This window comes from Candidatus Stoquefichus sp. SB1, from assembly GCF_001244545.1.
Lineage (GTDB): Bacteria > Bacillota_I > Bacilli_A > Erysipelotrichales > Coprobacillaceae > Stoquefichus.
Map to the genome: position 1 here is coordinate 173,015 of NZ_LN852695.1, position 57,671 is coordinate 230,685.

General features: G+C 27.5%; 53 protein-coding genes and 2 riboswitches (1 of these 55 cut by a window edge). Of the genes, 17 read left to right on the forward strand and 36 right to left on the reverse strand.

Annotated features, from left to right (window positions below):
- Positions 1–7: 7 nt before the first annotated feature.
- Positions 8–343: a hypothetical protein gene (locus BN1865_RS08945; protein ID WP_050636924.1), complete on the reverse strand. Its 336-nt coding sequence runs from the start codon at positions 341–343 to the stop codon at positions 8–10.
- A gap of 164 nt (positions 344–507) precedes the next feature.
- On the opposite strand from BN1865_RS08945, the gene BN1865_RS08950 reads away from it, so the two are divergent.
- Entirely contained in the window at positions 508–1,209 is a 702-nt protein-coding gene (locus BN1865_RS08950) for a LytR/AlgR family response regulator transcription factor (RefSeq protein ID WP_050636925.1), read from the forward strand.
- 544 nt (positions 1,210–1,753) lie between these two features.
- Positions 1,754–2,440: a hypothetical protein gene (locus tag BN1865_RS08955; protein WP_157844110.1), complete on the forward strand. Its 687-nt coding sequence runs from the start codon at positions 1,754–1,756 to the stop codon at positions 2,438–2,440.
- Between the two features lie 33 nt (positions 2,441–2,473).
- Here the strand turns inward: BN1865_RS08955 and BN1865_RS18000 are convergent, their stop codons facing one another.
- The 8 genes from BN1865_RS18000 to BN1865_RS08990 form a co-directional block, all read right to left on the reverse strand.
- Positions 2,474–2,614 carry a cyclic lactone autoinducer peptide gene (locus tag BN1865_RS18000; protein ID WP_082189945.1) on the reverse strand — a complete coding sequence of 47 codons (141 nt, stop codon included), beginning with the start codon at positions 2,612–2,614 and terminating at the stop codon, positions 2,474–2,476.
- On the reverse strand, positions 2,595–3,167 hold the full coding sequence (locus tag BN1865_RS08960; protein ID WP_050636927.1) for an accessory gene regulator B family protein: 573 nt from the start codon (positions 3,165–3,167) through the stop codon (positions 2,595–2,597). The genes BN1865_RS18000 and BN1865_RS08960 overlap by 20 nt, the downstream gene beginning before the upstream one ends.
- A gap of 13 nt (positions 3,168–3,180) precedes the next feature.
- Positions 3,181–3,807 (reverse strand): ABC transporter ATP-binding protein, encoded by a 627-nt coding sequence (locus BN1865_RS08965; RefSeq protein ID WP_050636928.1) that lies wholly within the window; start codon positions 3,805–3,807, stop codon positions 3,181–3,183.
- Between the two features lie 18 nt (positions 3,808–3,825).
- On the reverse strand, positions 3,826–5,886 hold the full coding sequence (locus BN1865_RS08970; RefSeq protein ID WP_050636929.1) for an ABC transporter permease: 2,061 nt from the start codon (positions 5,884–5,886) through the stop codon (positions 3,826–3,828).
- Positions 5,887–5,987: 101 nt separating this feature from the next.
- Entirely contained in the window at positions 5,988–6,338 is a 351-nt protein-coding gene (locus tag BN1865_RS08975) for a hypothetical protein (protein ID WP_050636930.1), read from the reverse strand.
- A 146-nt stretch (positions 6,339–6,484) separates the two neighbouring features.
- Complete coding sequence (locus BN1865_RS08980) at positions 6,485–7,135, reverse strand: ATP-binding cassette domain-containing protein (protein WP_198527267.1); 651 nt, start codon at positions 7,133–7,135, stop codon at positions 6,485–6,487.
- Positions 7,132–9,243 (reverse strand): hypothetical protein, encoded by a 2,112-nt coding sequence (locus BN1865_RS08985; protein WP_050636931.1) that lies wholly within the window; start codon positions 9,241–9,243, stop codon positions 7,132–7,134. Before BN1865_RS08985 ends, BN1865_RS08980 begins: the two co-directional genes overlap by 4 nt.
- Before the next feature lie 243 nt (positions 9,244–9,486).
- A complete protein-coding gene (locus BN1865_RS08990) occupies positions 9,487–9,690 on the reverse strand; it encodes a hypothetical protein (RefSeq protein ID WP_050636932.1) in 204 nt (67 codons plus the stop codon).
- A gap of 290 nt (positions 9,691–9,980) precedes the next feature.
- On the opposite strand from BN1865_RS08990, the gene BN1865_RS08995 reads away from it, so the two are divergent.
- Positions 9,981–10,895 carry an alpha/beta hydrolase gene (locus BN1865_RS08995; protein ID WP_232780364.1) on the forward strand — a complete coding sequence of 305 codons (915 nt, stop codon included), beginning with the start codon at positions 9,981–9,983 and terminating at the stop codon, positions 10,893–10,895.
- Between the two features lie 18 nt (positions 10,896–10,913).
- On the opposite strand, the gene BN1865_RS09000 is transcribed toward BN1865_RS08995, so the two are convergent.
- The 3 genes from BN1865_RS09000 to BN1865_RS09010 form a co-directional block, all read right to left on the reverse strand.
- Positions 10,914–12,314, reverse strand: a complete 1,401-nt coding sequence (locus tag BN1865_RS09000) for a leucyl aminopeptidase family protein (protein ID WP_050636934.1) — start codon at positions 12,312–12,314, stop codon at positions 10,914–10,916.
- Between the two features lie 261 nt (positions 12,315–12,575).
- Positions 12,576–14,429: an ABC transporter ATP-binding protein gene (locus BN1865_RS09005; RefSeq protein WP_050636935.1), complete on the reverse strand. Its 1,854-nt coding sequence runs from the start codon at positions 14,427–14,429 to the stop codon at positions 12,576–12,578.
- Positions 14,429–16,543, reverse strand: a complete 2,115-nt coding sequence (locus BN1865_RS09010) for an ATP-binding cassette domain-containing protein (protein WP_050636936.1) — start codon at positions 16,541–16,543, stop codon at positions 14,429–14,431. The genes BN1865_RS09005 and BN1865_RS09010 overlap by 1 nt, the downstream gene beginning before the upstream one ends.
- A 208-nt stretch (positions 16,544–16,751) precedes the next feature.
- Between BN1865_RS09010 and BN1865_RS09015 the strand changes: the two genes are divergently transcribed.
- Entirely contained in the window at positions 16,752–17,447 is a 696-nt protein-coding gene (locus tag BN1865_RS09015) for a LytR/AlgR family response regulator transcription factor (protein ID WP_050636937.1), read from the forward strand.
- A complete protein-coding gene (locus BN1865_RS09020) occupies positions 17,434–18,660 on the forward strand; it encodes a hypothetical protein (protein ID WP_050636938.1) in 1,227 nt (408 codons plus the stop codon). Before BN1865_RS09015 ends, BN1865_RS09020 begins: the two co-directional genes overlap by 14 nt.
- Positions 18,661–18,714: 54 nt before the next feature.
- Here the strand turns inward: BN1865_RS09020 and BN1865_RS09025 are convergent, their stop codons facing one another.
- From BN1865_RS09025 to BN1865_RS09070, 10 genes are all read right to left on the reverse strand, one after another.
- On the reverse strand, positions 18,715–20,250 hold the full coding sequence (locus BN1865_RS09025) for an amidohydrolase (RefSeq protein ID WP_050636939.1): 1,536 nt from the start codon (positions 20,248–20,250) through the stop codon (positions 18,715–18,717).
- A 47-nt stretch (positions 20,251–20,297) separates the two neighbouring features.
- Positions 20,298–20,660 (reverse strand): hypothetical protein, encoded by a 363-nt coding sequence (locus BN1865_RS09030; protein WP_050636940.1) that lies wholly within the window; start codon positions 20,658–20,660, stop codon positions 20,298–20,300.
- A 62-nt stretch (positions 20,661–20,722) separates the two neighbouring features.
- The gene (locus tag BN1865_RS09035) at positions 20,723–21,880 is read right to left on the reverse strand and encodes a YibE/F family protein (RefSeq protein WP_050636941.1); all 1,158 of its coding nucleotides are present in this window, start codon (positions 21,878–21,880) and stop codon (positions 20,723–20,725) included.
- A gap of 50 nt (positions 21,881–21,930) precedes the next feature.
- Entirely contained in the window at positions 21,931–24,324 is a 2,394-nt protein-coding gene (locus tag BN1865_RS09040) for a purple acid phosphatase family protein (protein WP_050636942.1), read from the reverse strand.
- A 390-nt stretch (positions 24,325–24,714) separates the two neighbouring features.
- Positions 24,715–26,169, reverse strand: a complete 1,455-nt coding sequence (locus BN1865_RS09045; RefSeq protein WP_050636943.1) for an IS200/IS605 family accessory protein TnpB-related protein — start codon at positions 26,167–26,169, stop codon at positions 24,715–24,717.
- A gap of 246 nt (positions 26,170–26,415) precedes the next feature.
- The gene (locus tag BN1865_RS09050) at positions 26,416–27,378 is read right to left on the reverse strand and encodes a DUF4352 domain-containing protein (protein WP_050636944.1); all 963 of its coding nucleotides are present in this window, start codon (positions 27,376–27,378) and stop codon (positions 26,416–26,418) included.
- 143 nt (positions 27,379–27,521) lie between these two features.
- A complete protein-coding gene (gene lysA, locus BN1865_RS09055; protein ID WP_050636945.1) occupies positions 27,522–28,829 on the reverse strand; it encodes a diaminopimelate decarboxylase in 1,308 nt (435 codons plus the stop codon).
- A gap of 12 nt (positions 28,830–28,841) precedes the next feature.
- Complete coding sequence (dapB, locus tag BN1865_RS09060) at positions 28,842–29,585, reverse strand: 4-hydroxy-tetrahydrodipicolinate reductase (protein WP_050636946.1); 744 nt, start codon at positions 29,583–29,585, stop codon at positions 28,842–28,844.
- A 1-nt stretch (position 29,586) separates the two neighbouring features.
- Positions 29,587–30,483 (reverse strand): 4-hydroxy-tetrahydrodipicolinate synthase, encoded by an 897-nt coding sequence (dapA, locus tag BN1865_RS09065; RefSeq protein WP_050636947.1) that lies wholly within the window; start codon positions 30,481–30,483, stop codon positions 29,587–29,589.
- Positions 30,484–30,493: 10 nt separating this feature from the next.
- Positions 30,494–30,961 (reverse strand): ACT domain-containing protein, encoded by a 468-nt coding sequence (locus BN1865_RS09070; protein WP_050636948.1) that lies wholly within the window; start codon positions 30,959–30,961, stop codon positions 30,494–30,496.
- Between the two features lie 65 nt (positions 30,962–31,026).
- A riboswitch (Lysine riboswitch) is annotated at positions 31,027–31,198 on the reverse strand.
- An 86-nt stretch (positions 31,199–31,284) separates the two neighbouring features.
- Between BN1865_RS09070 and BN1865_RS09075 the strand changes: the two genes are divergently transcribed.
- Entirely contained in the window at positions 31,285–32,358 is a 1,074-nt protein-coding gene (locus BN1865_RS09075; RefSeq protein ID WP_050636949.1) for a metallophosphoesterase, read from the forward strand.
- Positions 32,359–32,417: 59 nt separating this feature from the next.
- The gene (locus tag BN1865_RS09080) at positions 32,418–33,086 is read left to right on the forward strand and encodes a BglG family transcription antiterminator (protein WP_050636950.1); all 669 of its coding nucleotides are present in this window, start codon (positions 32,418–32,420) and stop codon (positions 33,084–33,086) included.
- 8 nt (positions 33,087–33,094) lie between these two features.
- Here the strand turns inward: BN1865_RS09080 and BN1865_RS09085 are convergent, their stop codons facing one another.
- The 5 genes from BN1865_RS09085 to BN1865_RS09105 form a co-directional block, all read right to left on the reverse strand.
- A complete protein-coding gene (locus BN1865_RS09085; RefSeq protein ID WP_050636951.1) occupies positions 33,095–34,327 on the reverse strand; it encodes a hypothetical protein in 1,233 nt (410 codons plus the stop codon).
- Between the two features lie 138 nt (positions 34,328–34,465).
- Complete coding sequence (locus tag BN1865_RS09090; protein ID WP_050636952.1) at positions 34,466–34,687, reverse strand: hypothetical protein; 222 nt, start codon at positions 34,685–34,687, stop codon at positions 34,466–34,468.
- A 1-nt stretch (position 34,688) separates the two neighbouring features.
- Entirely contained in the window at positions 34,689–36,023 is a 1,335-nt protein-coding gene (gene mnmE / locus BN1865_RS09095) for a tRNA uridine-5-carboxymethylaminomethyl(34) synthesis GTPase MnmE (protein ID WP_050636953.1), read from the reverse strand.
- 150 nt (positions 36,024–36,173) lie between these two features.
- Entirely contained in the window at positions 36,174–37,658 is a 1,485-nt protein-coding gene (locus BN1865_RS09100) for a sulfatase-like hydrolase/transferase (protein WP_050636954.1), read from the reverse strand.
- A gap of 10 nt (positions 37,659–37,668) precedes the next feature.
- Positions 37,669–38,958: a PTS sugar transporter subunit IIC gene (locus BN1865_RS09105; protein WP_050636955.1), complete on the reverse strand. Its 1,290-nt coding sequence runs from the start codon at positions 38,956–38,958 to the stop codon at positions 37,669–37,671.
- A gap of 220 nt (positions 38,959–39,178) precedes the next feature.
- On the opposite strand from BN1865_RS09105, the gene BN1865_RS09110 reads away from it, so the two are divergent.
- On the forward strand, positions 39,179–39,964 hold the full coding sequence (locus tag BN1865_RS09110) for a MurR/RpiR family transcriptional regulator (RefSeq protein WP_050636956.1): 786 nt from the start codon (positions 39,179–39,181) through the stop codon (positions 39,962–39,964).
- Between the two features lie 54 nt (positions 39,965–40,018).
- On the opposite strand, the gene BN1865_RS09115 is transcribed toward BN1865_RS09110, so the two are convergent.
- From BN1865_RS09115 to rpmH, 9 genes are all read right to left on the reverse strand, one after another.
- Entirely contained in the window at positions 40,019–41,101 is a 1,083-nt protein-coding gene (locus BN1865_RS09115) for a radical SAM/SPASM domain-containing protein (protein WP_050636957.1), read from the reverse strand.
- Between the two features lie 85 nt (positions 41,102–41,186).
- Positions 41,187–41,441 carry a hypothetical protein gene (locus BN1865_RS09120; protein ID WP_232780365.1) on the reverse strand — a complete coding sequence of 85 codons (255 nt, stop codon included), beginning with the start codon at positions 41,439–41,441 and terminating at the stop codon, positions 41,187–41,189.
- Positions 41,428–42,927: a serine hydrolase gene (locus BN1865_RS09125; protein ID WP_050636958.1), complete on the reverse strand. Its 1,500-nt coding sequence runs from the start codon at positions 42,925–42,927 to the stop codon at positions 41,428–41,430. Before BN1865_RS09125 ends, BN1865_RS09120 begins: the two co-directional genes overlap by 14 nt.
- A 1-nt stretch (position 42,928) precedes the next feature.
- A complete protein-coding gene (locus BN1865_RS09130) occupies positions 42,929–43,360 on the reverse strand; it encodes an RrF2 family transcriptional regulator (RefSeq protein ID WP_050636959.1) in 432 nt (143 codons plus the stop codon).
- A gap of 119 nt (positions 43,361–43,479) precedes the next feature.
- On the reverse strand, positions 43,480–44,316 hold the full coding sequence (locus BN1865_RS09135; protein WP_050636960.1) for a hypothetical protein: 837 nt from the start codon (positions 44,314–44,316) through the stop codon (positions 43,480–43,482).
- 515 nt (positions 44,317–44,831) lie between these two features.
- Positions 44,832–45,431 (reverse strand): Jag family protein, encoded by a 600-nt coding sequence (locus BN1865_RS09140; RefSeq protein ID WP_050636961.1) that lies wholly within the window; start codon positions 45,429–45,431, stop codon positions 44,832–44,834.
- Positions 45,432–45,445: 14 nt separating this feature from the next.
- Positions 45,446–46,306 (reverse strand): YidC/Oxa1 family membrane protein insertase, encoded by an 861-nt coding sequence (locus tag BN1865_RS09145; RefSeq protein WP_050636962.1) that lies wholly within the window; start codon positions 46,304–46,306, stop codon positions 45,446–45,448.
- Positions 46,307–46,308: 2 nt separating this feature from the next.
- Positions 46,309–46,644, reverse strand: coding sequence for a ribonuclease P protein component (gene rnpA / locus BN1865_RS09150; RefSeq protein ID WP_050636963.1), 336 nt, complete (start codon positions 46,642–46,644; stop codon positions 46,309–46,311).
- Positions 46,645–46,683: 39 nt separating this feature from the next.
- Entirely contained in the window at positions 46,684–46,818 is a 135-nt protein-coding gene (gene rpmH / locus BN1865_RS09155) for a 50S ribosomal protein L34 (protein WP_050636964.1), read from the reverse strand.
- 514 nt (positions 46,819–47,332) lie between these two features.
- Between rpmH and dnaA the strand changes: the two genes are divergently transcribed.
- The 9 genes from dnaA to recF form a co-directional block, all read left to right on the forward strand.
- Positions 47,333–48,676, forward strand: coding sequence for a chromosomal replication initiator protein DnaA (gene dnaA, locus BN1865_RS09160; protein WP_050636965.1), 1,344 nt, complete (start codon positions 47,333–47,335; stop codon positions 48,674–48,676).
- Positions 48,677–48,824: 148 nt separating this feature from the next.
- On the forward strand, positions 48,825–49,928 hold the full coding sequence (dnaN, locus tag BN1865_RS09165; RefSeq protein WP_050636966.1) for a DNA polymerase III subunit beta: 1,104 nt from the start codon (positions 48,825–48,827) through the stop codon (positions 49,926–49,928).
- Between the two features lie 84 nt (positions 49,929–50,012).
- Positions 50,013–50,088: riboswitch (cyclic di-GMP riboswitch) on the forward strand.
- Positions 50,089–50,140: 52 nt separating this feature from the next.
- A complete protein-coding gene (locus BN1865_RS09170; RefSeq protein ID WP_050636967.1) occupies positions 50,141–52,399 on the forward strand; it encodes a sensor domain-containing diguanylate cyclase in 2,259 nt (752 codons plus the stop codon).
- Positions 52,400–52,452: 53 nt separating this feature from the next.
- A complete protein-coding gene (locus tag BN1865_RS09175; RefSeq protein ID WP_050636968.1) occupies positions 52,453–53,124 on the forward strand; it encodes a response regulator transcription factor in 672 nt (223 codons plus the stop codon).
- A gap of 1 nt (position 53,125) precedes the next feature.
- Entirely contained in the window at positions 53,126–54,016 is an 891-nt protein-coding gene (locus tag BN1865_RS09180; RefSeq protein WP_050636969.1) for a sensor histidine kinase, read from the forward strand.
- 88 nt (positions 54,017–54,104) lie between these two features.
- On the forward strand, positions 54,105–54,788 hold the full coding sequence (locus BN1865_RS09185; RefSeq protein WP_050636970.1) for an ABC transporter ATP-binding protein: 684 nt from the start codon (positions 54,105–54,107) through the stop codon (positions 54,786–54,788).
- Positions 54,785–57,238, forward strand: a complete 2,454-nt coding sequence (locus BN1865_RS09190; protein ID WP_050636971.1) for an ABC transporter permease — start codon at positions 54,785–54,787, stop codon at positions 57,236–57,238. The genes BN1865_RS09185 and BN1865_RS09190 overlap by 4 nt, the downstream gene beginning before the upstream one ends.
- 178 nt (positions 57,239–57,416) lie before the next feature.
- Positions 57,417–57,632: an RNA-binding S4 domain-containing protein gene (locus tag BN1865_RS09195; protein WP_050636972.1), complete on the forward strand. Its 216-nt coding sequence runs from the start codon at positions 57,417–57,419 to the stop codon at positions 57,630–57,632.
- Positions 57,622–57,671 carry the 5' end (the start) of a DNA replication/repair protein RecF gene (gene recF / locus BN1865_RS09200; protein ID WP_050636973.1) on the forward strand. Its footprint extends 1,060 nt past the window's final position, so only the first 50 of its 1,110 coding nucleotides appear in the window; the start codon lies at positions 57,622–57,624; the stop codon falls past the right edge of the window. The genes BN1865_RS09195 and recF overlap by 11 nt, the downstream gene beginning before the upstream one ends.

Consider the following 57,671-nt stretch of genomic DNA (forward strand, 5'->3'; position numbering starts at 1 on the left):
TCCTTTTCTAACCATAGAAACCTTTAAATGAATGTGAATGACTATCGTAACAATCCATTAAGGCTGTAACAGATCTTAATTTATCTGTTGTTTCAGCAGTAACTGCTTCATTGCCACATTTTACTCTTGCAATTGCTTCAGCTAGGCTATTACCACATGAAACACTTGTTCCTTTAGTAACCCATCTATCATCAATAGCTCTTGCTGTAACTTGTCTTGTACTTCCACTTCCATTACATGGTATGGTTTGCCAATCAGCCGCTTTAATATTGAACATACCTGAAAAAAGTAGAGTGCCAAATATTATAAATGAAACAAATATTTTTTTATATTTCATATACATCTCACCTCCTTTCTTTATTAACTACATTATATCTTATTGCTAAAATAATTAATGAATTATTAGAAATCCGAGTCATTTCACATGAAATCCGTCATTTTTATTTATTTGTATATCAGCTTTTGGTATAATAATTACAAAAACAATAAGAAAGGTTGGAATAAACTATGTACAAATTTGCTATTATAGATAATCATCAGTCTGATATTGATAAAATGGTAGAAAAAATCCATCAAGTCTATTTCAGTAAACATCATATGAATTATGATTGTGATACATATTTGGGATGTCAAACCTTTCCATTTGATAAATATTATGATGCTATTTTCTTAGATATAGAAATGCCTGAAATGGATGGATTTGCTTTTGCAAAAGAAATTAACCAAAAATATAATCCTAAAATTATTTTTATGACCAATCATGATAATTTAGTTATGTCCGTTTTTGATTACAAACCTTTTCATTTTATACAAAAAAATAAGTTTGATGAAAGTTCAACACATGTACTTGAACTTCTTTGTGACAATTTATTAAATAAAGTTATAAAAGTAACAAATACGAACAATGAAATAGATTTTGTAAATCAAAGTCAGATTACTTATATTAATATTTATGAGGGTATAGTTACTCTACATACATTTAACAATGAAATATATACAACATGGAAATCATTAACATCTATTTATAAAGAACTCAATCAGCAACTATTTACATATATTAACCAATCAACAATTGTTAATATGAAATATATAAAAGAAATTGATCCTCAGTTTACGCATCTTATCTTAAAAGATCGTACTGTATTCAAAATTTCTACTAGAAACAAGTCAACATTTAAGAAAACCTATATAAAATTCAGGTTACAATAATATGTCTGTATTTGATTTATTAATTAATTTTATTGAATCTCTTGGGTTCATTGGTTTCATATATTTCATATTTCATAAAAGAAAGGGGTTTATCTTATTTTTTATTTTTGTAATAATAAATATGTTAAATGTAACTCTTCATAACTACTATTTACTACCCGAAATTTCGTTAACTATCTCGTTGCAATTTATTATATTTTTATATGCATATCTTCTAAACAGAAAGAACATTATTCAAGATATATTTTTAACACTACTCATCTTTAATATAAGTAATTTTTCAAATACAACAAGTATGATTATTACCAACATCTTTTACTCATTTCCTTTTTATCGAGGTAATAGTTATTATTTTTTAGCAGTATTTACAAGAATAGTTTTCTTTTTAATCACTTACATGATTTATCTAATATTGAATAAATCAACTATTACATTTGCTAAAACAAATAAAATTATTTCTATTTTGATAATTCTTTTCATACTTGAACTACTTTATTCTTCTTGTATAGAAATTGTCTTTTATAATAATATTTTTGATATCAATATGATTTTGACTTTATTGTTTATTAATGTTCTCGTTATTATTTTATGCTATACTTTTTTTGAATCTCAAAAAGAACAGCTCCATTTACTAAAGTTACAGGAAATAAACTTAAAAAATGAACATCAAATTAAAATCAATCATATTAATGATGAAAGTATAAAACATCTTTCTTTATGGAAACATGATATAAATTATGTTTTTACATATATTGAGAATCATATTAAAAATCAAAGATATGATAATGCTTTAAAAACTATTTCTATTTATCATGATGTTATCAATAATTATAATTTATTTACCAATACAAATAATGATACATTAAATTCTATTTTAATTGAACATATTGATGAACTTATCAAAAACGACATACACATTTATATAAGCACAGATAAAAAGGAAGTTCCATTATCTACTGAACACTACCAACAAATATTACATTTATTTTTTAATCACATTATAAAAAATTGTCAATCTGACTATCAAAAAGAAATATGGATCACATATTATACACAATCTCCTTATTTTACATTATCCTTAGAATATACTTGTCTTGAAGCTACGCTTTATACTTTACACGAGAGTTTTGAAAAAATTGTTAATCAATATGTTGGATTTATAAAAATATCTCACGAAGATCAAAAAGATATAACTAAAATTATTATTCCTTTAACAGAAAACAATGAATAAAGTCAATTATTCATTGTTTTTAGTTAAGTATTACTACTTTTCATACTTTTTTAAACTGTTTGGTTCTTTATCTTGATATTGATGATTACATGACACTAAATTTACTGCTTGAATAGCAACAAGAAATAATCCTGATGATATAATCATTAATAATTTATTTTTTATTTTTTTCATAATCTATTTTTCCTCCTATGGTTAGCATATTTATAATAACAAGCATACTTATTAAAACATTCAAATATGAAGAGCCTATAAAAAACAAATAAACAACTGCAAATAAATATATACAAATATATATTAATGAGTAGATTTTAAAATTTTTTTTCTTTTTAGATGAGATAAGCTTATTGATATTTTGAATTGGACACATTATTAATGTTATAAGGAGTGTTATTATACTTATAATAAACACTTCTACTATATTAAAAGAATGTACTTCTATCATCATAATATTAATCACAAACAATCCAACATACGTACATATACACTTTGTATAACTTTTACAATGATATCCCCCTAGTATACTTCGTGAACTTGACATAATTAATTCATACATTACTGCCTCAATAAAGTGATCCATTAATAATCCAAATACCAATAACAACACTGTTCCCATTACTGATGATACAGCTAGTTTAGCACCATAAAGATAAATTTCACGCTCCTCTTTGAGTACATTATTCTCTTCTAAATATAAAATAAGTTTATCTGATAAAGTATAAATCATTATTAACATCCTTTTATAATTTTATAACTTGAGTTGCATACTCTTTTAATGATTCATCATGAGTGACTATAATAATTGTTTTCCCATCTTTTTGCATTTGTTTTAATAACTGACAAACCTTTTCTTTATTGTGTGCATCTAATGAGCCAGTCGGTTCATCAGCTAAAATGAGTTCGCATGGTTTCAATAATAATCGTGCTAATGCAATTCTTTGTTGTTCTCCACCAGAACATTTATAGATTTTTTTCTTCTCATATCCCTCTAATCCCACCGTTTTCAATGCTTCCTTAATTTTTTCTTTCTTATTTCTGCTTACATTATCTAATGCTAAAGTAAGATTGTATTCTACTGTTTCATTGTCTACTAATGCAAAGTTTTGAAATAAGTATCCTATTTTTTCTCTAAGCATAATCTCTGCCTTTCTTGAAAAAGGCTTAATATTTTTTTGATCAAATAAGATAATGTCTCCACTATCAGGTTTATCTAATAATCCTATCATATTTAATAAAGTTGATTTCCCTGAACCTGACTGACCCATAATAACAACAAATTCACTATTATTAACTTCAAAAGACAAATTATTAAATACATGTTTTTCTTGAAAAGATTTTGAAATGTTTTTTACACTTACAACTTTCATTTACATCTTCCTTTCCTCTTAAATGACTCCACCTTTTAGATAAGAAATGATTCCTTTTTTCTCGAAACGATAAATCATAACAACTATAATGAGTACTTCAATACAAATAATAAGAAAAATAAAGTTAATTAATTCCAATAATTGAACTGTATACATTAACCAACTCACTGTAGAGGCAATAATTGTTGAAGATAAAATAAATATGAATAACATCCCATACCTTTTCTTTTTATCTCTTCCTAGCATATATTGAATTGCTATTTCTTTTCCAAATTCCTCTAAATACATTCTTGTTGTAATATAAGCATTGCATATAATAATTAGTAAAAATATACTCATAATCAATAGAAATTCTGGAATATATTCTTGACATCTATCTATATAAAATTCATATGAGTTCATACATGATGTCAAACTTGCTGTCTCCAAGTTTTGCCCTTCTAATGCTTCTAATTCAGCAATATATTCATTATAGCTTTTATGCCTTTTATCAAATAATAATCCTTGTATATCCACATCTACACTATAGTTTTTAACAACACATATAACTGGATTTGTCATTACATATACATATCTAACTTTTGGATTAAAAAATTGACCTGTATCTTTAACATAGATTACTTTGTAATTTTGAGGATTATATATTTCCATATCTAATTTTTCTTTTAATTGTTGTGGAATAAGAAGTATATTTTCATTATAATCAGAAAGATTTATTTTGTCTCCATCTGTATTATAAAACTGACAGTCTTGTAAATAATATTGATTGCCTTCTAAATATTCATATTGATAATACGTTGCATATTCATCCTCTGAATCATAGAAAGGACTCTCTTTTGAACGCATATAATATTTTTCCATGTCACAAAAAATCTCTTTATCAATATAATGATTAAATATAGTTTCGTTATGTATAAATGAACCTCCGATTTGATAATAATTTTCTATATTATCTTTTTGGTTTTGTATGCTGTTATAATTCTTTACATAAGGTAAAGAATCCGAAAAAGTTGATATAACAGGCATCACTAATAATACAATCACTACTGCCTTACTAATCCACTGAACAATAACTAGATGTCCATATGCCTGATTTGATTTTAAATATTTGATATTTATTGTATATTTTATAACTAAATATATAGCAATATTAACAAATAAAATAATAATTATATAATATATATTAACAATTTGATAAGTGTAAAAGTACTCTCTTGTTAATGTATTTATTTCACCTACTTTAATATAACAACCAATAACATTACTCAATACAAAGACAATAATTGATATTACGAAAAAAAGCAGAAAATTTTTAATAACAAGTTTTAATACAGAATGACCTAGCATTCTTGATATTAAATATTTCTTATGCTCTTTAACAATAATACAAATAAGAATAGATATTAATAAAATAATACATAGTCCTAAATAAGTTGTACTGTAATTATTTATAATTGAGCCATCGTTTGGATAACTCATTTCATCAGATTGTGTATCAAAAATCTGTTTAATAGGATAATGCTTTGTAAGAAATTCTTTAAAGTCCTTTACTTCACTTTCTTGATTTGTAAAAATTGATATTCCAAATTTATTAGTTAAATAATTTAATTCATTTATATCTGATAATTGATAAATACGAATAATATCTTGGGTATTTTTAAAAAACTGATTATTTATAATTTTGATATACCCTTTACTCTGATTATCACTTAAATCTGTTGTATAGTATTTATTCTTATTATTGTGAGTTTCTATATTTATATAATTTGATAATTGATTTATATTTGTTAGATAATAATTTACATAAGTATTAATTCCTGCCTCATCCTCATATGATATAATAGTAGAGAGCTTTGTTTGATGAGCATCTGCATAAGATAGAATATCATTCATTATATCTTGATAATTATTATTATCTATCTCGATCATTAAATAGTTTTCTGATATTCCCATTTCTTCCTCTAATGTTTGATTAAGATTATATATTTTTGTGGCTTCTATTTGATTTTTCTCATAATAAGTACGATTAACGAGAAATATAGATAATACTATTAAAATGAGTATATATATTTTTTTCATATTATTCTATTTCTCCTCTCTTTATTGATATCAAACCAAAACAAGTTTAGTTTATTGTTCTATTAAAAGCAAAGAGGGAATCATCCCTCATTCTTACTTTGCTAATTTTGATAAATACCATAATAATGTCTATGCCCTACTTTATAATATTGACTTTGAACATTAATATGACAATCACTCGATTTTTTACCATAGTAAGCAGCACAAGACACTTCCTCATTTGTATTATTATTTTTCAAATAATTAATATAAGTATATCGTTCACTTTCTCCTCTAAAAGATGCAGCACCATGTAATGTGTAAAGTGCACAATCAGCTTTAAGTGTTGCTTCATTTTTAAGTGTTGTTTGTGATTGACATGATAAATCAGTATATGCCGCACTAACAAAAGTTAAACTTAACGCCATTAATAAAGAAAATAAAGTAAACCCTTTTATCCATTTAAACTTCATAAATCTCTTCTCCTTTTCTTGATATATTTCGATTAATTAGTGTTTTATTTAATCCTCCTTTCTTGAAATAAAATACACTAATTTTTCTATCTTTATTGTATAAAAATTATAATATAAATGAATAATTATTAAATATCCGTTAGATTTTATTTAAAATCCGTTAATTTTTTAAGTTTTATAACTTTTGTTGCATAGGTTATCAATGATTCATCATGAGTCACTAAAATAATTGTTTTTTCCTGATGGTGAAATTCCTCCAATAGTGTCATTATTTTTATTTTATTCTCTTGATCTAATGATCCCGTTGGTTCATCAGCGAGTATAAGTTCACATGGCTTTAATAATAGTCTTGCTATTGCAATTCTTTGTTGTTCTCCACCAGAACATTGATATATTTTTTTATGTTCAAAATAATCTAACCCAACTTTATGAAGAGCACTTTTTATTTTATCGTTTTGGTGGTGAGAATCTCTAATTACAAAACTTAAATTATTGTATACTGTTTCAGTATCAATTAAAGCATAGTTCTGAAAGAGATACCCTATTTTTATTTTTAATAATTTTTCAGCTCTTTTAGAAAATGGCTTAACATCAGTTTGATCAAATAATGTGATATGTCCTTGATCAGGTCTATCTAACAACCCTATAATATTCAAAAGAGTTGATTTCCCACATCCAGACTGTCCTGTTATTATGATAAACTCTCCTTGACTCACTTCCATACAAAATTGATCTAATACTACTTTTTCTTGATATCTTTTTGAAATATGATCAATTTTTAAAATCGTTTCACTCATAATCTTGATTCTACTTTCAATATATTAGCAATATTTGAATTTTCAAACTTTTTAATAAATCCATATAAAACAATGAATTCAAATCCTAAAGCACAAATATTGAACATAATCACTTCCAAAAAATATACTCTTATAATAGCAATTCCAATTATCAATATGGATACATATGTTATAAAAGTATACATATAGAGTTCTCGATATCTTTCTCGAGAACTATACCCATTCATATAACTTAATGCTATTTGTATTTGATTTTCTGAAACATAGAAATAAGTTATTTGATAAATAAGAATTGATATAAGTGCAACATAAAGTACAATTGTGAAAAGAGTTTCTTGTAGGGTTCTTTGGATAATAGCCAAATTAACAGAAGATATCTTTTCATTCGAATACATTTCTATTGTTTCATTTGTCATTCTTTTGACTTCATTCTGGTAATCTTGAATACTTTTCTCTTGTGTCAAAAGATTCATATAATATAATCTTGTAGCATCACTTTTATGTGTTACTAAATGGACCATAGGATTTGATAAATAATATGGTTGACTTAATTTTATATTAAAGCAATTTCCTGTTTTTTTAACATAAACAACTTTATACTGTTTTTCTCCCATTACTTTCTTCAGATTTTTATTTTTATATTCTTGTGGAACCAATAAAACGTCTTCATTAAACTGAGATAAATCTAAAACATGTCCATTTTCATCTTCAATAATTTGATTATCAAAGTAATTAGCATTAGCTAAAACAAATGGATAATCAATAACCATATCATCAATCTCTTCATAATCTTCTTCTGGTATGACTTCTAATAAATATTCTTTTGTATGATTTTGATAATAATCAAAATCTATATAGAAACCACCATTATGAAGATAATAATTAAATACTTCCTCAGTATTTTCTGATGTATTCATATCACTATCAAAATAAGCACTTTGATCAATTAATACCCTATTTTCTACAATTCCTTTATACTGAATTATAGAATCAATAGATGTTTGTATCATTTCAATAAATGGAATCATTAATAAAGAAACAACAATAACCTTTATTAAAACATTTATTTGGGCAAAATATTTAATTTGATATTCCTGTTTAAGATACTTTAAATGCATATTAAAATATATAAATATATATATGATAATGCCTAACAGAATCAATAATATCAAAAATATACTCACATATTTTATAAACAATTGATAGTATGCATAATTATAAGCTGCTATTTCTCCTGCATTGATATACATTGTGATTATCAAAGATATCATAAAAACAAACATTTCAACAATCACAAAATACCCTAGTTTCATTCTCATTATTTTGAATATAGAAAGACCATTTAATCGCATAATCATAATTTCTCGTTTGAGTTTCATTAAATAAACAACCAATAATAAACCAATAACAACAATCAATACAACCATAACTTTTAACATATTCATTTGATTATCTTGATGAATATTATCAAGTTGAGCAGGTGAATAACCATCAGTTAAATCTTGATAACTTATATGTCCTTTTAAAAAGACATTATTCATATCAGTTAGTAAATCTTCACGATGATTGCTATATAAAAACAAAGAAATATGGTTATTGTTATTTTTTATAACCTCATCTATTTGATAAAAATTATGAATACGATATTGATCATGAAAATCATGAAAGAATTCTTTATTCACCGTTACCATAACTCCACTATTATTTGGATCATTTTGATACGTAGTATAATATTGATGCCTATCATATTGACGAAAATCTATTGTTTGATTTTTATCAGAATAACTTATCCCATTGAGTATATCTGATTGATCAGTATATAAATAATAATTACTAAAATGAACTCCACCTTGATTATCTCCAGTCACCATCAACATAGTTAAATGATGTTCTTGACAATAATCAATTAATGACATAACACCTTCTTTTTGATGTTCATTTTGAAATTGACTCCAAAGCATTATGGTTTCTTTTTGAATTTGACTAGATACATAGTCCTGAATAGCACCTAACTGATAATATTGCACATTTTCCATATTCACAAAACTCAAATATCCGATTATCACAGAAATGAAAATTGTTATTAGCCAAATTCCCCTCTTAATCATATTATCACTCCTTCATATAGACAAAAAAGGGGAATCCCCCTTTTTGGTTAATTACATTCTCATTCATTATCAAATTCAAACCAGTTATTTAAAACATATATGAAATATTTCTTTTAAAAATATCAATTTCACTTTTTCCAACCATTACAATAAAACAATAATTAACCTTCTTTTGGAATCATTTATTATCACATAACTAAGTTTTTTTACTTGAAGTAAAGATGCTGTGTAGTTATATTTTATTTATCTATGTGAAATGAAATCTTGATACATATGATAAACTTTCATAATGCTTTTATAAACAAACAATATCTCTCCGACAATAAGAACAAGTATTCCACTCCATGAAAAAACACTAGAAATACTCGATACACTTGTTCCTGACAACATTGAACTAACGCCAATCATCAAAACACCCAATATAAAATACTCAATAACTCTTTTCATAAGACTCATAACCTCCTCTTTCATTATTTTATTATAAATATAAAAGACATTACAAAAAGAAGATATTTATCAATAAATACTAACTCCCTAAATGAAATGTCTTTTATAAATTATATATGTTTGTCCCCTCAGCATATATCCTTATACTTATATTATATACCATAAATATGGAATTTTTGTGAATATATTCACTTATTTGTTTCTGAAAGTTTTTAGAAAAGTTCTGAAAAATATCACAATCATTATTCATTTGTGATATGATAAGAACATATGAAAGGAATGTGATAGAAATGAAAAAGAAAACTTTAGCAACGGCAGCAATCTTAACTGGTGCAATGGTTGGTTTTGCGAGTGTCACTGCTATTGATTTAGCATGTAAGAAAAGAGCTCCAAAAAAGAAAAAAGATGATTCTGTTGATCCACATATCGAAAAGAATTTGCCTTGGTTAAAACAACAGCATTTTGAGGACTTGGAAATCACTTCTCATGATGGTTTGAAATTAAAAGCAAAACTTTTAAAATCAGATCTTGATACTGATAAAGTTCTTATTGCAGTTCATGGATATCGTTCTTATAATTTAAAGGAATATGCTTATTATATTAAATTTTATCATGATTTAGGTTTCCATATTCTCATGCCTGATAATCGTGCTCACGGAGAAAGTGAAGGAACATATATTGGTTTTGGATGGTTAGATAGATTGGATTGTATTCAATGGATTCATAAGATGAAAGAATATTTTGATAAAGATTTACAAATTGTTTTACATGGTATATCTATGGGAAGTGCAACTGTCTTGATGGCTAGTGGTGAAGAATTGCCAAGTGATGTCAAATGTATTATTTCTGATTGTGGATTTACAAGTGTTTTAGATGAATTTGAACATGAATTAAAACAAGCTCATATTCCACCTGCACTTATTTTGCCAACAGCGACACTTTTAAGTAAAAAACGTGTTGGTTATAGTTTTAAAGAAGCTTCAACAATTAATCAAGTTAAGAAATCAAAAACACCAACATTATTCATTCATGGTGATCAAGATGATTTTGTTCCAACTTATATGGTTTATGATCTTTATAATGCCTGTGCTGCTGATAAAGATTTACTGATTGTTGAAGGTGCAAAACATGCTCAAAGTTATCTTGTGAATCAAGAGTTATGTGAAAAAACAATTATAGAATTTATGAGTCAATATGTTCATTAACAACAAAGGAGATTGAATTCAATCTCCTTTTAACATATTCACTATACTTCTTATCATTGTTCCAGTTGCTCCAGTGCCATTATTATCTGCAGTTCCAGCAATATCCAAGTGAATCCACTCTACATCTTTTTCAATAAATGCTTCAAGGAAATTCGCAGCGACACTTGCTCCAGCTCCTGGTTTTCCAACTGAATTTTTAAAATCAGCACTAGATGATTTTAATTTTGCAAAATATTCTTCATCCATTGGTAAACGCCAACCTTTTTCATCAGAATCATTCATAGCCTTAGAAAATTGGTAATAAAATGCATCATTATTTGCAAAAACACCTGTATAAACATCGCCTAAAGCACTAACACAGGCTCCTGTTAAAGTTGCTAAATCAATAATTCGTTTAACACCTAATTGTTGGGCATAAGTTAATGCATCACATAATATTAATCTTCCCTCAGCATCAGTACTTACAATTTCAACCGTTTTACCTGACAATGTTGTAATAACATCTTGAGGTTTATATGCTCTATCACTTACTAAATTTTCAGTTGTTGGAATAATCCCGTAAACATTCACATTAGCATTTGTTTCAGCAAGAATTTTCATAATTCCTAGTACATCTGCTGCTCCACACATATCATACTTCATTCCATAACTATTACCTTTTAAGTTATATCCACCCGAATCAAAAGTAATGCCTTTTCCGACAATTGCTGTATATGGTTCATCTGTTTTTGAATATTTTAAACATATTAAATATGCTGGAATATGACTCCCCTGATTAACTGATAATATTCCTCCTGCTTTCATTTCTTCTAATGTATCTTTATCTAATATTGTACATTCCATACCATATTGACTTGCTAAAGTTTTTGCTTCTTTTACAAGATCACAAGGATTCATATAATTAGCTGGTTTATCAGCTAATTGTCTAGCATAATTAATTCCTGTTCCATATGCAATCCCTTCATGAATATCATCTTCAATATTATCATCCATAGACATAATATCAACATCCATGATTTCTTTTGAATCATGTCCAATCTTAGCTTCTTGATACTTAGAAAGCATATAACTTTCTACAAATAATCTTGTTATTTGATGGATATCAATAGTTTCTGTAACTGCATGCATAGCATCAAAATAAATACATTCTTCTACTTCTCTAGAAATTTTACTAAAAGCTTTTCTTAATTTAAAAGTATTAATATATTGAGATGCTCCTAACCCAATAAAATAAATACTATCAAATGAATAATGCCCTAATGTATGTATCTTCGTTACCTGACCTAATTCTTTATTAACAATTTGATTTAAATCATACCCTAATCTTTCACATACATGCGAACAAATCTCCTGATCCTTAAAAATAGGATAAATAATATTTTGTTGACTATCTTCTATTTGATATTTAACTTGTTTCATTGTATCCCTCCTTAATATCTATCCTACCACTTTTAACAAAACAAACAAATGAAAATATGATTTTCCACATCTATCAACCACAAAGAATTTATTCTATTTCCTTATTAATAATGAATGTATCCAAAAACTGTAGAAATTATTTCATTTCTACAGTTTTATATATGTCAATAAAGAAACATTTTTTATTCTTGAATATTGATGTTATATACTACACCTCATTATCACAAAACAAATAAAATTCCCGTATTGCTTTTAGGAATATTATTCATTTCTTAAAACGTCCTCAATAGACAGATTTCTTATCTGTATACCATTTATAATAAAAATACAAATCATTAATAAACTTATTTCTACAATAAGCCAAATGATATTTTGATAAATCATATTTTTGTCTATTGAAAAAAGACAGATAATAATTATTGATACAATAATAAATAAGAAAATTGCAATAAGAATTTGATAAAAGGTTTCAATAATAACTATTTTCATTATATCTTTATTACTTAATCCATTAATCAATGATAAAACAAATTCTTTTTGACGTGACTGAAAATGACGCAAAGACATCATAACGGTTATATATATCGTTCCTATAATAATGATAGGAATAAATAGTTGTTTCATTTTTTCTGTATGAGCATTTATCTCATTAAGGACAGTTGTATTTTGAAAATCATCATTAATAGATAATTGATCCATTTGATTCAATTTTTCTACTAACTTGAGATGAGTTTCAAGATTTTTTGAAAATAGTGTATAACCAATAAACTTATTATCATTGGTTTGTTCTTGATAAATCCTCATTAATATCTCATAGGGAACATATATACAATATTTATTTGTTGTATAATGATTGATTTCACCCTCATTTAAAACACCTTTTATATTTTGATTCATTGTTTTTGTTATCCAATAAGGATTATTTTCATTTTCTATTCGAATATCTATTTCACCATCAAAATAGTTGGTTGAAAGATAATTTCTTTTCATTAATTGATAAACATCATAACTTAATATAATGGCTTCTTTATCTAACAAATGATATTGATATTCTAATTTGTCTGTTATTTTATTTTCTTCAAAATAAGGTAAAACATCTATTGTCTGATTCCATAAAGTCATTTTTGAATAAATATATGGATAAACTTTATCAGCAGAAATAGAATCTAAAATTTGATTATCCATAATTTGATTTGTTGCTTGAATATGCTGACCATTACTTTGACTGGTTATATATACTTGATTATCAGATAATGCTAACAAATGATTGGTGCTTGTTTTCTGATAATAATGAATACCTGTTATAACAGAAAATATCATGATAAAAGATGTTGCCATTATCAAAATCATATTTCTTTGTTTTTTCTTAAAAACATGAAAATATCTTTTGACATAACTGTTTAGAAATTTTAAATCTGATTGAGATTTATGCAGAATCAATTGCTTATGATCCTGATTTAAAGAATGATGAACACAATTTAAATGTAAATTTTGAATTTGATAAATACTATCAGCATATTCTTTTGCTTTAAGACTATGACTTGCTAAAATAATGCATTTCTTCTGTTCTTTTGCCAACTGCCTGATTAACATAAGAATTTTCTCTTCATTTTGTGAATCCAAATAACTTGTTGGTTCATCTAATATAATCACTTCACTATCTTTGGCTAATGCACAAGCTATTGCTAATCGTTGTCTTTCACCACCAGATAAAGTATCAATTGATTGATCTAATGGAACATTTAAATGTACTTGATGAAATAAGTTTTGAATATCTCGATCACTAAATTGTTTTTGTACCATTTGAGCATAATGATTAATATTCTCTTTCACATTATAGTAATCAATTAACATAGAATCTTGTAAAACATAAGAAATGTGATATCTTCTTAAATGAGCCTTTAATTGCTGATTTGATAATGAAATCAAATGATTATCTAAACTATACTGATAATCTTTTTGTTTAACCAATAAAGCCAATCTATACAATAATGCTGTCTTTCCAGAACCACTTTCTCCACAAATAAGTGTTACTTCTCCACACTTGGCAACAAATTCTACATTTTCTAATATTTTTCTTTGATACGATATATTCAAGTTTTGTATTTTCAGCATTATTTATCCCTTCTTTTCACTATAAGTGGATAGACCAGTTCTATAATCAAAACAATAAATATAATCATGAAAAATGAAATAAATGTTAATTGAGTTTTACCATACATTAATTGATTAAGTACGATTGTTTCAATAATCATTCCTATGATACAAATGATGCTATATAATAGTGTATACAAAAGATACTTATTCATAAAAATTCTTCTGATATTCTGCTCAGTCAATCCCATATTTCTTAAATATGTTCTCATTTCATTTTCTTCTGATAACTTCTGTTTCTTATGATGATACTGTGTAATAAGTAACAAAGCTAATAAGCATCCTCCAACAAGTTGAATAATCCTTTGCATACTTTGGACTGATTCTTGTAAAGATTTTGAATTAAGATAAATATGTTTAGCATTTAAACCTATCTCATTAACAGCATTCATAACATCACTTAAATAAGTAAGATCATCTATTTCCAATACATAACAATTTGGTTTCCATGATGTATATTTTATTTTTTGTGTGACATATTGTTTTTTTTCTTCAGGAACTTCGTTAATAAATGTCTCCATCTTATCATCAATTAATACAAAATACTTATAATAACTTTCTTCACTACTGTTTTCTTTTCTATATTCTTCTAAAATAGATTGCGAAACAAAATATCTATAAATAAATCCTGAATCCTTATCAATATCATAAAGACTATCTGCTTTTGTTATGCCAACAATAGGTAACTGTAATTCGATTTTCTTTGCTCCCACTGTATTACCTGCATATTCTTCGCCACTTTCTGTTGTTTGAAACGAAATACCATCCATATCCACTGATGGAATAAATACTGGTATTTGAATTGTCTTATCTATTAATTCTTCAACATTGTCTGTTATTTTTTCAGCAAGATATTTTGATAAATAAATTCCTTGTTTATTCTTTTGAGATGCAAATTCAATATTTTCATTTTCAGAATCATCAAATGAACTCATAATAATATTAGGAATAACACTTTCATAATCCTTTAAACCTGTATAAAGAAGTTGATCATTATCAAATACTTTTATTTTTTCATTTGTTGGTTCTACTTCACTTTCACCAGAAAAGAAACCACCATTTTCATTCAAACCATTAACAATACTTGTATCATATTTCCAATGTATAGCTTTAACATGATCAATTGACTTTAACTTTTCAGTTTCTTCTGTTGTGATTGGGTATTCAAAGCCATTATAACTATAATCAAATAATTGTTTATTATTTGATTTATAAACAATAACTTGTTTTGAAGAAAGATTATTGATAATACTTTTATGAACAGATATAACTGTATTATTAAATATACAACTCAAACCAACAAAAGAAATAAGTATCACATTCATTATAAAACTGAGTTTTTTGTGGCTTATATAATGTTTAAACATCATAAAATAGTTATTATTTGAAAATTGTATTTTTTTAATTTCATTTTTTGATATAGTGCTTGTTTCTTTATTTTGAAATATAAGATTTAATTTCAAATTATCAATATTATAAATAGCATCTGAATAATTCTGTAACTTCAAATCATGACTTGAAATAATAACCGTATGTCCTTTTTGAGCATATTCGTGTAAAAGTTTTGCTATAATTTCACTCATTTCTTCGTTTAATGAAGCTGTTGGTTCATCAATAATGAGAACAGGTGTATCTCGTAATAACGCTAAAGAAATGGCAACACGTTTCTTTTCTCCTTCGGATAACTGATGAGGATATTCCTTCATTAAATTATTGATTTGTAATAAATTGATTGAATCATATTGATCATATGCAAGATAATTTTTATTATAAAGCTGATAATGAGCTTCTATGGTTAAATCATTAATAAATGAAGGTAATTGTTCAACCATACAAATATGAGTTTGTTTATACTTTTTCTTCTCATCATCACTTAGCATTGAAATATCAATTTCATCATAAACATATCGTCCTTTAAAAGAATAATCCAAATTTAAACATTTTAATAAACTTGTCTTTCCACTCCCACTCTCACCTTTGATTAATGTCAATTGATGAGGATAAGCTTGAAAATAACTATTTTTAAATATTTCTTTTTTACCAAGTATAAGTTCAAAATCTTTAAGTGTTATCATATGCTTTATCTCCTCTGTATAAATTTAAAGCATTATTCTTATCATCCCTTTTTCTTAATTTCATTATACTACATAATTAAATCTTAAACTATATTTTCTGGAATTCGTTATGTTTGACCTAGAATTCGTCAGCATTTTTAATAAATTGCATGTTTTTATTCCAATGTTTTTTCATTCTTTATATAATATAAGCATAGGAGGCGATAATATGTTTCACTTTGCAATAGTCGATAATTCTCAATTAGATATTGATAAAATGAAAAATTATATAGAACAATATTGTTTAAATTATAGAGATGTAGATTATCACTGTGACGTATATACAAATAGCGAAGATTTTCCATTTGATCAATATTATGATGCTATTTTTTTAGATATTAAAATGCCTCATCTTAATGGATTAGAATTTGCCAGTAAAATAAAAAAGAAAAATACTCCAAAAATTATCTTTATGACATCAGATGATAATTTTATGAAAGATGTTTTCGATTACCGTCCTTTTAACTTTATTCATAAAAATGATTTTGAAAAAAGTGCTTTTCATACTTTAAGATTACTAATTGATGATTTATTAGCTCACACAATCAAAATATCAAATGTTCAGGATTATATTCCTATCAATCATATTACTTATATTGATATAATCGATGATATTGTTACTGTTCATGACTATAAAGATCTTAACTATATATACTGGAAGACATTAAAACATTTAGCAGAACAGTTAACAAAATATAACTTTTTTCTTATTTCTCAATCTACTTTAATTAATATGAATTATATTAAATCTACAAATTTTAAAACAGTTTTGCTTGATAATGGAAAGGAATTTCAAATAGCTTATAGAAAGAGAAAAGCTTTTAAAATTAAATATGAGGAGTATAAAAATTATGGGAACATTTGATATTGTCACTAACTTTATAGAAGCTTTTATTTCATTTTATTTTATATATTATCTCTTTCACAAAAGAAAAGGTATTGTACCTTTATTATTATTTGTTTCATTAAAAGCAATCAATACAACTATCCATAATTATTATGCCCTTCCTGAAATGTCATCAACAGTTACTTCAACAATTATTATTTACTTATACACTTGTTTTCTTAATAAAAATCATGTTATTCAAAATATATTTTTAATATTACTTATTAATGTCATTGTCAATATATCAACGACATTGGGAATGCTCATTTCTTTAACTTTTTCTTCTTCACCATTTAAAGAAGAATATGTTTATATTGCTTTAGTTATTATTGTTAAGACAATTAGTATAATTCTTCTTGTATTAGCTTATTACTTTATCAATAAAACAGAAATATTATCTATCAAAACTAAAAAGCTGTATTCCGTTTTAACTTCCTTCTTTTTACTGGATGTTTTATATTGTCTTTGTATTGATTATATTTATTATGACGAGGTATTTAATAACTATATGATAAGTATTATTATTTTAATTAATGTATTGACTCTCTATCTTTGTTTTATTTTCTTTGAATCTCAGAAGGAACAGAAAGAATTATTAAAATTACAGAAAAGAGAATTACAAAGACAAAACAGTGATAAAATCCGTCAAATTAACCAAAACAATGTTTTACATCTGGAAAGATGGAAACATGATATGAAATATGTTTTCTCTTTTTTGGAAACAAATATCAATGAAAAGAATTATGAACAAAGTCTTGATGCTATTCATTTGTATAGTTCTATCTTAAGTCAATATAATTTATTTCATGATTTAAAGAATGATATTCTTAATTCTGTATTAATTGATTATTATGAAAACATCATTAATAATAATATTCATATTGTTATTGGAGAAAACAAAGAAGAAAATCCGATTAATGAAGATGATCTTCAATCTATTTTTAATAGTTTTATGAAACAGGCAGTTCTTTACTGTTCATCTACATATCGTAAGGAAATATCAATATTTTCATCCAGTTCCTTAGAATATTTTTTACTAACGTTACAGTATACTTGTATAAATAATCAAAGTCATTTTAACCAATCAGAAATTCAACAGATTATCCATAGATATCAAGGTCTATTAAAAATGGATAATGAGAATGAAAACTTTATATTAAGATTAATGATTCCAAAAAGAAATGAAACCTAGTCTCATTTCTTTTTTCTACAATAATGAAAATAAGGATAATCTGTTAAAACCAGATTATCCTTCATATACTGTTATACCATCTTTAATTGTTTTTAATACTTTTATATCTTTGATGTGTTTTTTATCTATTGTTAATGGATTATCACTTAATATAACCATATCTGCATTTTTACCTACTTTTAATGATCCCTTTTGATTTTCTTCATGGTATTGATAAGCCCCATTTATAGTTAAAGCTTTTAGTGCATCAATAGGTTGAATACACTCATTTTGACCTAAAATATCACCATTTTTTGTTTTTCTATTAACAGCAATATGTAAACTTTCTATCATGTTAGGTTGAATAACCGGCGCATCTGTATGAAGTGTAAAACGTAAATCATGTTCTAATGCTGAATGTAAAGGACTAATATATTGTGCTCTTTGAACTCCCATATTTTCTTTATGAATATCACCAAAATAGTAAACATGTGATAAGAAGAATGATGGTAACATAGCAAGTTCTTTTACTTGGTTCATCTGTGAAGGTCTCATCATTTGGGCATGAATAATGACAGGCCTAATATCTTGCTTTTTGACTATTTGATATTGATTCATATAATGTGAAATAGCTTGGTCTCCATTACAATGAGCTAATACCTGTATATCTTCATCAATCGCTTTTTTAAGATTATCTTGAATTTGCTGATCTGTTAATGTTGGATATCCGTAACTTCCATCTGTATAAGGATCTATAACCCATGCTGTTTTATTTTGGGGTGAACCATCTAAAAACATTTTATATCCACCTATTTTAAAATGATCTTTATATTGTTTAACATGTTCTTTCAATTCTTGCATATATTCAGGAACATCAAATCCTGGATAGCCAACAATATCTAAATAAAAGATCTTATCTTTTAATAAAGCTTTATAAATAGGAAGTAGTGGTTTGACTAACATTCCATCTTGTACAGTAGTGATACCAAAACGAGCATATTCTTGTTGAGCATGTAAGTAAGCTTTCTTTAACAAATCTAATGAAGGCATTGGAACTTTTTGAAGGTATAAAGCGAAAGCATTTTCTTCTAAAAAACCTTCTTGATAATTGATTTGTCCTCCTGCTGGACTTTTTGTTGTTTTCTCAATACCTAATATTTCTAATGCAAGACTATTCATAATACCACAATGTCCTGTTTGATGTTGAACAACAATAGGATGTTGTTTTGATACTTCATCTAATTCTAATTTTGTTATATGTCGTTTTTCAATTAAACGATGTTGATCATATCCTTTACACATAATCCATTGATGATCTTTTATATTATTTTCTTGGATATATTTTTCTATCTGTTGTTGAACATCCACAATGGATTGACAATTATCTAAAGAAACTTGTAAAAAAGCAGAAGCATAGCCACTGATATGACTATGACTATCAATAAATGCTGGAATTAAAGTTTTTCCTTGTAAATCAACAATCTTCATATCTTTCTGATAAATTTTATGATAATTATCGATTGCTATTATCTTACCATTTTCTTCAACTAATGAATCACCACTCATATCTTCTAAAGTCACTATTGTTCCATTTGTATATATTTTCTTCATAACTTAGCCTCCTTCATTCATTATCACCCCTGATTATGAATTGAATGTTAAAAAAGCCAGTCAAAGAGAAAAGATTTTGTTTCAATATCCTCAGTAGATTCACAATAATTAACTTTTAATTCACCACTTAAAGTTTTTCCCTTACCTTCACCTAAAATAATTTTATAAACTCCTTGTTTAAATGTAGCATGATAATCACTTTGATGGTCTGCTAAAACTTGATCTTTATTATCAACACCTTTAACCCATTGTTTAAAATCTAATAGAAGCTGATCTTTTATTTTATACATTTCTTTAATATCAGACTCCTGATTAGAATTGGCTATTATTTTATATTTTGGTTCCTGACTTTTAGCTTGTACACTGACACATAACATTCCTACCAATAAAACAAAAATTATTTTTTTCATTTGCTTCACCTCATAAGTGAGTATGAACACAATTGGTAAATATATACAATTATTTTTATGAATTAAGATTTTAATTCTTTATGCCAATAACGTGTATACATATATGCACTTATCAAAGCACCAATAGGAACAGTTAATACTATACCAATTGTTCCAGCAATACCTTGAGCAATTTCAGTTGCTATAAAGTCTGAATTCATTAACTGGTTATATTGAATCTGATAAGCCAAAAATGTCACAAGAATAGTCATAGAACTTCCTGTAAATGCTAAAATTAAAGTATTACACATTGTCCCAATCATATCTTTACCAATGTGGATGCCAGATTGAAAAATTTGATGTTTTGTTATTTCTGGGTTGACTCTCTTTAGTTCATATAATGATGAAGCAATAGACATTCCTACATCCATTACTGCTCCTAAACATGAAATTAAAATACCTGCAAATAATATTTCACTAATTTTTAATCCTGTCTGTTGTGATATTAAAATAAGTGCTTCTGCCTGATCAGTATTAAATCCTGACACCGAAATAAGATTTCCCATAATTTGAAAACAAATTCCACTTAAGATGACACCAATTGATGAAGCGATTGTTGCAACCCATGTTTTTACTGAATTTCCATTTAACATAAATAAGGTATATCCAATTGATAATATAATAATCATAATGGTTGTTAATATAGGTGCATAGCCTGCAAAAATCATTGGTAACAATAATCCAATAATAGCATAAAAAGTAAATCCTAAACTGATAATTGTTCTTACACCTTTTGATTTTCCAACAATAATCACAAGAACAATTAATAATCCAATAAAACCATAAATATAAGGTGTACGATAATAATTATATACAGAAATATATGAATTGGCATCTTTAGGATTATCAACACATGCAATGAATGTTTGTCCTGTATGTAATCTCACATTATGTGTTGAAGATAAATAATTATCTATATAGACTTTATTTCCTTGATGACTTCCTTCTAATATTTCAACATATAAATTTTGAACTCCATAATACCTACCTGGATTTTGTTCATCTTCCTGAGTTTGATCTTCAACAACTTCAATAACAGTTGCTTTTGCATAACCTAATGATGATGAATTATATAATGAGACATTAATAGAATTTTGATTTTGAAATACATATACAATAACTGTAAAGATAATTGTGATAAAAATAAGGACAATATCGCATTTATTAATCTTTTTAAACATATTCTCTCCTATTGAATAACCTGTTTCATAAAAATGAAACAGGTTATTAGTTAATTTTCTTTTTGTTTCTTTTGAGTAATATAAACTGTTACTCCCGCTAATGATGCAATACCTGCCACAGCTAACCATGTCACTAATGAGGTATTATCAGCTGTTTGAACTTGTGTCTTTTGAGGATTCGTGATATTTTGTGGATCTTCTGTTTTATGATCAGGATTTTCAGTTTGCGTTAAATCTTGATTATTATCATTAGGTTTTTGATTGTTGTCATTTGGATTGACAACTGTTTTTGTTTTCAGATTTGCTTTTGCTGATTGTAAGTCTGCTAATGCCTGATCTATCTCTTTTTGATTAATATCTGATTTTGCAATTAACTCTTCTGCTCTTGTTAAAGCTGTTTGTAAGACTGCATATGATTCTTCAGTATACTGAGATTTATCTAGTTCTTTAACTTCTTTAATAAGTAATTGTAAATCACTTTTATCTAATGTTTTATGAATTGTAAATTCATCTACAACAGACATATCTGATGTTCGATAAGTCACAATTTTTAATTCTCCATCACTTACATTGAGTTTTGTAATATTAGCAACATGTTCCTGATTTTTAACTGCTATATAATCACCTTGCAATTTATCAGTAAATTCATAATACTTACTACCACTTGCTGAATTAGCAGTAATATATGTAATTCCTGTTGGATCAGTTACTTCACTTATTGCTTGACCCTTATCATCAAATGATTCCTCTTTCATAGGTGTTAAGCCATCCATTAACATACTTCTTGTATAAACATGGTCATGTCCCATTAAAACAACATCAATTCCCATTTCTTTAAACATTGGTGCAAGTGTGCTTCTTCTATCTAGGATGTCTGTATCACTTGCATGTGATGCTGATGAATAAATAGAGTGATGAAAGACTACAATTTTCCATTGAATATCTTTATTATTTTTTGTTTTTTCAATTGTATTTTGAATAAATTCTTCATGTTCTGCTGTACTTCTATTATTAGAATTTAAAACAAGCATTAAGGTATTATTATAAACATAATAGTAATCACCTTGAGCATTGCCTTCACCACTATCTCCTAATTGACTCACATTTGGTAAATTGAAGTGATCATTATATGCTGTTCCTTTATAATCATGATTTCCAACAGCATTAGCAAATGGTGTTGAATACACAACACTTCCTTCATAGTTAGATAAATAAGCATCATATTGTGATTCATTTTTACCTGCTTCAACATGATCTCCAGCATTTTGGATAAAATGAACATCTTTAAATAAAGGATTTGTTTTGACTAAATTCAAAGTATTTTTCCATCCATCTTTATCAGAAGTTAAATCTCCTGATGATCCTAATTGTGGATCTCCTGCAAATAAGAAACTAAATTTATCATTTGATTTTGTCGTTGTTGAATAAATATCTGACCATTCTCCATGATTTCCTACTCTATAAACATATTCTGTATTAGCTTGTAAATTTTGAAGTGTTGCTTTATTAGCATAATAAGATTCTGCTTGAGCTTCAGATGTTTTTGCATTTACAGTTTTGGCTTTTTCAACTGGGAATTCTTTTCCTGTCATATCAGATTTCTTTGCATACTGAACAGTCCCGCCATCTTTAGCTAATGAAAACCAGTTAAGATTTAATTCAGTAGATGTTCTTCCAACAGATAATGAAATTGCTTTAAGTGCATCTCTTTGTGGTAAAAGATTTTCATCTGGATTTGTTGATAACTCATTCATTTTAAAATAAGCAGAACTTTGTGCATTTGTTTTATGGAGCTCAATTGCAATAATATTTTCACCATCAACTAACATATCACTTATATCTCTAAAATAGAGATCAGCTGTTTGTTTTTCACTATATGTTTTTTGACTACCATATCCTAAATTATCTTTATGACTTCCTGAAGCATCACCATTTGTTCGATATCCTTCATCAGGAACATTTAAAGATGTTAATTGCTGACCATTAATATAAACAATAACAGCATCTTTATAATCAAAATTCAAATGTATTCCTTTAATATCAGAAGCTTTATCAATTTGAAATCTTCCTCTAAAGAAATAAGCTTGAGAATCTTTATTTAACTGATATCCAGATGTTGTCTCATCTGTTGAAAACTCACCTTTTGTATACTGCCAGTCATTATCATTATAATAACCATTTAAAGATGCATTATCCCCGTTTTTATAAGCACGTGTCCAGCCTGTATATTGTCCCCATTTATCTTTTGCCTGAGTTCCATCTGCTGGATCTGCACCTGTATCTAAATATCTAAAATCTGTATTTGAATCCATTACAACAGTTCCTGTATTTGTACTCTTTGCTTGTGTCATGACAATAGGATTTGTAAAATTCAATACAGAAGTTGTAGATGTTACACCCATCGCTGATAATAATGTTAAAGCAATAATACCATTTTTATTCATGAAATTTCCCTCCTTATTCATGTCACCAGTATCATAATGGCATTTCTTGCTCATTTCAATATACCTTGCAAACACTTAACAATCTTTTACATTCTCTTTAGATTTCTTGACATAAACTTTATTTAAATTTACATGCAATCAAGAAAAGGAATTATTTTCAATAATTCCACCTGACTTATAGTCAGGCTCCAGATTGTTTCTTGCCATCTGGATATAACTATATCTCATTTCCCCCTGTCTATCAGATAACGCATTGTCTGTAAGTACGACGAGAATCTGTTCTATAGTTCTTTTTATACAACAGCCAGTCCATTTCTCTCACTATGACCATGTAATCTTTCTCTGATTCATATCATAAACATAATGATGAACTGGTTATTTTTTTATGACTCATTCTGCAATTAGCTGACTGTAGTTTCTCCACCTTGTAAGTTGGGGCTTGTTGATTTGCTGATACTTCCTTAATGGCAGTCTTTCACTGTATCCCATTCCTCTTCTGGCTATCACATATGATGCTGCCTTATGTATGCTGATTCCTTTCGCTCTGGCATATTTCAGTTTCCCTATGACACTTGTATACGCCGGATTCACTTCATTGATTCCTATCTTTTCCCTGTATGAGCGACTGTACAGCTTTTCAATGATCTTTCGATATGAGAATTCACTTAGCATTCTCTGATACTTCTTATTCTGATTGTACACTTCAAAGTCCTTTTTCTTCTTTTCAAAGTTCAGTTCCTCTATAATCAGTGGCTTACCGACTTCTTTGCAGTATCCGATAATCTGTTTCACTGTGTTCTCTATAATCCATTTTCTTTGACTTGATGTCTTACTGCTAAGGTCAAAAAGAATATCACGACAGTATATCAGATTCCCATGTCTGTCTATCTCGCTTAATGATATCCTGTCGTTATTGATATCTATTCCAACTGTTCCTTCTGTGATTTCAAACAGGCATTCCTCATACTTCACATCAAGTTCTATTGCTGCACTGACAATGAAGTAATCACCTTTATCCTTCAGGGTATAGCACACTGCCTTCCCCTTTGTGGCATGCTTCAGATTCAGTACTCTTATCAGTTCTTCCCTGCGATAGGGAAAATCAAGTGAAAAGGCATGTCTTCTCTGATAGGTATCGATATAGGTCATTGTCTTCTTTTCGTGATCATACTTGAACAGATTGTTGCAGTATTTGCCCTGACTTCTTCCGGTTATCTTCATATACCTGTTTCTATGAAAACGAATCTGCTTCATCCTCTTTTCAAGCTTTTCTATTTTATGAAGCACCCTTGTCCTTCTGTATCTGAGCTGCTTTAATTTATGTCCTGTTGACCTGATCAGTGGATTCAGTATCTGAACCTCAAATATATAGAGAAGCATATACTGATTTCTATAGTAGCAGTGAAGAGGATCACAACTGTACCACTTCATACCCCTGCATCTGTAGACAGGCGGAAGCGCTTCATCATGTGCAATCGCTTTAGAAAGCGCTATAAGAGTAGCCTTGGTCATTTTATACTGTTTAAGAAACTTTGTTTCCTGATCAATCTTCTTTTCAATCTTCTTTAGCTTCTTCTTTTTCATTGATATAGACTTATGATGCCAGGTCTTCTGTGACTTCAGTATTCCCTTAGCCTCACTGATAGCACTTAAAGGGAAGTAGTCATTGGTATGATAGATATCCTTCAGATATCTGGAGTTGATGCTATTGTTATTATAGAGTTCTCTATATGACTTATGAAGCATTGACTGATAGAGTGATATATCATTTTGAATAGCGAGAGCAGTATCATTGGATAACTCATGATAATAGACTCTGGTAGATGAAATCGTTATCTTAGGCATAGTTATCTCCTTTCATGAAAGAAAAGAGGACAAAACAAAAATACATCTAACATGTATATTCATTTTATCCTCGAAGACTTCCGTACCCATATTATAGCACAGAGCAATTCACTATTCAATGCTTTAAGCAAATATATTGACTGACGCATCCAAATTCTTAATAGATTATGGAAATCTTTCCATAATCTATTTTATAGAAAGTAAAATAGATAAAAAAAGACTGATTTAAATCAGTCTCGTCATTGATTAAAATGTGAAAGTATAAACTTTTCCCATATGTGCCATTCTTATTGTTTTTTCTGCATTTGCAATACTATCAGAAACTTCAAATACAAAATAGACTGTTCCACTCTTACCAGCTGCTAATGTTGTAGAACTTGCTGCTGATAAATTACTTTGATCATCTTTTTCATAGAACATATTGCTTGGATATTCATTACTATTTTGATCTACCAATACTGCTGAAACAACATTTGATGCAGTTAAATCTTTATCAGAAGTATTTTTAATATTTGTTTTTAAAATAACAAAACTATTACTATCTGATCTCACTTTATAATAAGTATATAAACCTGTTGGTTTTGCTGGTTCTATCTTCTTTGCTACATCTGTAGACTCTAAAGTTATCTCACCTGTACCATCAATAGTTACCACATCTTTTAATTTCTTGCTTTCATAATGACTTGCAACATCACTTAATTTAAATGTCATTGCTGCAACTTGTTCCTTATCTTCATCTTTTGTCTTTAATTGAAATGTAATATCACCATCTAAAAGTTTTGGATCAATTTCAGTATAGAAATGAATTTTACTTGTTCCTTCACTTGTAAGAGTTGCTCCCTGATGAATCGTTTTTCCATCTTCACTGACAGCAATCGTATATCCAGGATATTCTTTTTCATTAATAGTAAATGAAGTATCTACAGCAGAGGCAACCTTTAAATCCTCATTCTTTAAATTAGTCATCTGTAATACAACATCTAATAAAGCGTTTGTTGATGTTCTTGGTTTATAATAATTATAATATGTTCCAATAACATCAGGTGTAATCTGTTGTGTTTTCCCAATAGTTTCTAGTTGAAAAGAAACCAAATCTTCAAACTTTGTTTCCTTTCCCCATTCAATTGCTAAATCATTGTTTTTGCTGCTACATGCAACAATACTTACTCCCATTAAAACTGTTAATAAACATTTAATTAACTTTTTCATTTTGTTCTCCTTTCCCTATACTCTTATTATACTTTGAATTTAAGAAAACTCAATTTATTTGTCACAAATTAATAAAATTTGTTGTATTTTTTGCACTATTTTGTGCATTTTGTGACAAAAAAGAACAAGTTTATCTTGTCCTTTTAATAATCTTCTTCTACATCATAATAAGTCAAATCATCAAATGTTTGTCTTCTAATCACTAACTTAGATTTTCCTTGATATGTAAATACAACTGCTGGCTTTGGTAATTGATTATAATTAGATGACATAGAATAATGATATGCTCCTGTTGAAAATTGAGCAAAAATATCACCTGGTTCAGGTTTAGCAACCATTATTTCTTTCACCACAATATCACCAGACTCACAGATTTTACCTGCCACAGTAACCTTTGTATCTCGAGGTTCCTCAGCCTTGTTAACAATAACACCTTCATAATCAGCATCATACAAACATGTTCTAATATTATCTGTCATCCCACCATCAATACTGACATATGTACGTACTTCAGGTATTTCCTTAATTGTCCCAATTGTATAAAGTGTTATTCCCGCATTACCAACAATATAACGTCCCGGTTCTACTAAGACCATCGGCATTTTCCAACCACGAGCATCATAACCTTCTTTGATTGTTTTCATAATTTCAGTAGTAATCACTTCAAAATCTAATGGTTCATCTTTTTTAGTATATGCAATACCATATCCACCACCAGCATTAATTTTAGTAACCATAACACCTAATTGATCATATATTTCATATGCAAACCCAACAAAACGTTTCATTGCACTGATATAAGCATAAAGATCAAAAACCTGTGAACCAATATGACAATGAATTCCTTCAAATTCAATATGATGAGAATCCATAATTTTTTGAATTGCTTCCAAATAAATACCATGTCTAGCACTAAATCCAAATTTTGTATCTTTATGACCAGTTTGAATAAAGCCATGACCACCGGCTTTAATTTCTGGTACAACTCTAACAGTTGCATAAATTGTTTTATCTAAACGTGTTGCAATTTTTTCAACCAATTCAATCTCATAAAAATTATCAATCACAAAATGATCAACATCATGTGAAATAGCATATTCTATTTCAGATGGTAATTTATTATTTCCGTGGAAATATATCTTATGTGGGTCAAATCCTGCTTTTAAAGCAATTGAAATTTCACCAGCACTTACACAGTCAATACCTATGCCATATTCTTTAGCAATCTTATAAATTTCTAAACAGCTAAATGATTTTGATGCAAATAAAGGTAAAACATTTTCATATTTATCTAAAAACTTCGTCTTTAATTCATTCATCTGATGACGAATATGTCCTTCACTCATAACATAGAGTGGTGTTCCATAGGTCTTTACAAGATCCATAGCATTAACTTCATCTATGTATAATGTATTATTTCTAATTTGTGCAAATTCTGTTTGTAAAACCATTCTATTTCCCCTTTAATATAAATTTTTTAATGTAAATAAACCATTTTCTTTATCTACGATTGCAACACACGCTGAAATAGCACCTTGAACAAAAACCTCTTTAGATAGTGCTGTATGTTTGACTTCAATAATTTCATCATGTCCTGCAAATAAAACTGTATGTTCCCCAAAAATTGTTCCTGCTCGCACAGATTGAATGCCAATCTCATTCTTTTCTCTTTTGTGATGAACCTGACTGCGATCATAAACTTCTTTTGTTTCATCAATATCTTCATGAATAACATCATACAAAAGCTTAGCAGTACCAGAAGGAGCATCAATCTTTTGATTATGATGTTTTTCAATAATTTCTATATCATATCCTTGATTATAGAATTCCTTAGCAACCTCTTTAACAATCTTTGTTAACATTGATACACCAAATGATGTATTATATGATTGAAAAATTGGAATTTGTGATGATGCTTCCTCAATACGTAATTTTTGTTGTTCATCATAACCTGTTGTGGCTATAACTAATGCACAATGATGCTTTATTCCAAATTTTAATATATCATCTAAATTATTTGGATGAGAAAAATCAATAATAGCATCCACTTGATCATGAACCTCTTGTAATGAAGAATACATGTTTTCTACAATTTTCTCATTAAAGACAGGAGAAACAACTCCAATCAAATTCATTTGATCATTGTTTCTCACTGCTTGGGCCACTTTTTGTCCCATTAATCCATATCCATATACAATTACATTCATTTTAATATCCCTTTTCTTCAAATTTTTTCATTGCTTCAAATAACAATTCTTTATTAGCTTCAATTGTTGGAATCAAAGGTCTTCTGACCATTTCTCCACAAACTCCTAATTTAGCTAAAGCAACTTTTGGCATAATTGGATTGACATCAACAAATAAATATTTACTTACATCATTCAAATCATATGCCATTGCTCTTGCTAATTCCATATCACCCTTTAAAACTGCTTGCGCAAACTTTTCTGTTTCTCTAGGATAAACATTAGATAAAACCGAAATAACGCCTTTACCTCCAGCTGCAATAAATGGCAAAATATTATCATCACAACCACTATACATATCAAAATCTAAATCTCTTGTTTTTGATAAAACATCCATTGCATAAGCAATATTATCTGTTGCATCTTTCATGGCTTTAATATTTTTATGCTTAGCAAGTTCTACAACTGTATCAACAGTTATATTCATTCCAGTACGTCCAGGAACATTATAGATAATCATTGGAATATCTACACGATCAGCAATATAAGTATAATGATCAATTAAACCTCTTTGACTTGTTTTATTGTAGTATGGTGTCACCACTAAAATAGCATCAGCACCAACCTCTTTTGCAAATTCAGCTTTTTTTAAGGCAGTTGCAGTATCATTTGATCCTGCTCCAGCTATAACCTTAATACCAGTTCCTTTAGCCATTTCCATGACAATTTTTGTTAATTCGAATTCTTCTTCAATTGTAATTGTAGGTGTTTCTCCAGTTGTTCCATTGACAAGTAAAGCTTGAACACCACCATCAATCATTCTTTGAACTTGTCTTTTAAAACCTTCAAAATCTAAACTTCCATCTTCATGCATTGGTAATACCAATGCAACCGCACTTCCTTCAAAAATAGATTCCATAATATCCTCCTTATAATTGATATATATTTTTAATTTTATGAACAGCTAATTCCATAAATTCTTTAGGAATAACAAATGATATTGATATTTCAGATGTTGTTATTTGTAATAAAGGGATTTGTTGTTTACCTAATATTTCAAAAATTTGAGCTGCAACACCAACTTCATCTTTCATTTTTTGATCTTCAACCATGACTTTAGCAACATTTCTATTTTGATAAACCATTATTCTTGGATGATTTTCTTTAATACTTTCTATCGCTTGATTTAATTTTTCCTGGTCTTTAAGATCACATGTAAAATCAATACGCATTTCATCTTCTAACATGACTTGAGAAATCATATCTATATTCACGTTCATTTGTGAAATTTGTTTAAAAATATCACCTATAAAATATGAATTTTTCTCAACATTTAATAACTTGACATGAATAATTTGATCATTGTAGCCTACCTGTGTATTTGTTGTTTTCTCCATAATAGTCGCCCTCTTTCTATAAACAAAAAATTGCAATGATACCATTGCAATCAATAAAAGTATATTAACGCAATAGCACACCACTTTAATATCTTAAAGTGACAGTGGCATAGATATTCTCTATACCCCCAGGACATAATAACATGCAAATCATTATACCTTCGGCAATCGTTCCTCCTTCTTTTTAGTTGCATCTATTACAAAAGAATTCTTAACTCATGCGCCTCTATCTTGACTTAATACTATCACAACACTTATATGAAAGCAACCTTTATTTTTTAGTGATTTATGATATACTTGTATCCAAGAAATGAGGTTAAGTTATGAAAATATTTTTTATTTTAATGTTTCTCTTTATTATTATAGCACCTTTTCTCTATTTTCTTTATAAATTTAAATATTTAAAAAAGCTATATAAAAATATACTTGGTGTTTGTACTCTCTTTTCACTTATCATTATATGTATGAAAATATTTATTCTTCCTAATAATCCAATCTTTTTTGTATTCACAATGATTGTACAATTTTATATATTATCTGTTTTTATAACAGTCATAATATTGGCTTTATATCAATTATTGATGTCTTTTATTCATAAAACTGTTCAAAAAAGAGTAGTCATTTTGTGTGGGGTTATTGCGGTAGCCATAACAAGTTTTGGATATATGACACATTTTCATAAAGTTGAAAAAAATTATGATATTGTTGTTCATAAAGACACTGATTTATCTTCTTTACGTATTGCAGCTATTAGTGATATGCATTTAGGAACTGGAACTTATTTACAAGATGTTAATCATCTTGTAAATAAAATTAATCAACAGTCTTATGATGCTATCTTTCTTATTGGAGATTTATTTGATGAATCTACACCTACAGAAATGGTGGTAGAAGCCTTAAATTCATTATCTCATATGAAAAGTCAATATGGTATTTATGCTGTTAATGGTAATCATGAACATTTTGCAAATATATTAGATCCTTCACTTTATCAAAAAAATAATATTCAACTTTTAAATGAAAATTATGTATGTGTTGATGGATTATTTAATATAGTAGGTAGAGAAGATGTTTCGGCTCATCAGGAACAGACAATTGCTCAGATAATTCAAGGTATGGATACAAGCTTGCCAACATTTGTCTTAGACCATAATCCTAAAAGATATCAGGAAATGATGAATTATGCTGATTTACAAATATCAGGACATACACATGCTGGACAAGCATTTCCATTAACATTATTGACAGCACCCTTATATGATAATGTATATGGTCTTTTACAAAAAAATGATTTTTCTTTGATTGTAACTAGTGGTTATGGTTCTTGGGGATTCCCTGTCAGACTTCTCACTCATTGTGAATATTTGGATATAAAGATAACGTTTACAAAAAAGTAATATTTATTATGGACATTTATCGACAAATAATATATCATATGAAAAGCGAGGTAAGGTATATGGTTATAGAATTAGATAGTCAATATGAAAACAGAAAAGAAATTATTGAAGATATTGTAAAATCTATGATTGAGAAACATCATATTCAAGTCTCTGAGTCATCATTTGATAACTTAATCATTCATTTATCTTTATGTGTTTCTAGGGAATTAAATGGAACTTATATTCCTACAAGTGAAAGTCAGATTAATCATTTAAAAGAACATGAGTATTATCCGGCTTCACAAGAAATTATTGAATCTCTTGAAAAGAAATTCAACATTACAATTGATGAAAATCAAATAAGTTATACAACAATGTATTTAGCAAATATTAACTTGTTAGATATTGATTTTAACTGTGAGTTTGATTTATGTGATGATGAAATGGAAGATGTTATTAATGAAACAATTAAATGTATTAAAGAAGAATTAAATTATGATTTAAGAAAGAAAACTGAATTCTATACAGGGATGACACTTCATTTCTATCCTGCATTAGATCGTCTTCAAAATGATCAACAGTTAACTAACAATCCATTAAAAGATCAAATTCAGTCACAACATCAAACTGAGTACAAATGTGCACAAATCTTTAATTCAATTGTTGAGCAACATTATCATAAATCATTTAATGAACATGAATTAGCCTATATTGCTCTTCATTTTGGAACAGCATTTAAAAAATAATGTGAAAATTAATTCACATTATTTTTTTCTAATTGTATAAAGTATTGATCTTGATTAAATGGAACTTCTATCGTTTGATAATGTTTCGTTCCTATCAATCCTAAGCTATTATCTTGAATAGTATGAGTATTATCTAATATTATTGAAAAACTTTGTTTTGTAAATTCTATATCCGAAAGATAGTTTGTCATATAATGAAATTTTCCTTTATCTGATTGAATATTTGTCTTGGCATTTTGATAATTATAACTAACTGTTACTGTTTTGTTTGCTGGAACTTCTATCTCTGTATAAAATTTACAGAAATATTCATCAAATAATAATGCCTGTAGATCAAACTCATTAAGTGTTTGATCTTTTTGATATAATTTATCCATTCGACAAAAATAACTCAAATAAAAGGCTTCTCGATTCCATTGATTTTGACCACCCATTGTTTCTTTTGATATATAATCATCTAAACATTGTTTTATTGCATCTTGAAATGTCATTTCTGTTTCTTTCACTTGTGCTGTAACACCTTTATCAACTTTACTACAACTTTCATCACTATACCCTGTCAATTTCATTCCTTTGATTTTCTCATAAGAAATAATGACAGGTGTTATGGCATGAGCATCATTGTCCATATAGATTATCTTTCTATTATCTTGATTCTCAATATAAAAATCATATGTCTTTAAATAATTGTCATATTCAATTTCTAAATATCTGATTGGTCCATCATCAGGATATTCTCTATTAACAAATTGATAAACATAAACCTTTTCCTGAAGTTTCTTAGCAAATTCTTGGGATATTGTTTTGGTTTCTGATGATTCAATACCCTTTATGAAATCCTGACTTGTACTTTTTTCATCAAATGCAAATAAACCACTTAATTGTATCTGATAGTTAATACTTTGTTGATTCAACTGAATATCCATTGATTCTCCTGTTAGCCCACTTTCTCTAAGACAAGGATAAGACAAATGAATTGTTTGATTTTTAGATGTTTTATTTGTAATATGATATTGGTCTTGAATCTGCATGATATTTTGTACACTAATGCTTGTTTCTCTTTCACATATTATCAAGGAGGAATCAGTACTTTGTAATGGCATAATAGTCCCTAAATAAGCCGACATTAGATAATCATAATGAGAAGTAAACAAAATATTCTGTATAACGATTCCTAAAATAGTAAATATAACCAGAACAACAAAGAAAGTATTTCTAACATAATGATGTTTTTTCTTCATAGAAATTCTCCTTTTTTTAAAGCATATCTTCTCTCTTTATTGTATCATAAATATTTTCTTCTTTTATGAAAAACTTATCTATCATATATAAATGATTACATGTCAACAACTAAAAAATAGCCCAATAAAAGGCTATTATTATTTATTCTTTAAAATCAAATGCAAAGCATATAAAACAACACATTCAAATAAACATGAAAACATAATAATCATAAAAATATAACTGATTAAAGATAATGTGGCATTCCCACGATTAAAAGCTGTTATTCCAAGAAAAAGAACTAAACTTATTATTCCTAAAGTTCTTAAATATTTAAAGAATCTATAAAACCTTTGTGATAAAACACTATATTTATTCATCTTATTTACCTATACAAAAGCGTTTGAATAATTCATCTAATAAATCTTCTTTTGCCCTTTCTCCTAATATTTCTTTTAGATTTTCCCAGCTATCATACAAATCAGTCACAATTAAATCTGTTGGTATTTGATTTTTCATTGCTTCAATTGCATTGTTTAATGACTGGTTAGCTTTTTCTAATAGTTGAATTTGCCTTGCATTTGCAAGTATATCTTCTTGTCCTGAAGTTATTTTACCCATTTCAAACATTGTTTTGATTTCATCAATTAATGGTTCTATCTCATTATCTCTTGCACTAATAGCAATTCCTTCTATTGATTGATGAATGCCTTGGTCTTTTTTATTTATGACAATAATTCTATTGGTATCTTGAGATAACTCTATTAATTCATAATCTTCTTTTGTCAGTTCTGATGATCCATCAAGAACCAATAATACCAAATCAGCTTTATGAATTAATTCTTTAGATTTTGTTACACCAATATTTTCAACAATATCTTCTGTTTCATGAATACCCGCCGTATCAATCATATTTAAAACAATATTATCTAAACGTATTGTTCCTTCTACAACATCTCTTGTTGTTCCTGCAATATCAGTAACAATAGCCTTATCTTCATTTAATAAAGCATTTAATAAACTTGATTTTCCAACATTAGGTTTACCAATAATAACTGTTGAAATACCATCTTTTAATAAATGTACATTTTGAGATGATTCAATAATACGATTCATCTTTTTTTGTAATGTTTCACTTTTAGGAAGCAATGTGTCTGCTGTTAATTCTTCAATATCATCATATTCTGGATAATCAATATTGACTTCTATTTGGGTAATAATTTGAATTAAATCTTCCCTTAAATCTTCTATAAAATGACTAATATGTCCTTGAATACCTTTTAATGCTAATTCAGTTGCATAATCATTTTTAGCTGTAATTAAATCACTAATAGCTTCAGCCTGAGATAAATCTATGCGACCATTTAAGAATGCACGTTTTGAAAACTCACCATGTTCAGCCATTCTTGCACCCTTTTTTAAACAGAGATTTAAAACTTTTTGAGTGATAAAAACACCACCATGACAATTGATTTCAACCATCTCTTCACCAGTAAAAGTCTTTTGACCACGATAAATATTAACCAAGACTTCATCTATCTTTTTTTGATTATCTTTAATATATCCATATGTAATTGTATGACTATCCTTGTCCATGATTTTTCCTGTAAAAAAACTTTGCACAAATGCAATACAATCTTTACCACTCAAACGTATAATAGAAATAGCAGCTTCTAATCTTGATGTTGCAATCGCAACAATGATATCATCATTCATTTTCTCACCTACTCCTATAATAGTATAACAACATCTTATCAAAATATCTATGAGAAAAGTATCATTTCCATAAATAGTCTAAAAACCCCTATTATCATAAATAGAGGTTTAAATCATTTCGACATTACACCAAATATTGTTACAAATCTCTTATCTTAGGTCACGACCTTGTGGTACAAAATCTCCTGTTTCCATATAATAATAAAGAATACGTTCTTTGAATTTTAAGATAATATCATGATACTTGGGATTATCAATTTGATTATGTAATTCTAATGGATCTTGATTTAAATCATACAATTCATCCTTTTCATACAATCTCATTGTATACTTGATATTTCCCATTCTACACATTAATGCTTTGGTATGTTCTGGTCCTTCACTTGATTGAGTACTTAATCTTGGCCAATATGGTGAAGTAGGTCCATGACCTTTCTCCATCGCTTGAACTTCTCCATGAATACGACCACCTTCACAAAAGACTGCATCTTTATGTTGTTCATCTCCAGCTAAAACATGAACCAAAGATTTCCCAAACTGTGTATATGATAATTGAATATTACACATGTCTGCAATTGTTGCTGGTAAATCTAATAATTCTGCTAATGCTTTTGTTTTTCTTGGTTTAACTTTCAAATTTTGTGCAGGTTTAATTAAGAGAGGAATATTACTAATTGGATTTTCAAAACAATTTTGTACTTTTTCTGTTATATTGTAATCTCCTGTATAATCACCATGATCACTAAAGACAATAATATTTGTATCATCATATAGATGATGTTCTTTTAATTTATCACAAATCATACCAAACTGATGATCAAAACGAGATACCATTGCTAAATAAGTTGCTCTTAACTCAGTAAATCTTTCTTCACTCCAATTTTGAAGATTTTGTTTAGATTCAATACTATATAACATACTTGCACGATCTTGAAGTGTCGCAATTGATGGTCTTCTTTGTGGAACCAGACTTCTATCAATCATCGAATACCAAGGATCTTCACAGGCATATGGTGGGTGTGGGAAAGAAATTGTACAATAGAGAAAGAAAGGTTTGCTTTGAGGCTCTTTGCTTTTTCTATCAATATAATCTAATGCACTTTCAATACAATTCCAATCTTGTTTTCCATATCCTTCACTATCTTTTAATTTTCCAATATAAAAGGAATAGAAATTATCATCCTGTATCTCTTCTTCTGTGATTTCCTTTTGATAACCCATTGGTAAAAAAGGACTCTTAGGATTATCACGATTGTTTTCAAAAGATATACCATCATAATATTCATCACAATAAGGTGTTTTGACTTTATCACCTGGAATGACATCATTTCTTCCAATCCAAATGACTTCATATCCATTATCTTTCATTTCTTTGAGAATATTTGGTTCATCTTCATGTCTTTGAAGATAATGCATTGTTCTGTGTCCTGTTGTATGAGGATAAAGTCCTGTTAAAAAACTACAACGTGAGGGAACACAAACAGGGTTTTGACAATAAGCATTTTCAAATGAAATACCTTCTTCTAATAAATTATCTAAATGAGGTGTCACTGCAGCATCATTCCCCATGTGATGCAATGAATCATTTCTCATTTGATCTGCTACAAATAAAACAATATTTGGTTTTTTACTCATATCAATTCTCCTATTCTTCTGCTTTTATAGCGTCTTCCTCTAAACAAGCCTGTTTATCTGCAACTTTAAAGAATGGATAATATATTGCAAATGTTAAAACTAAGCTAAAGACTTGATAAACTGCTACACGCCATCCACCTTGAATAAATCCACTAATGATAGGAGGCATTGTCCAAGGAATTTGATACCCAATCAAGACTGGCAATACACCAATAACCGTTAATCCATAAGCTATGATTTGGGTAATTAATGGTGCTAAAACAAATGGAATAATTAATGTTGTATTCAATACTAATGGTGTACCAAAAGTTACTGGTTCATTAATATAGAAAATATTAGCTGGTAAAGCCAATTTTCCTAAAGCTTTAAATCTTTCTGATTTAGCAATAAAGATCATTAGCACACATAATGAAATCGTCATTCCAGCACCACCAAATTGATACGTATTTTTAAAAGCTGTTGTATAAATATATTGTGGTGTTCCGCCTGCTTGATAAACTGCTAAGTTTTCTAATGCTAAGGGTAAGAGTAATGGGTTGCTGATAGAATTGATAATATTTCCACCATGTAAACCAAAGAACCATAAAACATGTAATGCTAATGTGAAAATAATCATTCCAGCAAAGCTTCCACCAACCATTTGTAATGGTGTTGCTACAAAAGTATAAATCAAACTATGTAAACTTCCATAAGATGTTAAACTAAATAAATAAGCAATAACTAAGAAAATTGTTCCTACTAAAAACATTGGAATTAATGAACTAAAAGATTCAGTAACCATTGGTGGAACACCTTCTGGCATTTTAATTGTTAAACCTTTTTTATTAAAGAAAATAAACAATAAAGATGAAACACAACCAACAATCATTGCAACGAAGAGACCTCTTGCCCCTAACCAGTCAAATCCCAGTGCAGTCACAACGACATCTTGATTAGTTGTAATTTGTAATAATGGTGTCACAATAATAAATGAAACCAAAGCCGTTAATCCACCTGCAAATCCATTATACCCTTCTTCTTTGGTAAAAGCATATCCCAAAGCAACAACAGTATATAAAGAAATTAAATCAATTGTTAATTTTGACGGTAAAGCTAGCCATGTTGCTAACCCCGTTTCTGCTAACCAATCTGTCCAAGCAGTGACTGGGAAACTTGATACCAATGTGAACATTGAACCAAAAATAGTTAATGGTAATATAATCATGAAACTTTTGTTAATAGCTTTGAGGTATCTATTATTTCCAAGTTTAATACCAATTGGCATAAGCTTAGACTCTAAGATGTCCATAAATTTTTGCATTTTTTCCTTTTCCTCCCTCTCGATGATTTTTACTTTCAGCTGTATACAGTTAATAATGAAACTTGTTTCACTTATATTATACATATTTTAAAACTATTTTCAATAATATTTTAAAAATAGTTTTATTATTTTATAAAAATATTTGAAACTTGTTTCATTTTGACATTATTTTCATATTCTTGTATGATATATATATGATGCATATAATTGGAGGTATCATATGAACCCTTTTGAACGTTTAGATTTTTATAAAAATAATTATACAAAAAGTGAACAACTTATATATGATTGGATTAAAAAAAATCCTTCAACTGTCGTTATAGACAGTATTGATGCTTTAGCTTTAGAAACATCAACATCTAAAGCTGCTATTATCAGATTTAGCAAAAAGATTGGTTATTCTGGTTTTGCAGAATTCAAGTTTGAACTTTCTCGTTATATCATATCTGGAAGTCGTGAAAATGAAAATGAGAGTATGGATATTGCTCGTTCTATTACATCTTTATATGCTGGTTATATTAAACAAATTAATGATTACATAGATTTAAAGAATATCAGAAAGATTGCAAAATTAATATCAAATGCAAAGCGTGTTAAAATTATTGGTAAGAATAGAACAGGTTTTTCAGCATTACAATTTCGTTATCGTTTAACAAAGATAGGTTTTGATGCTGAAGCATTAACTGATCCTATCTTGATTGAACAGATTCAAGAAAGTTTAACAAAAGGTGATGTTGCGATTATCTTTACAACTCGTGCTGCTGATCCAAAATATTATGAATTTATTAAGACAGTTTCAAAAAATGGTGTAACAACTGTTGTGATTACATGTACAGAAACAAAACTCATCAAACAAGCAAATTATCATGTATTATTACCTTCTATTGAAAATGCCTCAACGTCATCTTTCTTAGATAATCAAACAATTCTCTTTGTTTTTATAGAAATCTTATTAGCTGAATTGGCTTATATTGTAAATGGAAATTATAATCATAATAAAAAATAAAAGAAATAAAAGTTCAAAGGAAAGACTTTTTTATATCTTTCCTTTTGTTTATCCTTATTTCAATTTTCCTTGTCCTATATTATAAAATATTTGATAAGTTTCTTTTAAAAATGCTTGATAACCACAATAATCATCATCAAAATAAACAATATTCATTCTTTTACATTGACCATGACAGATATTCTTAAATTGACATGTTTGACATAATTTTGAATATCTTTTTTCTTGTTGTAAAAATTTTTGTGCATTTACTGATTGTTTTAATTTTAAAAGAGAATCATTTTTAATATTTCCTAAACTATATTGATCTAGTGCATAAAAATCACATGGATACACAGTTCCATCGCCTTCTATAATAAATTGTAACTGACATTGTCCTAACATACCACAAGTTCTTGGATAATGGCCTTGAAAAATCATTAATAAATCTTCAAATAAAGAGATAGAAACATATTTTCCTTGTTTTAAATCTTCATACCATAATGGAAAGATTTGATGATAAAATTGATAAAAGTCTTGTGGTCTTAAATAATATTGATCTGTAGAATTATCTAATTCAGGTAAACAGGGAATGAATTGAATATATTGAAAATTTTGTTGTTTATAAAACTCATATATTTCTTTAGCATAAGGAATCATTTGTCGTGTTATTACTGTTAATATATTATAGTCTATTTTTTTCTTTTTCATTTGTTGAATATGTTGAAAGACTTTATGAAATGTAGGTTCTTTCCCTTTGACTCTCATTTGATTATGAATATATTCATTTCCATCTAATGAGATTCCAACTAAAAAATGATTTTCTTTAAAAAAATCTAACCACTCTTCATCTAAAATCAATCCATTTGTTTGAATAGCATAATGAATAATATGGTCTTTTTTATTTTTATGAACATAATCTACAAAATATTGAAAATATTCAAGTCCAGCCACTGTTGGTTCTCCACCTTGAAAAGCAAAAGTGATGTCTTTTGCATCATTTAATGCTTTATCTATAAGTATTTCAACAGTATCTTTTGACATAATCCCTTTGGAATAGTTTTCTCTTTGTTTTGAAACATCACTATAAAAACAATATAAACAATTCATATTACACAAAGATGATGCTGGTTTAATTAAGTATGAACTGCTCTTCATTCTATCACCTACTTTAAACATAGTATAACAATATAATGAAAATTAATCTATGCAAAAAGGAATGATTTCACTCATTCCTTTCTTTCTAGCAATATGATGGTAAATACATTTGAGGATTATCTTTATATTTATTAGCTTCTTCCTCTGTAAGAAAAACTGTCATATGAATTTGTCTTGAAGCAATTCTATGAGGTCCTGCACACCCTGCATAACCTTCAATGCTAAATTCATAATCATCTTCATGACCTTCAATATCCATAACCTTACCAGACATAACATATCCATTCATTAAGAAATAAACAATTGTACCTTCTTTTAACATATTTTTACCTTCTTTCATAAACACTTGCTCCTACATGAACAATTTCTTCTAATAATTTTTGCATTTTTATAATAATTGGATGATTCTCTAAACCATAATGTTCAGCCATTTTTCTTGTTTTTTCAAAAGCTAACCATGTACTTCCTTGTTCATCTTGCCAAACAGCTATTTTTAATGGCAATTGTAAGGCAATACTTTGATCTATCAACATTAGATTTGTACCTACTTTTGGTGCTCCAAAAACCAATACTGACGTTTCTCTTAAATTCATACCAACATCTTGGGCATTCTTAGCATGATCGAATTTTGCAAAGAGTGGAATATTTCTTCTTTGTAATTCTTTTTCTAATTTTAAAATGGTTTCTTGAACAGATAATTGTCCTTCTATTAAATATAACTGATTATCATCATAATTTGTAGATAATAAATCTCCGAATGCTCCTGCTATTTTTCTACCTAAGTTTGTAAAATCAACATTTTCTTTATTGGCTAATAAAGTGACACAAACAAGTTCATGAGAATCAGTAAAACGACTTAAAAATGCTGAATATCCTGGAACTCCTCCTTTAATATCCATGAGTCCACGATGTTTATAAAATTGCCATCCAGCAACTGCTGGCACTTCCTGTCCATTAGGTAAATTCCAAGGTTTATAGATTTTGTTTCGATTTTCAATATCATGAATTAAAACCCCACCTGCTAATCCAATATCCCAAAAAGATATGTCTTGAGCACTTGCCCATATATCATTATACCCTTTTGTAACTTGTGGAATTATTTCTATACCAGATTCATCATAACTTCTTGAATATTCTGTTGGATCAATATACTCTCCATTTGTTTTAAACATTTGATGAATATAATCACTTTTAGAAACATCTTCATGTTTAAATTGAGAAAGATTTTCATAAAATCCTGTATGTCTTAAATTTAAGAATTGAATCTGTTTTTCAGTAATAAATTCATGATAACTTTGTTGACTTATTCTTTCTATGATTTCACTTAAGAATAAGAAATTGATAGGATTCATTTCAACATCTTCACCTGGTAAAAAATGAAGTGGTTCTTCTTTTAATGCATCAATAACATCATGAAATAGTATTTTATCTTCATAATGAGGTAATCCACTTGCATGATGTAATAAATCAATAATGCGGATATCTTTCCACATATCTGGAATTTCACTCAGATAATATTGAATTGATTTATCTAAATCAATCTTTCCTTCTTCATATAATTGCATAATAGCAACAGCACAAAATGCTTGTGAAATAGGACCAACTGGAAACATTGTATTGACACTTGCTAATCTTTTTTCTTTAACATCAGATAATCCATATCCAACAACTCTTGGAATATAAGGAGCCTGAACAATTGCAAGTGTTAAACCTGGTATTTCTTCTTCTTTCATAAAATCAATTATCATTTGATCAACACTATTGTCTAAATAACTAACATCATAACTTCCACGCAATTTCATTTCTTTATGTTCTTTTGTATTCATATTATTTTTCCTTTGTATTAGAGATATTTTCTAAATCAATCAGAATATCTCTAATTGTTATAGTTGCTAAATAATCCTGACAAACATTTTCTAAATCATTACAAAGATCATCAACAACATGTGACATACCACTACTGATCATACATTCATTATGAATGTCTCCACTTCGCCATGATGTCTGACAAATATTAATTTGTAAAGCATCATAAATTTGTTTCAATGTGATGGTTTCTTTACCAACTTGAAAGAAATAACCACCATTTAATCCTTCTTTTGTTTCTATAATACCTGCTTTTTTTAATGGAGCTAAAACTTTTCTTATTCTTACAGGATTTACACAAACATTTTTAGCAATTTCTTCACTTGACATTTGCTTTGCTTCCTTTCGCAAATAAGCCAGTACATGAATAGCTATTATAAACTCACTTGGCATCCTATCACCTCTTAACTGTAACTTTTTTTATTACATTTATATCATAAACTCATTTTCCCATTTTATCAATCAATATGCACTTATATAAGAAAAGGACAAAATCAATTTGTCCTTTCTCATTATGAAGTGAATATGTCTATGTATGTAGAACGTTCCTCTTTGGGAATATCTAAGAAATCTAATGCCTCTTCTAGTGTATAACCATTTTTAGCTATGAGTTTCTTTATTGATTCAATCAGTCCTTGCTGCCTACCAATGGTCTTTCCTCTTGCTTCTCCAATGGCTTCTCCTTCAAGCAATCCCTTTCTTCTAATCTCTTCCCATATTTCACACATCTCTTGTTTCCCTCCTTCGTTTTCCTTATAATAGCTGACTCTCTTCCTTAGAAACTCATAGTGCATCTCACTTGAATCAGTACAGAACATATCATGCATTAATCTCCCTAGTGCTGTATCCTCCTGAATGCTTGCATTCACATAGATAATCTCTCTTCCTTCTTCAAACATCTGATTGTTTTCATCAATTCTACAATGACTATGATAGATTGGCAATCCATATCCCAATACATCTGTCTCGGTTATAAAGATAATGATCACATTGGGAAGCTTATCCCATTGTTCATTGGGAAACGATGTATTCGCATCTATCAGACTTCCATGAAACCTCGCTCTTTTAGGATGTGCTCCTTTGGTATCTCTCTGTACTTCAATGTTGATATAGTCATCACCATCCCTGACAAGTACATCAATGCTGATAGATCTACCCAGAATATTATTGATATCATACTGAGCATGACATTCAATGATATCAACACTCCTTTCAAGGATAATTTCAAGAAACTGTCTGACGACATCCTCATCCTTAAAGACAATCCTCATGAAGTCATCATCCATCAGTCTCAGTCTGGCAATAGAATCAAGATAATCGGTATTGCCTTCATGAACAAATAAAGTCATTCAATAAATCCCTCCTTATATTGATATAAGGAATCTAATAACAATATAGCACAATAATTGCTTAAAGTAAATATTTATTCAAAAGATCCCTATACTTATATATACACAAAAAAAGTTCATTTTTCTTTTTTTAAATCAAAGAAAATTAAATTTTTTACTAAACAATTATTGAGTGAAACATGACTAACATATTTACATCATTATGATCTTCTTAATATTTTTCTAGGATATTATAATATTGATTATATATTACTTTTCATTTATACTTAAATATGACCATAATATAGTATTTATAATTCTATTTTGTGTTTACTAAAAATTTACTTTTTTAGCTATTGGTTATCACCTTTTCACTTTTTTAATGATAGCTTGAACAACTTCATTATAAACAGAAAGGTGATACCTTTGTATAACTTTTTATCTTCCACCTGCATAGCAGGTGTTTTTTTCATATACTCTGTTCTCAACTTGCTCAAGTTTATTAAATCAAAAAAAGAATAGCTCACACTATTCTTTTATTCTACATATGAAATTGTAATAAATCTATTTTTTCCTTCGCCTTGGCTTTCTGTTTTTAAATGACCCATTTCAGAAATCACTTGATGAATTACTTTTCTTTCATCAGCAGGTAATGGATCAAGTTTAACTGCTACTTTACTTCTTAAAACTTGTTTTCCAAGACGTTTTGCCATAGATGACACTTTCTTATATCGATTTTCTTTATATCCATTTATATCAATACTAATTTCAATTCTTTTCTTAAATTGATTCTGTACAGCATTTTTAGCAATAAAATTTAATGCTCTTAAAATAACACCATTTTTACCAATCAAAATAGAATTATTATCTGTATTAATATTACAATAAATACGTTCATTTTGAATATAAGATACTGTTTCTACAGTAAACTCCATATCTGATAAAATTTTTCTTATGTAATTTTCTAAAAAATCTTGAACCATACTCTCAGTATAACATTCAATAATCACTTTTTTAGAAAATAAGCCTCTTTTTTCTTCAATAATTTCATAATTCAGCTGATCTGGAGTTATTCCTAAATCTTGACATGCAAGTTGGACAACTTCATCTACAGTTTTTCCTTCATATGTTTTCATTGTTTTGTCCGTCCTTATTTTTCTCTTTTCTTTTCAATGTGATAAATTTGGATATAAATAGTTCTTATAATTGTAACGATACTTGTTGTAATCCAATATAAAGACATAGCTGTTGGCATTGATAATGCAAACCAAACAATCATAACAGTCATAACAATATTCATTGTTTTCATTGATTGTTGTTGTTTAGATACTTTATAACGAGGATTTCTTTTTAACATGATATTATTGATTTCAATTGCTAAATATTGTGTAATACCAACAATTGCAACAATAACAATATATTGCCAATGACCACTTGTGATTTGAGACATTGGTGTTAATCCTAATGATAATCCAAAGAGTGTTGAATCATATAAAAGTTCAATTCTTTGAACACCTTGCCACATTGCTAACATAATTGGAAGAGTTAAGAAAGTTGTAAATGAACTCATCATACTAACATCATGCTTTTTATATAATGCCTGAATTTCAGCAGATTGTCTCATTTGTGAAGCCTGATCTTTTCTTCCAGCATATTTTCTTTGAATCTTTTCCATTTCTGGTTGAAGCATTTGCATCTTTTGTGTAGAAACAGTAGATTTAATCATAATAGGTAAGATTAACAAGTTGATGAAAATTGTCATACCGACAACTCCCCAGGCAACATTACCTAATGTATCACTAATAAATAAGATTCCCTTAGCAATTGGTATTGTTAAGATAAAATCAAAAAATCCAGCATCCAAACTCCATGGAGTTGAAGCATTAATTGCACGATCAGCTAATAAATGTCCATTTGAATCTAAGTTTTGACCACAACCTGTCAATACAAATACAAAGGCCAATAATGCAAATACCTTTAAAAATTTCTTTGTACGTTGATCTAAATACATGTTTATTTTTCCATCCTTTTATTTATTTTGTCATAGAGAAATTTTAAATCTTTCATATTATCCTGATATGAACTTGTTAAAAATTTATTTCTTACTATCACAATAAAATCCCTTTTTTGATCTTTATCAAAAATTTCTTGAACCATCATTCTGACTTGCCTTTTCACTTTATTACGCTTAACAGCATGACCTAATTTTTTACTTACAGAGATACCTACTCTCATATGATAATCATTTTTCATATAATAGACAACATATTTTCCATTAGCAACAGAATTTCTTTTATGAATAATTGTCTGAAAGTCCTCATTTTTCTTAATTCGATATTCTTTTTTCATATTTTTTTAGAAAAAAAACCACATAAAGTGGAATTTTTGTTAGGCAGATAATACTTTTCTTCCTCTTTGACGGCGACGAGCAAGTACTTTTTTTCCGCCTACTGTTGCCATTCTAGCTCTAAAACCATGAGTTTTTGCTCTTTTTCTCTTATTTGGTTGATATGTTCTTTTCATTCATTACACCTCCAAAATTTCTAATTTTTTTATACACAGTAACATATGCCCCATTATTATATGGGTTTTACCCTTATAAGTCAATGAAAATAATGAAAATTCTTTGATACAATACGTATTTTTAGGAAAAAAAACAGGCATAAATTCAGTCAATTTACATATATTATGAATAGAGGAAATAAACTTTTCACACTTTATTCACGTTGTGAAAGAAGTTATTCACAATTGTGCATAATTCCTCTTAACGCCTTATCCAGCTTAATTCTTGATTGTGAATGAGTTTAAGCATAACTTGTGAATATAGAAATCTCAAAAAAAATATTCACAATTATTCACAGTGCATAATTATTTGTGCACATTTTTACTTTACACAAATTTGTGTATAACCAAAAAAATACCGATTTATCAATACTTTTTACTGTGCATAACTATGTGAATAAGTTGTGCATGGCTTTTTTGCTCTTCATTTTATTCACAATTTCATCTATAATATGAACTGAAAGAAGGTGAATATGTGAATAATCTTAATATAGATTGGCAAAAGACGCTCAATATATTCAAAAGTAAGCTAGATGAATTTCATATTGATAAGATTAGTTTTGATTCTTTCTTCACAACTTTGCAGGTCAGAGATATTGTTGATAATGATGTCACTATGACTATTGATACTCAATGGAGTTTAGATTTTGTATCTACTTATATTGATAATTTAGAAGAAATCTACAACACAATTACGAATGGACATTATCATTTAACCCTTGTGACTGAAGAAGATTATAATAAAGCAACATCTCAAAAAAATGTTTTATTAAACTTTGAAGATAATCTTAACCCTGATTTAACATTTGAAAACTTTGTTGTTGGTAACAGTAATAGAATTGCTCAAAATGCCTCATTAGCTGTAGCAATGAAACCAGGTATTTCTTATAGTCCTTTATTTATTCACAGTAATTCAGGACTGGGGAAAACACATTTATTAAATGCAATTGGTAATTACGCTAAAAAACGTGAGCCTTCAACAAAAGTCCTTTTTACAACAAGTGAAAACTTTGTGAATGAATATATCCAATCACTATCAAACCATACCATTGAAGAATTTAATTATAAATTTAGACATATTGATATCCTTTTAATAGATGATATTCAATTTATGGCTACAAAAGAATCATCTAGTGAAATCTTTTTTAATATATTTAATAGCTTAATTAGTAATAAAAAACAGATTGTCATTACTTCTGATAAACCACCTCGTGATCTAAGAGGTATGGAAAGTCGTCTAGTCAGTCGATTCTCTTCTGGTTTAACAGTCAGTATTGACACACCTGAATTTGAAACATCAAAAGCCATCTTAAGAAAAAAAATTGAAATAGAAAATGTTGATTATCCTATTGCTGAAGAAGTTCTTGATTTTATAGCTTCACACTTTAATACCGATGTTAGAGAATTAGAAGGAAGTTTAAAACGTTTATTATTTTATAAACTGATTTGTGGCAAAAAATCTGATACAATAGATTTAAACTTTGCATTAGAAGCATTTAGTGATACATATACTCAACCTGCTCAAAAGAAGGAATTAACAGTATCTAATATCAAAAAATGTGTTGCTGATTATTACAATCTCACAGTTACCCAAATTAATTCTAAATCTCGTACTTCTAGTATTATTGTTGCAAGACATATTGCAATGTACTTAGTTAGAGACTTAATTGATGATATTTCTTTTATTCAAATTGGTCATGAATTTGGAGGAAGAGATCATTCAACTGTAATGAAAGCTTGTAGTAAAGTTCAAAAGAAATTAGAGAAAGATATGAATTATCGTCAAGCTATTGATGACATCAAAAAGAAGCTTGTGTAAAAGTTATGCACAGTTATCCACAATTTATTCACCCTCTATTTCTTAAAAAAGAATGATAAAAACACGATTTTTTAAACTTATGCTTATTGTGCACAGTATTATTATTATGATATTATTTAAATAATAATAAAAATAAAGGAGAAAAAAGATGAATTTCAAGATTAAAAGATTAGAGTTACTTAATGCTTTAGCAAAAGTATCCAGAGCTGTTTCAATGAAAAGTCCTTTACCTGTTTTAACAGGAATTAAATTTGATCTCAAAGAAGATGAATTAATATTAACTGGTAGTGATAGTGATATTACAATTCAAACAACGATTAAAGAAAATATTGAAATTCTTGAAAAAGGTTCTGTTGTTTTATCTTCTCGATATATATTAGAGATTATTAAAAAAATTGATTCTGATCAGGTTCATATATATATAGTAGATGGAACTTTAACAAGAATAGAAGGAGCAAGTTCACGTTTTGATTTAAATGGTACATCTTATATTGATTATCCTAGAATTGATTTAAATAAATCTGGAGTCAATTTACAGATGAAATCAACAGATATTAAAGAAGCAATTGAACAAACATCTTTTGCTACAAGTGAAAAAGAAACAAGACCTGTTTTAACAGGAGTTAATTTTAAAGCAAAAGATCATGTTTTAGAATGTATTGCAACTGATAGTTATCGTTTAGCAAAACGTATATTAAATATTGAGTCTGACGTTTCTTTTAATATTATTATTCCTAAGAAAAGTTTAATTGAAATTAGTCGTATTATTGAAAAAGATGAATTAATTGATATGTATGTTTCTGATCGTAAAGTCTTATTTATATTTGATTCAGTATTAATTCAAACAAGATTAATTGATGGAACATATCCAGATACAAGTCGTTTAATTCCAAATAGTTTTGATTATTCTATGACTATTGATAGTGTAAGTTTACTTAATTCTATTGATAGAGCTTCATTATTATCAAATGAGCAATCAAATATTATTAAATTAACAATGAATGAAGATCAAGTGATGTTATCTTCTTATTCACAGGAAATAGGGTCAGTAGAAGAAAATTTATCAAAAGCTTTTTATAAGGGAACACCACTAAGTATCTCTTTTAGTGCAAAATATTTAAATGATGCAATTAAAAGTATTAATGGTGATAAGGTCAAAGTCTTATTTACAGGTGAAATGAAACCATTTATTATTAAAGATTTTGAAAAAGAAGATATCATTCAATTGGTTTTACCAGTTAGAACTTATTAAAAAGTATGATTTTGTCATACTTTTTTCTTTTTTGTCGATTATGTATTCTTGATAAAGAAATTGAATATGATATAATAGTCTAGTATAAATATTTGGCAAAGCTATCGAAAGGTAGTGACGCAAAGCTAAAGGGCCTTTTTATTGGCAGCCAGTTGCATTTTGGTAATAGGTTGCTTTGCACCTATTTTTTATTTTGAGAAAGGAATGGAAAGATGAAGAAAACAAAATCATTAATGAAAATATTAATAGCAGCACTTCTTATGATTTTTACGTTTTGTTCATTCTATGACTTTATTCAACAAACAAATATATTAAATACTCAAACAACATTAGATCATTTAAAAGATGTTGGTAAAGAAACAGCCAATAATTATAATCAGAGATTTATAACAATGTCTCAGATTTTAAATAGTACTTGTAAATTAATAGAAACAAATGCTTCAAATGAAAAAGATATTGGTCAAATATTAGATAATGTTCAACAAAATCATACAATGTTTCAAAGATTATGGTTTGTAGATAAAAATAAACGTTTGCATAATTATAAAGAACATCTTGAAATGGATGCTGTTAATAGTTATGTTGATCTCATGTTAAAAGGACAATCTGGAATAACTGATCCTTTTGAGTCACCATTTAATCACAAAATGGTTGTTGTTGTTTATAATCCAATCTATAAACAACAAGAAGTTATTGGTGGTGCTATTGGTATTGTTGAAATTAATGATGTAAATCATGATTTTATTTATAATGATATTTTTGATAATGAGGCTTATGTTTTTGCAACTGCTTCTGATGGGAAAATAATATCTAAAATTAATAATAAGAATACACTTTATTATGGTGATAATTATTTTGATTTTTTAAAAAATGATGTTTTATATTTAGATGGAAATTATAATAATGTTATTGATCATATAAAAAATAATAAATCAGGATATATTACTTATCGTTTTCATGAAAATTATGAACGTTTGGTTTATTATACACCTGTTAAAATTAATAATTGGTATGTTTTTACTGTTATCTCTAGAGATATAGTGACACAAAAGAATGAAAAGACTAATCAAATTACTTTCTATTTAATTGTAAAAATGATTATTTTATTTATTATTTTAATGATATTGATTATTATCTATTTTAGAAAGATTAACAAAATTAATAGAGATATTAATAGAAAATTAGCTGCAAGTAATCGTAAAATTGAAGTTATTTTAAAACAGACAAATGATCGTATTTTTGAATACAGTATTGATAAAGATAGTCTAACTTTAGATGCTTGGAATGATTATCCTAAAATTATGTTAAATAGTTTTTTGAGTAATTTGCATAATTATAATTTTGTTTCTAAAGAACATGAAAAATTATTAATAGAGAAATTCCATGAAGTTATTGAGAATAAAGATAAGATTGTTTTTGATGCTAAATTCCCATATATCAGTAAAGATGAACAAACATGGTTCCATGTTTCTATTATCTATGTTGAAGAAAATCATAAGTTAATTGGGACATTAAAAAATAGTACAAAAGAAATGGAAGAGTATAATATTCTTCTTCAAGATCAAATGTTTAAAAATTCAATATATTCAAATGCTATGTGTATGTTTGCAGTGAATTTAAAGAGTCGAAAGGTTGTTATTTATCAAGTTGATAGTTTATATCATAATGTAATTAATGTTGAATATAATGATGAATTTATTTCAAATGTGATTTCTAAAGTTCATCCAGCTGATAAAGAAAGAGCAAGACGTTTCTTTAATTGTGATCGTATTCAAAGTCTTTATCATCATCATGATGGTATTAATCGTATAGAGTATCGTAGTTTTAATGAAGAAATGAATAAATATGTATGGATTCGTTATAGAATTCAATTTGAAAGACAAAGTAGCAACAATGAGTTATTAATGATTGCTTATGCAAATAATATTAATGAAGAGAAATTAAGACAGTTAGAATATGAATTTAAAGCTCAAAGAGATGGGTTAACAGGGTTATATAATCGTCAAAGATTTAATCAATTGGTTGATAATTATTTGCAAGAAAATAATTCTTTGGTTTGTTATAATGCTTATATGATTGTTGATTTAGATAATTTTAAAAAGATTAATGATAATTTAGGTCATAGTCAAGGGGATCAGGTCATTCAAAATGTTGCTCAAATATTAGAAAATATTTGTAGTGAAAATGGTTATATTGGACGTTTTGGTGGCGATGAGTTTGTGATTTTCTTATATGATCAGGAGTCATATGCTGAAATTGAAAACAAGGCAAGAAAGATTTTAAATGAAATTGAAAATATTGAAATTGATAAAAAGTTTGAACTTTCTGCATCCATTGGTATTGCTTTTGTTAAAAATGAAAAGAATCATATGCAGTTATTTGATAAATGTGATCAGGCGTTATATGTATGCAAAAATAGTGGTAAGAATAGATTCTTTGTATTTATAGATAATGAGGATACTAACTTTTAAAGTTAGTATTTTCATTATCTTAATGAATAAGCTATAATAAAGATGGTGAGATTATGAAAAAAATATTATTAGTTGAAGATGATATGGATATTATCAGTCATTTAACTTTATTTTTAGAAAGTGAAGGTTTTGTTATTAAAAATACAGATAGCCAAACACAGGCAATGAAGATGATTTATAATCAGAATTTTGATTTGATTTTATTGGATTTATCATTAAAAGAAGGCCATGGTTTTTCTTTATATCATGAGATTAAAGACTATCAGGATATTCCTATTATCTTTTTAACTGCCAGCAATGATGAATATAGCGTTGTAACAGGATTAAATTTAGGTGCTGATGATTATATTGCGAAACCTTTTCGTCCAAGAATTCTTTTATCAAGAATTCAAAGTGTATTAAGAAGATATCAAAAACAGGATATTATCTATCAGTATTTAGATATCAAATTAAATACATTAAGTGGTCAGGTTTATAAAAAAGATAAAGAAATTATTTTATCAGCTTTAGAATATAAATTATGTCTTATTTTCTTTTCTCATCCTCATCAATTACTCACAAGAGAATTTCTATTAGATGAACTTTGGAATATTACCGGAGAAGATGTGAGTGATAACACATTATCTGTTTATATTAAAAGATTACGTTATAAAATAGAAGATGATCCTAAAAATCCTCAGATTATTAAAACCATGCGAGGATTAGGATATAAATTAGGAGAATAAGATGGTTGAAGTATGTCTCATTATGATTATTTTGATACTGGGATGGACATTGTATCAGAAAAATCAAAATATAAAGAAAATATCAAAGCAAGTTAATGATGTTTTATTTCAGCAAAAAGATTTATATATTCAAAATTTTAAAGAAGGATCATTATCTATTTTAGAAAGTGAAATTGTTAAATTAGTGAATCGATTGTATGAACAAAATCATTTATTAGCTGAAGATAAAATATTATTAAAACAATCTTTAGAAGATATTTCTCATCAAATGAAAACACCATTAACATCATTAAATTTAATCCAAGAAAGATTAAAATATGCAGATGAAAAAGAATTAAAACATCTTTTAAAACAGCAACAACAATTATTAGATAAAATTGAATGGTTAGTTGCTTCTTTATTAAAAATAGCCCAATTAGATGTTGGAACAATTCAATTTCAAAAAGAAGAAATACATATTGATGAATTGATTGAACATTTAATCAAACCATTTGAAATTCCTATTGATCTAAAAAATATTCAAATACATATTGATTCACAATGCGAACAATTAAATCATTTAGATTATCATTGGACCTTAGAAGCACTGCTTAATATTTTTAAGAATTGTGTAGAACATTTACCAGATGAAGGTATAATTAAAGTTATTATACAAAATAATCCATTGTATGATGAAATTATTATTCAAGATAATGGTGAAGGAATTTCAAAAGATGATTTACCTCATCTCTTTGAAAGATTTTATAAAGGTGAAAATGCTACACAACAAAGTGTTGGAATTGGTTTAGCGTTATCACGTATGATTGTTGAAAAACAAAATGGAACAATTACAGCAGAAAATACATACCCAGGTGTTAAGTTTACGATACACTTTTACCATGAAGTTGTCTAAACTTTTTTTCTTAGTGACAATTCTGTCACTTTGTTGTCATAAGCATGTCATTATGAAATGATATAATATGGGTGAATGGGAGGTTATTATGAAAATATTAGAAGTGAAGAATTTATCAAAAATATATGGAAAAGGTGAAAGTGAAGTTATGGCTTTGAATAATGTTTCTTTTTCTGTTGATAAAGGGGAATTTATTGCTATTGTGGGATCTTCAGGTTCAGGAAAAAGTACTTTACTTCATTTAATTGGGGGTGTTGATCGACCAACAAATGGCGAAGTGATTGTCAATGGGATTCATGTCTATCAACAAAATGAAGAAGAATTAGCCATTTTTAGAAGAAGAGAAGTTGGACTTATTTATCAGTTTTATAATCTTATTCCAGTATTAACAGTTGAAGAAAATATGACATTACCAGTCTTATTAGATAATCAGTCAGTGAATCAAGGAAGATTAAATGAACTATTAAAGATATTAGATTTAGAGAAGAGAAAAGATCATCTGCCAAAACAATTATCAGGAGGACAACAACAGCGTGTTTCTATTGGAAGAGCTTTAATGAATGCACCATCTGTTGTTTTAGCTGATGAACCAACAGGAAATCTTGATTCAAAGAATAGTAAAGAAATTGTTGATTTATTGAAATTAACACAGAAAAAGTATAAGCAAACATTAATTATGATAACGCATGATGAAAGAATAGCAATGCAAGCAGATAGGATTATTGTTATTGAAGATGGTCAAATCAAAAAAGATGAGGTCTTAAAGAAATGAAAATCATGAATCAGTTAACTTTTAGATATCTCAAAGAAAATAAAAAAAGAACGATTTTAACAATTCTTTGCATTACTGTATCAGTTATCATGATTTGTTGTGTAGGTATTGCTTTTTATTCAGGAAAACAGTTTTATAAAGAATATATTGAAAAAACTGTTGGTGATTATCACTATCTGATTGTTAGTCAAAATCCGGAATTAATTAAAAAAGTTGCCCAAGATAAGACAATATCAGAATATTATTTTTCTCATACTGAACCTTACTATCGTGATGATCAATTAACTGATCAAAGTTTTCTTAATTTAAAAAGAGGAGACGAACTCTATTTTCAAAAAGAGGATTATGGAAATTTATTAGTAAGTGGCAGATTACCACAAAATACAGAGGAAATTGTCATTTCACAAAATTATTTAAAATTAAATCAATTAAATGTATCAATTGGGGATTCTATTGATTTATATAGTAATGAAAGTCATACAAATGATCATTTTCAGATTGTTGGTTTGATAAATGATTATAACAGTCAAAATCATTATAAAAATTCATTTAATGCTATCTCTTATATTGATTTTCGTAATGCTCAAACATATTATACGCTTTATATAAAAGATAAGGAGCTTTCTAAACAAATCTTTGATCATGCAAAAAATTTATCTGATAATAATAGTGGAGACCTTCGTTATAATTCTTCGTATCTTGCTATTCAGGATATTTTTGAAGATCATTCAAGCTCAATGTTTCTAGGAATTTATAATATTGTTGGTGTCTTATTAGCAGTGATTGTTATTATTTCATTATTTATTATTTATCAGGCATTTAATTTATCAACAAATGATCGTATTCAATATCTTGGTATGTTATCAAGTGTTGGAGCAACGCCAAAACAGAAAAAACGTTCTGTATATTTTGAAGGATTAATATTATCATGTATTTCTATTCCATTAGGAATTATTCTTAGTTTTTTAGGATTATGGATTACATTTCATTTTATTAACCTCTTAGAAACAGTCAAGGTGTTAAATATTGCTATCTATCCACAAATATCAGGTTTTTATTTATTTCTAGTCATTATTATTTCACTCATTACTATTTTTATTTCACTTTATTTACCAGCAAGAAAAATATCTAAAATATCAGTCATAGATGCTTTAAAGAAAAATGATGAAATAACTGTTAAACCTAAAAAATTAAAGACTGGATTGTTGGCACGTCGTTTTTTGAATGTTTCTCAACAACTTGCTATTAAAAATTATAAACGTCAAGGTAGACGTTCAAGAGTAATTGTCATGTCATTAGTCATTTCAATGGTTTCGTTTATTTCAATGTACAGTTTTAGTCGTATTTTTCTAGAACAAGTCAATCAATCCAATGTCTATAATCAATACGATATTCAAATGAATATGGGATATGATAAAGATTCACTTCAAAAAACTATTGATATATTAAACCAAAATCAAAAAGTTGATGATTATTATTATATAACATCTCTTAATATTACAGCTAATATTGATTCAAGTTATTTAGACATTCCTATAGAAAGTGATAAAAATGCTTATATTCAACTGATTGGTTTAAGTGAAAATAAGCGTCAACAATTATGTGATGATAATCATATAACATATCAAAAAAATTTGGTTCTTGCATATGATGGAAAATATAAATGTTTTGAATCAGAGCAGGAATATATTCAAAGATATAAGAAGATGGATAAAAACTTTTTCAAATCTATGCAAATGACTGATAATGAATTTAATGAGCGAGGTGATATTATTGGAGAAAAAGTCATTCCATTACAATTATTTGATCAAGTTGTTAGCATCCAAAAAGATCAATTTCAAAATGGTTATGGATTTGGTAATTTAGATAGTACTCTTTATTTCATTGTTCCAATAGAATATATTACAAATGTAGATGTTGATTATAGCCATACCATTACTTATAATATTTTTTCTTCTGAGCATCAGGAATTAACCAAAGAATTAGAATCATTAAATTATACTGTCTATGATTATGCTCAAAATGTCTTAGAAAATAGACAAATTTTCTTAATTATTCAAATCTTTGTTTATGGTTTTGTATGTATTATGATTTTATTTACAATGTTAAATATTATCAATATGATGAGTGCAAGTATTGATAAAAGAAAAAAAGAATTAGGAATGATGTTAAGTGTTGGAATGAGTCCAAATGGAATAACAAAAATGTTGTTTTATGAAAGTTTTATTTATGGATTGAAAACATTATTATATGGTTTACCTATTTGTATTGGAATTGAATGGTTATTTTATGATCAAGTGAAAATAAGTAATATGATTTTTGTACCATCATTTTTAGCTTATATCATTTCGTTTGTTGTGATTATATTCGTGATGTTAGTGACATTTAGAGTTGGCTTAAATCAGTTTAAAAAACAAAATATTATTGAAACATTAAAAGATGATATGTAAGTAGAAAATACTTACACATCTTTTTTTTCGCCTTATTTTTCGTTTTAAGAGACTTTTGTATAAAAATGAATTTTATATCTTTTTTAATAAATATTGAATATACGCCATAAAATCTACCATTTTAGATGATTTTATGATATAATAGGAACAGTTTGGAAAGAATCGGGTGAATTATTTTATGAGAGAAATTAAAATAGATACTGAGTATATTACATTAGGTAAATTTTTAAAATATGTAAATGCTGTTGATTCAGGAGCAGTGGCTAAATTAGTTATTTTAGATGGACAGGTTATTGTTAATGATGAAGTAGAAGTCAGAAGAGGAAAAAAGTTACGAGATGGTGATGTTGTCTCTTTTGATGGAATAAAATATATTGTAAAAAATGAGAATTGATAGAATAAATTTAAAAAGTTTTAGAAATTATTTAGATTG

What these genes read in the sequence shown, in the direction of transcription:
- BN1865_RS09105 (WP_050636955.1), bottom strand. Translation starts at nt 38,958, where the DNA reads ATGCAAAAATTTATGGACATCTTAGAGTCTAAGCTTATGCCAATTGGT.
- BN1865_RS09170 (WP_050636967.1), top strand. Translation starts at nt 50,141, where the DNA reads ATGAAGAAAACAAAATCATTAATGAAAATATTAATAGCAGCACTTCTT.
- BN1865_RS09110 (WP_050636956.1), top strand. Translation starts at nt 39,179, where the DNA reads ATGAACCCTTTTGAACGTTTAGATTTTTATAAAAATAATTATACAAAA.
- BN1865_RS09140 (WP_050636961.1), bottom strand. Translation starts at nt 45,431, where the DNA reads ATGAAAACATATGAAGGAAAAACTGTAGATGAAGTTGTCCAACTTGCA.
- BN1865_RS09125 (WP_050636958.1), bottom strand. Translation starts at nt 42,927, where the DNA reads ATGAATACAAAAGAACATAAAGAAATGAAATTGCGTGGAAGTTATGAT.
- BN1865_RS09020 (WP_050636938.1), top strand. Translation starts at nt 17,434, where the DNA reads ATGGGAACATTTGATATTGTCACTAACTTTATAGAAGCTTTTATTTCA.
- lysA (WP_050636945.1), bottom strand. Translation starts at nt 28,829, where the DNA reads ATGGTTTTACAAACAGAATTTGCACAAATTAGAAATAATACATTATAC.
- BN1865_RS08975 (WP_050636930.1), bottom strand. Translation starts at nt 6,338, where the DNA reads ATGAAGTTTAAATGGATAAAAGGGTTTACTTTATTTTCTTTATTAATG.
- BN1865_RS08970 (WP_050636929.1), bottom strand. Translation starts at nt 5,886, where the DNA reads ATGAAAAAAATATATATACTCATTTTAATAGTATTATCTATATTTCTC.
- BN1865_RS09180 (WP_050636969.1), top strand. Translation starts at nt 53,126, where the DNA reads ATGGTTGAAGTATGTCTCATTATGATTATTTTGATACTGGGATGGACA.
- BN1865_RS09040 (WP_050636942.1), bottom strand. Translation starts at nt 24,324, where the DNA reads ATGAATAAAAATGGTATTATTGCTTTAACATTATTATCAGCGATGGGT.
- BN1865_RS08980 (WP_198527267.1), bottom strand. Translation starts at nt 7,135, where the DNA reads ATGAGTGAAACGATTTTAAAAATTGATCATATTTCAAAAAGATATCAA.
- BN1865_RS09035 (WP_050636941.1), bottom strand. Translation starts at nt 21,880, where the DNA reads ATGTTTAAAAAGATTAATAAATGCGATATTGTCCTTATTTTTATCACA.
- dnaN (WP_050636966.1), top strand. Translation starts at nt 48,825, where the DNA reads ATGAATTTCAAGATTAAAAGATTAGAGTTACTTAATGCTTTAGCAAAA.
- dapB (WP_050636946.1), bottom strand. Translation starts at nt 29,585, where the DNA reads ATGAATGTAATTGTATATGGATATGGATTAATGGGACAAAAAGTGGCC.
- BN1865_RS09195 (WP_050636972.1), top strand. Translation starts at nt 57,417, where the DNA reads ATGAGAGAAATTAAAATAGATACTGAGTATATTACATTAGGTAAATTT.
- BN1865_RS09135 (WP_050636960.1), bottom strand. Translation starts at nt 44,316, where the DNA reads ATGACTTTATTTGTTCATGAAGGCAATACCGATTATCTTGATTCTATT.
- BN1865_RS08960 (WP_050636927.1), bottom strand. Translation starts at nt 3,167, where the DNA reads ATGATTTATACTTTATCAGATAAACTTATTTTATATTTAGAAGAGAAT.
- BN1865_RS09015 (WP_050636937.1), top strand. Translation starts at nt 16,752, where the DNA reads ATGTTTCACTTTGCAATAGTCGATAATTCTCAATTAGATATTGATAAA.
- BN1865_RS08955 (WP_157844110.1), top strand. Translation starts at nt 1,754, where the DNA reads ATGATTTTGACTTTATTGTTTATTAATGTTCTCGTTATTATTTTATGC.
- BN1865_RS09145 (WP_050636962.1), bottom strand. Translation starts at nt 46,306, where the DNA reads ATGTATTTAGATCAACGTACAAAGAAATTTTTAAAGGTATTTGCATTA.
- BN1865_RS09005 (WP_050636935.1), bottom strand. Translation starts at nt 14,429, where the DNA reads ATGCTGAAAATACAAAACTTGAATATATCGTATCAAAGAAAAATATTA.
- BN1865_RS09085 (WP_050636951.1), bottom strand. Translation starts at nt 34,327, where the DNA reads ATGAAGAAAAAACATCATTATGTTAGAAATACTTTCTTTGTTGTTCTG.
- BN1865_RS08985 (WP_050636931.1), bottom strand. Translation starts at nt 9,243, where the DNA reads ATGATTAAGAGGGGAATTTGGCTAATAACAATTTTCATTTCTGTGATA.
- BN1865_RS09070 (WP_050636948.1), bottom strand. Translation starts at nt 30,961, where the DNA reads ATGGAGAAAACAACAAATACACAGGTAGGCTACAATGATCAAATTATT.
- BN1865_RS08965 (WP_050636928.1), bottom strand. Translation starts at nt 3,807, where the DNA reads ATGAAAGTTGTAAGTGTAAAAAACATTTCAAAATCTTTTCAAGAAAAA.
- BN1865_RS09190 (WP_050636971.1), top strand. Translation starts at nt 54,785, where the DNA reads ATGAAAATCATGAATCAGTTAACTTTTAGATATCTCAAAGAAAATAAA.
- BN1865_RS09115 (WP_050636957.1), bottom strand. Translation starts at nt 41,101, where the DNA reads ATGAAGAGCAGTTCATACTTAATTAAACCAGCATCATCTTTGTGTAAT.
- BN1865_RS09025 (WP_050636939.1), bottom strand. Translation starts at nt 20,250, where the DNA reads ATGAAGAAAATATATACAAATGGAACAATAGTGACTTTAGAAGATATG.
- mnmE (WP_050636953.1), bottom strand. Translation starts at nt 36,023, where the DNA reads ATGAATGATGATATCATTGTTGCGATTGCAACATCAAGATTAGAAGCT.
- BN1865_RS09045 (WP_050636943.1), bottom strand. Translation starts at nt 26,169, where the DNA reads ATGCCTAAGATAACGATTTCATCTACCAGAGTCTATTATCATGAGTTA.
- BN1865_RS08950 (WP_050636925.1), top strand. Translation starts at nt 508, where the DNA reads ATGTACAAATTTGCTATTATAGATAATCATCAGTCTGATATTGATAAA.
- BN1865_RS09185 (WP_050636970.1), top strand. Translation starts at nt 54,105, where the DNA reads ATGAAAATATTAGAAGTGAAGAATTTATCAAAAATATATGGAAAAGGT.
- BN1865_RS09050 (WP_050636944.1), bottom strand. Translation starts at nt 27,378, where the DNA reads ATGAAAAAGTTAATTAAATGTTTATTAACAGTTTTAATGGGAGTAAGT.
- dapA (WP_050636947.1), bottom strand. Translation starts at nt 30,483, where the DNA reads ATGGAATCTATTTTTGAAGGAAGTGCGGTTGCATTGGTATTACCAATG.
- BN1865_RS08990 (WP_050636932.1), bottom strand. Translation starts at nt 9,690, where the DNA reads ATGAAAAGAGTTATTGAGTATTTTATATTGGGTGTTTTGATGATTGGC.
- BN1865_RS09080 (WP_050636950.1), top strand. Translation starts at nt 32,418, where the DNA reads ATGGTTATAGAATTAGATAGTCAATATGAAAACAGAAAAGAAATTATT.
- BN1865_RS09175 (WP_050636968.1), top strand. Translation starts at nt 52,453, where the DNA reads ATGAAAAAAATATTATTAGTTGAAGATGATATGGATATTATCAGTCAT.
- rpmH (WP_050636964.1), bottom strand. Translation starts at nt 46,818, where the DNA reads ATGAAAAGAACATATCAACCAAATAAGAGAAAAAGAGCAAAAACTCAT.
- BN1865_RS08995 (WP_232780364.1), top strand. Translation starts at nt 9,981, where the DNA reads ATGAAAAAGAAAACTTTAGCAACGGCAGCAATCTTAACTGGTGCAATG.
- BN1865_RS09075 (WP_050636949.1), top strand. Translation starts at nt 31,285, where the DNA reads ATGAAAATATTTTTTATTTTAATGTTTCTCTTTATTATTATAGCACCT.
- BN1865_RS09030 (WP_050636940.1), bottom strand. Translation starts at nt 20,660, where the DNA reads ATGAAAAAAATAATTTTTGTTTTATTGGTAGGAATGTTATGTGTCAGT.
- BN1865_RS09010 (WP_050636936.1), bottom strand. Translation starts at nt 16,543, where the DNA reads ATGATAACACTTAAAGATTTTGAACTTATACTTGGTAAAAAAGAAATA.
- BN1865_RS09120 (WP_232780365.1), bottom strand. Translation starts at nt 41,441, where the DNA reads ATGAAAGAAGGTAAAAATATGTTAAAAGAAGGTACAATTGTTTATTTC.
- BN1865_RS18000 (WP_082189945.1), bottom strand. Translation starts at nt 2,614, where the DNA reads ATGAAAAAAATAAAAAATAAATTATTAATGATTATATCATCAGGATTA.
- BN1865_RS09130 (WP_050636959.1), bottom strand. Translation starts at nt 43,360, where the DNA reads ATGCCAAGTGAGTTTATAATAGCTATTCATGTACTGGCTTATTTGCGA.
- rnpA (WP_050636963.1), bottom strand. Translation starts at nt 46,644, where the DNA reads ATGAAAAAAGAATATCGAATTAAGAAAAATGAGGACTTTCAGACAATT.
- BN1865_RS09090 (WP_050636952.1), bottom strand. Translation starts at nt 34,687, where the DNA reads ATGAATAAATATAGTGTTTTATCACAAAGGTTTTATAGATTCTTTAAA.
- BN1865_RS09100 (WP_050636954.1), bottom strand. Translation starts at nt 37,658, where the DNA reads ATGAGTAAAAAACCAAATATTGTTTTATTTGTAGCAGATCAAATGAGA.
- BN1865_RS09000 (WP_050636934.1), bottom strand. Translation starts at nt 12,314, where the DNA reads ATGAAACAAGTTAAATATCAAATAGAAGATAGTCAACAAAATATTATT.
- BN1865_RS08945 (WP_050636924.1), bottom strand. Translation starts at nt 343, where the DNA reads ATGTATATGAAATATAAAAAAATATTTGTTTCATTTATAATATTTGGC.